Annotated in this window: 45 protein-coding genes (1 of these 45 cut by a window edge); 22 read left to right on the top strand and 23 right to left on the bottom strand. The window is 69.4% G+C overall.

Features of this window, described 5'->3' with window-relative positions; translation table 11 throughout:
- Positions 1-16: 16 nt before the first annotated feature.
- Positions 17-1801: an ABC transporter transmembrane domain-containing protein gene (locus tag ACMGEZ_RS07895; RefSeq protein ID WP_436821706.1), complete on the bottom strand. Its 1785-nt coding sequence runs from the start codon at positions 1799-1801 to the stop codon at positions 17-19.
- Positions 1802-1879: 78 nt separating this feature from the next.
- On the opposite strand from ACMGEZ_RS07895, the gene ACMGEZ_RS07890 reads away from it, so the two are divergent.
- The 13 genes from ACMGEZ_RS07890 (at position 1880) to ACMGEZ_RS07830 (ending at position 14487) form a co-directional block, all read left to right on the top strand.
- Positions 1880-2428, top strand: coding sequence for a MarR family winged helix-turn-helix transcriptional regulator (locus ACMGEZ_RS07890; protein WP_436821705.1), 549 nt, complete (start codon positions 1880-1882; stop codon positions 2426-2428).
- Positions 2409-3887, top strand: a complete 1479-nt coding sequence (locus ACMGEZ_RS07885) for an efflux transporter outer membrane subunit (protein ID WP_436821704.1) — start codon at positions 2409-2411, stop codon at positions 3885-3887. The genes ACMGEZ_RS07890 and ACMGEZ_RS07885 overlap by 20 nt, the downstream gene beginning before the upstream one ends.
- Positions 3888-3921: 34 nt before the next feature.
- Positions 3922-5229, top strand: a complete 1308-nt coding sequence (locus ACMGEZ_RS07880; RefSeq protein ID WP_436821703.1) for an HlyD family secretion protein — start codon at positions 3922-3924, stop codon at positions 5227-5229.
- A gap of 14 nt (positions 5230-5243) precedes the next feature.
- Positions 5244-6812, top strand: coding sequence for a DHA2 family efflux MFS transporter permease subunit (locus tag ACMGEZ_RS07875; RefSeq protein WP_436821702.1), 1569 nt, complete (start codon positions 5244-5246; stop codon positions 6810-6812).
- A gap of 162 nt (positions 6813-6974) precedes the next feature.
- Complete coding sequence (locus tag ACMGEZ_RS07870) at positions 6975-7745, top strand: ABC transporter ATP-binding protein (RefSeq protein WP_436821701.1); 771 nt, start codon at positions 6975-6977, stop codon at positions 7743-7745.
- Positions 7746-8456, top strand: a complete 711-nt coding sequence (locus tag ACMGEZ_RS07865; protein WP_436821700.1) for an ABC transporter ATP-binding protein — start codon at positions 7746-7748, stop codon at positions 8454-8456.
- A 48-nt stretch (positions 8457-8504) separates the two neighbouring features.
- On the top strand, positions 8505-9698 hold the full coding sequence (locus ACMGEZ_RS07860) for an ABC transporter substrate-binding protein (protein WP_436821699.1): 1194 nt from the start codon (positions 8505-8507) through the stop codon (positions 9696-9698).
- A 28-nt stretch (positions 9699-9726) separates the two neighbouring features.
- Positions 9727-10914, top strand: a complete 1188-nt coding sequence (locus ACMGEZ_RS07855; protein ID WP_436821698.1) for an ABC transporter substrate-binding protein — start codon at positions 9727-9729, stop codon at positions 10912-10914.
- A gap of 87 nt (positions 10915-11001) precedes the next feature.
- Positions 11002-11877 (top strand): branched-chain amino acid ABC transporter permease, encoded by an 876-nt coding sequence (locus ACMGEZ_RS07850; protein WP_436821697.1) that lies wholly within the window; start codon positions 11002-11004, stop codon positions 11875-11877.
- A 13-nt stretch (positions 11878-11890) separates the two neighbouring features.
- Entirely contained in the window at positions 11891-12871 is a 981-nt protein-coding gene (locus ACMGEZ_RS07845) for a branched-chain amino acid ABC transporter permease (protein WP_436821696.1), read from the top strand.
- A 123-nt stretch (positions 12872-12994) separates the two neighbouring features.
- Positions 12995-13225 (top strand): addiction module protein, encoded by a 231-nt coding sequence (locus ACMGEZ_RS07840; protein ID WP_436821695.1) that lies wholly within the window; start codon positions 12995-12997, stop codon positions 13223-13225.
- Positions 13222-13524, top strand: coding sequence for a type II toxin-antitoxin system RelE/ParE family toxin (locus ACMGEZ_RS07835; protein ID WP_436821694.1), 303 nt, complete (start codon positions 13222-13224; stop codon positions 13522-13524). Before ACMGEZ_RS07840 ends, ACMGEZ_RS07835 begins: the two co-directional genes overlap by 4 nt.
- Positions 13525-13548: 24 nt before the next feature.
- Positions 13549-14487, top strand: a complete 939-nt coding sequence (locus ACMGEZ_RS07830; protein WP_436821693.1) for an SMP-30/gluconolactonase/LRE family protein — start codon at positions 13549-13551, stop codon at positions 14485-14487.
- Between the two features lie 28 nt (positions 14488-14515).
- Here the strand turns inward: ACMGEZ_RS07830 and ACMGEZ_RS07825 are convergent, their stop codons facing one another.
- The 4 genes from ACMGEZ_RS07825 to ACMGEZ_RS07810 all read right to left on the bottom strand — a co-directional run bounded on the left by ACMGEZ_RS07825 (position 14516) and on the right by ACMGEZ_RS07810 (position 18654).
- Positions 14516-15619, bottom strand: a complete 1104-nt coding sequence (locus ACMGEZ_RS07825) for a glycosyltransferase family 2 protein (protein ID WP_436821692.1) — start codon at positions 15617-15619, stop codon at positions 14516-14518.
- Positions 15620-15766: 147 nt separating this feature from the next.
- Positions 15767-16402 (bottom strand): FABP family protein, encoded by a 636-nt coding sequence (locus ACMGEZ_RS07820; RefSeq protein WP_436821691.1) that lies wholly within the window; start codon positions 16400-16402, stop codon positions 15767-15769.
- A 106-nt stretch (positions 16403-16508) separates the two neighbouring features.
- Positions 16509-17528 carry a lipocalin-like domain-containing protein gene (locus tag ACMGEZ_RS07815; protein WP_436821783.1) on the bottom strand — a complete coding sequence of 340 codons (1020 nt, stop codon included), beginning with the start codon at positions 17526-17528 and terminating at the stop codon, positions 16509-16511.
- 55 nt (positions 17529-17583) lie between these two features.
- Entirely contained in the window at positions 17584-18654 is a 1071-nt protein-coding gene (locus ACMGEZ_RS07810; RefSeq protein ID WP_436821690.1) for a PLP-dependent cysteine synthase family protein, read from the bottom strand.
- A 58-nt stretch (positions 18655-18712) separates the two neighbouring features.
- Here ACMGEZ_RS07810 and ACMGEZ_RS07805 point away from each other — a divergent pair, with 58 nt between their 5' ends.
- From ACMGEZ_RS07805 to ACMGEZ_RS07795, 3 genes are all read left to right on the top strand, one after another.
- Complete coding sequence (locus tag ACMGEZ_RS07805) at positions 18713-19630, top strand: LysR substrate-binding domain-containing protein (protein WP_436821689.1); 918 nt, start codon at positions 18713-18715, stop codon at positions 19628-19630.
- 81 nt (positions 19631-19711) lie between these two features.
- The gene (locus ACMGEZ_RS07800) at positions 19712-21709 is read left to right on the top strand and encodes an aconitase family protein (protein WP_436821782.1); all 1998 of its coding nucleotides are present in this window, start codon (positions 19712-19714) and stop codon (positions 21707-21709) included.
- A gap of 29 nt (positions 21710-21738) precedes the next feature.
- On the top strand, positions 21739-22716 hold the full coding sequence (locus ACMGEZ_RS07795; RefSeq protein WP_436821688.1) for a Bug family tripartite tricarboxylate transporter substrate binding protein: 978 nt from the start codon (positions 21739-21741) through the stop codon (positions 22714-22716).
- 64 nt (positions 22717-22780) lie between these two features.
- Here ACMGEZ_RS07795 and ACMGEZ_RS07790 read toward each other — a convergent pair whose 3' ends face one another.
- Positions 22781-25333 carry an ABC transporter permease gene (locus ACMGEZ_RS07790; RefSeq protein ID WP_436821687.1) on the bottom strand — a complete coding sequence of 851 codons (2553 nt, stop codon included), beginning with the start codon at positions 25331-25333 and terminating at the stop codon, positions 22781-22783.
- A 129-nt stretch (positions 25334-25462) separates the two neighbouring features.
- Here ACMGEZ_RS07790 and ACMGEZ_RS07785 point away from each other — a divergent pair, with 129 nt between their 5' ends.
- Positions 25463-27100, top strand: a complete 1638-nt coding sequence (locus ACMGEZ_RS07785; protein ID WP_436821686.1) for a phosphoethanolamine transferase — start codon at positions 25463-25465, stop codon at positions 27098-27100.
- A 13-nt stretch (positions 27101-27113) separates the two neighbouring features.
- Here the strand turns inward: ACMGEZ_RS07785 and ACMGEZ_RS07780 are convergent, their stop codons facing one another.
- From ACMGEZ_RS07780 to ACMGEZ_RS07740, 9 genes are all read right to left on the bottom strand, one after another.
- Positions 27114-28331, bottom strand: coding sequence for an MFS transporter (locus ACMGEZ_RS07780; protein WP_436821685.1), 1218 nt, complete (start codon positions 28329-28331; stop codon positions 27114-27116).
- 201 nt (positions 28332-28532) lie between these two features.
- On the bottom strand, positions 28533-29804 hold the full coding sequence (locus tag ACMGEZ_RS07775) for an amidase (RefSeq protein ID WP_436821781.1): 1272 nt from the start codon (positions 29802-29804) through the stop codon (positions 28533-28535).
- A gap of 807 nt (positions 29805-30611) precedes the next feature.
- The gene (locus tag ACMGEZ_RS07770; protein WP_436821684.1) at positions 30612-31970 is read right to left on the bottom strand and encodes an NAD(P)H-dependent oxidoreductase; all 1359 of its coding nucleotides are present in this window, start codon (positions 31968-31970) and stop codon (positions 30612-30614) included.
- A 3-nt stretch (positions 31971-31973) separates the two neighbouring features.
- Positions 31974-32849, bottom strand: a complete 876-nt coding sequence (locus tag ACMGEZ_RS07765; protein ID WP_436821683.1) for a phytanoyl-CoA dioxygenase family protein — start codon at positions 32847-32849, stop codon at positions 31974-31976.
- Positions 32846-33535 carry a GntR family transcriptional regulator gene (locus ACMGEZ_RS07760; protein WP_436821682.1) on the bottom strand — a complete coding sequence of 230 codons (690 nt, stop codon included), beginning with the start codon at positions 33533-33535 and terminating at the stop codon, positions 32846-32848. The genes ACMGEZ_RS07765 and ACMGEZ_RS07760 overlap by 4 nt, the downstream gene beginning before the upstream one ends.
- Before the next feature lie 144 nt (positions 33536-33679).
- Complete coding sequence (locus ACMGEZ_RS07755) at positions 33680-34324, bottom strand: ankyrin repeat domain-containing protein (RefSeq protein WP_436821681.1); 645 nt, start codon at positions 34322-34324, stop codon at positions 33680-33682.
- 2 nt (positions 34325-34326) lie between these two features.
- Positions 34327-34779 carry a DUF4189 domain-containing protein gene (locus ACMGEZ_RS07750; protein WP_436821680.1) on the bottom strand — a complete coding sequence of 151 codons (453 nt, stop codon included), beginning with the start codon at positions 34777-34779 and terminating at the stop codon, positions 34327-34329.
- A gap of 17 nt (positions 34780-34796) precedes the next feature.
- Positions 34797-36413 (bottom strand): alpha-amylase family glycosyl hydrolase, encoded by a 1617-nt coding sequence (locus tag ACMGEZ_RS07745; RefSeq protein ID WP_436821780.1) that lies wholly within the window; start codon positions 36411-36413, stop codon positions 34797-34799.
- Between the two features lie 64 nt (positions 36414-36477).
- On the bottom strand, positions 36478-38622 hold the full coding sequence (locus ACMGEZ_RS07740) for a glycoside hydrolase family 3 N-terminal domain-containing protein (RefSeq protein ID WP_436821679.1): 2145 nt from the start codon (positions 38620-38622) through the stop codon (positions 36478-36480).
- Between the two features lie 90 nt (positions 38623-38712).
- On the opposite strand from ACMGEZ_RS07740, the gene ACMGEZ_RS07735 reads away from it, so the two are divergent.
- The 4 genes from ACMGEZ_RS07735 (at position 38713) to ACMGEZ_RS07720 (ending at position 45483) form a co-directional block, all read left to right on the top strand.
- On the top strand, positions 38713-39996 hold the full coding sequence (locus ACMGEZ_RS07735) for a glucoamylase family protein (RefSeq protein ID WP_436821678.1): 1284 nt from the start codon (positions 38713-38715) through the stop codon (positions 39994-39996).
- A gap of 137 nt (positions 39997-40133) precedes the next feature.
- On the top strand, positions 40134-41432 hold the full coding sequence (locus ACMGEZ_RS07730; protein WP_436821677.1) for a glycoside hydrolase family 15 protein: 1299 nt from the start codon (positions 40134-40136) through the stop codon (positions 41430-41432).
- Entirely contained in the window at positions 41429-43225 is a 1797-nt protein-coding gene (locus ACMGEZ_RS07725; RefSeq protein ID WP_436821676.1) for an ABC transporter ATP-binding protein/permease, read from the top strand. The genes ACMGEZ_RS07730 and ACMGEZ_RS07725 overlap by 4 nt, the downstream gene beginning before the upstream one ends.
- A complete protein-coding gene (locus ACMGEZ_RS07720) occupies positions 43222-45483 on the top strand; it encodes a CocE/NonD family hydrolase (protein WP_436821675.1) in 2262 nt (753 codons plus the stop codon). Before ACMGEZ_RS07725 ends, ACMGEZ_RS07720 begins: the two co-directional genes overlap by 4 nt.
- Before the next feature lie 30 nt (positions 45484-45513).
- Here the strand turns inward: ACMGEZ_RS07720 and ACMGEZ_RS07715 are convergent, their stop codons facing one another.
- From ACMGEZ_RS07715 to mutL, 4 genes are all read right to left on the bottom strand, one after another.
- Positions 45514-46170 carry an ABC transporter ATP-binding protein gene (locus ACMGEZ_RS07715; protein WP_436821674.1) on the bottom strand — a complete coding sequence of 219 codons (657 nt, stop codon included), beginning with the start codon at positions 46168-46170 and terminating at the stop codon, positions 45514-45516.
- 121 nt (positions 46171-46291) lie between these two features.
- On the bottom strand, positions 46292-47221 hold the full coding sequence (gene miaA, locus ACMGEZ_RS07710) for a tRNA (adenosine(37)-N6)-dimethylallyltransferase MiaA (RefSeq protein ID WP_436821673.1): 930 nt from the start codon (positions 47219-47221) through the stop codon (positions 46292-46294).
- A 167-nt stretch (positions 47222-47388) separates the two neighbouring features.
- Positions 47389-48351, bottom strand: coding sequence for an alpha/beta hydrolase (locus ACMGEZ_RS07705; protein WP_436821672.1), 963 nt, complete (start codon positions 48349-48351; stop codon positions 47389-47391).
- Between the two features lie 156 nt (positions 48352-48507).
- Entirely contained in the window at positions 48508-50373 is a 1866-nt protein-coding gene (gene mutL, locus ACMGEZ_RS07700) for a DNA mismatch repair endonuclease MutL (protein WP_436821671.1), read from the bottom strand.
- Between the two features lie 69 nt (positions 50374-50442).
- Here mutL and ACMGEZ_RS07695 point away from each other — a divergent pair, with 69 nt between their 5' ends.
- Positions 50443-51093, top strand: coding sequence for a DedA family protein (locus tag ACMGEZ_RS07695; RefSeq protein ID WP_436821670.1), 651 nt, complete (start codon positions 50443-50445; stop codon positions 51091-51093).
- Positions 51094-51162: 69 nt separating this feature from the next.
- On the opposite strand, the gene ACMGEZ_RS07690 is transcribed toward ACMGEZ_RS07695, so the two are convergent.
- From ACMGEZ_RS07690 to tsaE, 4 genes are all read right to left on the bottom strand, one after another.
- Positions 51163-51453: a YMGG-like glycine zipper-containing protein gene (locus ACMGEZ_RS07690; protein ID WP_436821669.1), complete on the bottom strand. Its 291-nt coding sequence runs from the start codon at positions 51451-51453 to the stop codon at positions 51163-51165.
- A 146-nt stretch (positions 51454-51599) separates the two neighbouring features.
- Positions 51600-55178 carry an indolepyruvate ferredoxin oxidoreductase family protein gene (locus tag ACMGEZ_RS07685; protein ID WP_436821668.1) on the bottom strand — a complete coding sequence of 1193 codons (3579 nt, stop codon included), beginning with the start codon at positions 55176-55178 and terminating at the stop codon, positions 51600-51602.
- 126 nt (positions 55179-55304) lie between these two features.
- Entirely contained in the window at positions 55305-56795 is a 1491-nt protein-coding gene (locus ACMGEZ_RS07680) for an N-acetylmuramoyl-L-alanine amidase (RefSeq protein ID WP_436821667.1), read from the bottom strand.
- A 56-nt stretch (positions 56796-56851) separates the two neighbouring features.
- Positions 56852-57067: the final stretch of a tRNA (adenosine(37)-N6)-threonylcarbamoyltransferase complex ATPase subunit type 1 TsaE gene (gene tsaE, locus ACMGEZ_RS07675; protein ID WP_436821666.1), read on the bottom strand. It continues 282 nt past the right edge of the window; 216 of the gene's 498 nt are visible here — the last part of the coding sequence; its start codon lies beyond the right edge, outside the window; its stop codon occupies positions 56852-56854.

Raw genomic sequence — 57067 nt, 5'->3', positions numbered from 1 at the left:
CGTGACACGTGTTGTCTCAGGCCGCGAACTGCAAGGCGGCCAGCCGCGCGTAGACGCCGTTCTGCGCCACCAGCGTGGCATGCGTTCCCTGCTCCACGATGCCGCCGTGGTCGAGCACGATGATGCGGTCGGCCTTTTGCACCGTCGCCAGCCGGTGCGCGATGACCAGCGTGGTGCGGTTCGCCATTGCCGATTCCAGCGCCGCCTGCACCATCCGCTCGCTCTCGGCGTCCAGCGCGCTGGTCGCCTCGTCGAGCAGCAGCAAGGGCGGGTTCTTGAGGATGGCCCGCGCGATCGCGATGCGCTGGCGCTGGCCGCCTGACAGGCGCACGCCGCGCTCGCCGAGGAAGGTGTCGTAGCCCTCGGGCAGGGCCCGCAGGAAGCCGTCGGCGAAGGCGGCGCGCGCCGCGGCATGCACCTCCTCGGCGCTGGCCTCGGGCCGGCCGTAGCGGATGTTCTCGAAGGCGCTGGCTGAGAAGATCACCGCGTCCTGCGGCACCAGGCCGATTCGCGTGCGCAGCGCTTCCAGCGCCAGGTCGGCGAGCGGCGCCCCGTCGAGCAGGATGCGGCCCGATTGCGGGTCGTAGTAGCGCAGCAGCAGCTGGAACACCGTGCTCTTGCCCGCGCCGCTCGATCCCACCAGCGCCACCGTTTCACCGGCCGCGATGTCCAGGCTGAAGTCCCGCAGCGCAGGCGTGCCGGGGCGCGAGGGGTAGTGGAAGGTGACCCGCTCGAAGCGCACCGCACTTCCGGCCTCCGGCACTGTTGCCTGCGCGGGCCGGGCGGGCGACACGATCGCCGGCTTCGCGTGCAGCAGCTCCATCAGCCGTTCGGTGGCGCCGGCCGCGCGCAGCAGGTCGCCGTACACCTCACCCAGTACCGCCGCGGCGCTCGCCAGGATGATCACGTAGACCACCGTCTGCCCAAGGTGCCCCGCCGTGATGTCGCCGCGCAGCACCGCCTGCGTGCCCTGGTACAGCCCCCACAGCAGAGCGGCCGAGGTGGCGATGATGATGAACGCAACCAGCACCGAGCGCGCCTTGGTGCGCCGCACCGCCGTGCGGAAGGCGTTGTCGGTCGAGGTGTCGAAGCGCGCCGCTTCGCGCGACTCTGCCGTGTAGCTCTGCACCACGGGAATGGCGTTCAGCACCTCGGCCGCGATGGCGCTCGAATCGGCCACCCGGTCCTGGCTGGCGCGCGAGAGCCGGCGCACCCGGCGGCCGAACCACATGCTGGGCAGCACCACCAGCACCAGGATGCCCAGCACCTGCACCATCACGTAAGGGTTGGTCCAGATCAGCATCGCCAGCGCGCCGGCGCCCATCACCGCGTTGCGCAGCCCCATGCTGAGCGACGACCCGACCACGGTCTGCACCAGCGTCGTGTCCGCCGTCAGGCGCGACAGCACCTCGCCGGTCTGGGTGGTTTCGAAGAAGGCCGGGCTCTGGCGCAGCACATGGGCGTAGACCGCGTTGCGCAAGTCGGCCGTCACGCGCTCGCCCAGCCAGCTCACCGTGTAGAAGCGCGCCGCCGAGAAGACCCCGAGCGCCACCGCCACGCCGAAGAGAGCCAGGAAATGGTCGCGCAGTGCCATCGTCTGAGCGCCGGGGTCGGCGCCGGCCAGGCCGCCGTCGATCAAGCTGCGCAGGGCGACCGGGAACACGAGGGTGGTCACGGCCGCGAGGACCAGGAATACCGCCGCGAGCGCGATCTGCACCCGATACGGCCGCAGGAACGGCGACAGGCCGGAAAGCGATTTGGGCGTGCCCTTGGCGGCAGGCGACGAACTGGGGGAAACCATGGGGTCGCATTCTAGCGAACGCTTGCCCCTTCAAAGGTCGCCTTGACAATTACTGTCGAGGCAACTAATATTTGCGGCATGCCTGCTCCCACCGATCCCGCCGCTGCCGCCCCGCCGCCTGATCCCGCAGGCGAGGCGGCCGGGTTCTACAAGCCCGATTCGTACAACGCCGAAGAGAGCGTCGGCCACATGATGCGTCGCATCACCACCATGGTCGGACAGGCAGTGGCCAGCCAGATGTCGGAGCCGAGCGGCCCCACGTTCCCGCAATGGGCACCCCTGTTCAAGCTGCACATGGGCCACGCGACCACGGTCGCCGAGCTCGCGCGCGAGTGCCAGCTCGACACCGGCGCCATGACCCGCCTGCTCGACCGGCTGGAGGCCAAGGGCCTGTGCCGGCGCGTGCGCTCGGTCTCCGATCGCCGCGTGGTCAACATCGAGCTGACGGAGGAGGGGCGCGAAGCCGCGCGCCAGGTGCCCCATGTGCTGTGCAGCGTGCAGAACGAACTCCTCGCCGGCTTCAGCACCGAGGAATGGGTACAGCTCAAGAGCTATCTGCGCCGCCTCCTGGACAACGCCCAGGCCATCGCGGCCCGTGGAGAAAAGAATGATTCCGCTTCTTCCTGAAACCGCCCGGCGGCCCGTGGCAGCGCTGGCCGCCGCCGCGGCGCTGTTCCTGGCCGGCTGCGCCGACATGGGCCGCATCGACTCGCACGCGAGCCTGCGCGACGCCGCGTCGCTCGGCCTCACGCCCGAAGCCGCCGCCATGGCCGCACCCACCGTCGACAGCCAGTGGTGGCTGGGCTTCGGTGATGCCCAGCTCAACGCCCTGGTGGACCAGGCGCTGCGCGGCAATCCCGACCTGCAGGTCGCGCGAGCCCGCCTCGAGCGCGCGCAGGCTGCCATCGGCGCTGCCGAGGCCGGCCGCCTGCCACAGGTCGACGGCCAGCTCGAGCTCAACAAGCAGAAGTTCAGCAGCAACTACATCTACCCCGCGCCCCTGGGCGGCTCGCGGCAGGAGCTCGGCACGCTGCAGCTCAATGCCAGCTGGGAGCTGGATTTCTTCGGTCGCAACCGCACCGCCATCGAGACTGCCGTCGGCAGCACCAATGCCGCGGCGGCCGATGCCGATGCGGCGCGGGTCCTGCTGGCAAGCAACGTGGCACGCGCCTATGTCCAATGGGCCCGCCTCGATGATCAGCTCGCGGTGGCCCGGCGCACGCTTGCCCAGCGAGAGGAGACCCTCAAGCTGGTGCGCGACCGTGTCTCGGCCGGCCTGGACACGCGCCTCGAACAGTTCCAGAGCGAGGGCGGCCTGCCCCAGGCGCGCCAGCAGATCGAGGCGCTGAACGAGCAGATCGCCCTCGCACGCAACGCGCTGGACGCGCTGGTGGGCCAGCCCGGCGCCACCCGGACGCTCACGGCGCCGAAGCTCGACGGCCTGCGTCCGATCGCGCTGCAGCCCACGATCCCCGCCGACCTGCTCGGCAGGCGTGCCGACATTGCCGCCGCGCGCTGGCGCGTCGAGGCCGCGACCAGCGACGTCGCCAACGCCAGGACCCAGTTCTATCCCAACGTCAACCTGGTGGCCTTCGCCGGCTTCTCGGCGCTCGGCTTCGGCCAGCTCACCAAGTCGGGCAGCGAACAGTGGGGCGTGGGCCCGGCGGTGCGGCTGCCGATCTTCGAGGGCGGCCGCCTGCGCGCCAACCTGCGCGGCAAGACGGCCGATCTCGATGCCGCGATCGAAAGCTACAACGCGGCCGTGCTCGATGCCGTGCGCGACGTGGCCGACCAGGTCGCGAGCGCCCAGGCCGTCGCGCGCCAGCAGGCCGAGCAGGCCGCCTCCCAGCGCGCCGCCGAGTCCGCCTACGACATCGCCGTGCAGCGCTATGGCGCGGGCCTGGGCAACTACCTCAACGTGCTGACGGCCGAGACCACCGTCCTCGCCGAGCGCCGCCAGGCCGTCGACCTGTCCGCGCGGGCCCTCGAGACCCAGGTGGCGCTCGCGCGTGCGCTGGGCGGCGGCTGGCAGCCGCCGGGGCAGGCCACCGCCACCGCCGGCCAGCCGGCGCCCCGACATCCCTGAACACCTTGCCTTGCGCGAATCCGAAGGACATCTCATGGACAGCAACAACACACCCGATGCGAACGTTCCGGCCGAGGCGCCGGCCTCCAACGGCAAGCGACGCCGCGCCCTCACTGCGCTGGCCGCCGTCGTGGTCGTGGCCGGCGCCGGCTGGGGCGCCTACGAATGGCTGGTCGCCAGCCACTACGAGTCGACCGACAACGCCTACGTGCAGGGCAACGTGATCCAGATCACGCCCCAGATCAGCGGCACGGTGATGGCCATCATGGCCGACGACACCGACCTGGTGAAGACCGGCCAGCCTCTCGTGCAGCTCGACCCCGCCGATGCCAAGGTCGCCCTCGAGCAGGCCGAGGCAGCGCTCGGCCAGGCGGTGCGCCAGGTCCGCACGCTCTACGCCAACAACGGCTCGCTGGCCGCACAGGTCGCGCTGCGCCAGGCCGACATCGTCAAGGCGCAGAGCGACATCGCCCGCGCGCAGGACGACCTGAAGCGCCGCCAGGCACTGTCGGGCAACGGCGCGGTGTCGAAGGAAGAACTCAACCACGCCGAGACCACGCTCGCCAACGCGAAGAGCGCGCTGGCAGCGGCGCAGGCCGGCGTGCTCGCGGCGCGCGAGCAGCTGGCCAGCAACCAGTCGCTGACCGAAGGCACCAGCGTCGAGGAGCATCCCAGCGTGCAGGCTGCCGCCGCCAAGGTGCGCGAGGCCTATCTCGCGACGCAGCGCGTCGCGCTGCCCGCGCCGGTCGAAGGCTACGTCGCGAAGCGCACCGTGCAGCTCGGCCAGCGCGTGGCGGCCGGCACGCCCATGATGTCGATCGTGCCGCTCAACCAGCTGTGGGTCGATGCCAACTTCAAGGAAGTCCAGCTGCGCAACATCCGCATCGACCAGCCGGTGAAGCTCATCGCCGACGTGTACGGCAAGAAGGTCGAGTACACCGGCCACGTCGCCGGCCTCGGCGTGGGCACCGGTGCCGCCTTTGCGCTGCTGCCGGCGCAGAACGCCACCGGCAACTGGATCAAGGTGGTGCAGCGCGTGCCGGTGCGCATCGCGCTCGACCCCGAGCAGCTCAAAGCCAACCCGCTGCGCGTGGGCCTGTCGATGGACGTCGAGGTCGACGTGCGGCAAAAGGGCGGCAAGATGCTGGCAGATGCGCCACGCACCACCGCCCTGGCGCAGACGCAGGTCTACAGCCAGCTCGACGAGGGCGCCGATGCGGAAGTGCAGCGCATCATCGCCGCCAATTCGGGCCGCGGCGCGGCGCTCGCGAACACGGGCTCCAAGCCGCCGGTCGCCGGCGTGCCGGCCACCGGCGCGCGTTCGCACGTCAACCCGATCTGAAGCAGGGCACGACGATGGCGACCGCCGCACCGCCCGCGCCACCTGCCGTTCATCCTCCGCTCGAGGGCTCGGCCCGCGTGTGGGGCACGATCGCGCTCTCTGCGGCGACCTTCATGAACGTGCTCGACACCTCGATCGCGAACGTATCGCTGCCGGCCATCTCGGGCGACCTGGGCGTGAGCTCCACGCAGGGCACCTGGGTCATCACCAGCTTCGCGGTGGCCAACGCGATCGCGGTGCCGCTCACCGGCTGGCTCACGCAGCGCTTCGGCCAGGTGCGCCTGTTCATGACCAGCGTGCTGCTGTTCATCATCAGCTCATGGCTGTGCGGCCTGGCGCCCAACATGACCATGCTCATCGCCTTCCGGGCACTGCAGGGCTTCGTGGCCGGGCCGATGATCCCGCTGTCGCAGACGCTGCTGCTGTCGAGCTACCCGAAGGCCAAGGCCGGGCTGGCGATGGCGATGTGGTCGATGACCACGCTGGTCGCGCCCGTCATGGGACCGCTGCTGGGCGGCTGGATCACCGACAACATCTCCTGGCCCTGGATCTTCTACATCAACATCCCCGTGGGCCTGCTCGCCGCAGGCATCACCTGGGGCATCTATCACAAGCGCGAGAGCACCACGCGCAAGGTGCCGATCGACGGCATCGGCCTGGCGCTGCTGGTGCTGTGGGTGGGCTCGATGCAGCTCATGCTCGACAAGGGCAAGGAGCTCGACTGGTTCCATTCGCCCGAGGTGATCGCGATGGCGGTGGTGGCGGTGGTCGGGTTGGCCTTCTTCCTCGCGTGGGAGCTGACGGACAAGCACCCGGTGGTCGACCTGTCGCTCTTCAAGCGGCGCAACTTCTGGTCCGGCGCGCTCGCCACCGCCGTGGCCTACGGCCTGTTCTTCGGCAACGTGGTGATCCTGCCCTTGTGGCTGCAGCAGTTCATGGGCTACACGGCCACGCAGGCCGGCATGATCATGGCGCCGGTGGGGCTGCTGGCGATCGTGTTCTCGCCGATCGTCGGCCTCACGGTCGGGAAGATCGATCCGCGCCGCTATGCGACCTTCTCCTTCCTGGTGTTCGCGCTCGTGCTGTGGATGCGCTCGAACTTCAACACCCAGGCCGACTTCTGGACCATCATGATCCCGACGGTGATCCAGGGCGTTGCGATGGCCTTCTTCTTCATCCCGCTGGTGACGATCACGCTCTCGGGCCTTTCGCCCGATCGCATCGCGGCCGCCTCCGGCCTGTCGAACTTCGCGCGCATCACCGCAGGCGCCGTGGGCACCTCCATCGCGACCACCGTGTGGGAGAACCGCGCCGCGCTGCACCATGCGCAGCTGGTCGAGTCGGTCAACCAGGGCAATGCCGCCGCCAACAGCGCGATGGCGGGGCTCGGTGCCAGTGGCTTTTCCGCCGAGCAGGTGCTCGGGCAGCTCAACCATATGGTGGACCAGCAGTCATTCATGCTGGCGGCCAACGACGTGTTCTACGCGTCGGCGGTGCTGTTCCTGCTGCTGATCCCCTTCGTGTGGCTGGCCAAGCCCGCGCGCAGCGGCGCTGCATCGGACGCCGCGGCAGGCGCGCACTGATCCTTCTCGTCGCGAGTCGTTCCCGCACCGCAGCATAGGCATTTGCCCCAGTAGGCAAGTCCTGCTGCGGCTGCAAACAATGCGTTTCGCGCAGCCATGGTGGCGCGCTCAGATGGACCGCATGACTGATCTTTCCTGCCAGCACCCGGGCGACCGCGCGAGATGAGCGACATCATTCTCGAGACACGCCAGCTCACCAAGGAATTCAAGGGCTTCACCGCTGTCAGCAAAGTCGACCTGAAGGTGGTGCGCGGCTCCATTCACGCCTTGATCGGGCCCAACGGCGCAGGCAAGACGACCTGCTTCAACCTGCTCACCAAGTTTCTCGAGCCCACCTCGGGAACCATCCTGTTCAACGGCCAGGACATCACGGGCGAGCGCCCGGCGCAGATCGCGCGGCGCGGCATCATCCGCTCCTTCCAGATCTCTGCCGTGTTCCCGCATCTCACCCTGCTCGAGAACGTGCGCCTGGGCCTGCAGCGCGCGCTCGGCACCTCCTATCACTTCTGGAAGAGCGAGAAGACGCTCAAGCCGCTCGATGTCCGCGCCCGGGCACTGCTGGCCGAGGTCGGGCTCGAGGACCTGGCCGACGAAGAGACCGTGAACCTGCCCTACGGCCGCAAGCGCGCGCTCGAGATCGCGACCACGCTCGCGATGGAGCCCGAGCTGATGCTCCTCGACGAGCCCACGCAAGGCATGGGCCACGAGGACGTGCACCGCGTGGCCGAGCTGATCAAGCGCGTCTCGGCCGGCCGCACCATCCTGATGGTGGAGCACAACATGAGCGTGGTCTCCACCATTGCCGACACCATCACGGTGCTGCAGCGCGGCGCCGTGCTGGCCGAGGGGCCCTATGCCGAAGTCTCCAGCAACCCGCAGGTGATGGAGGCCTACATGGGCACTGCCGACGGCCAGCTGCAGGGAGCCCATTGAATGAGCGTTCCCGCACTCGAGATCAAGGACCTCCACGCCTGGTACGGCGAATCCCACGTGCTGCACGGTGTCGACATGGTGGTGCAGCCTGGCGAGGTCGTCACGCTGCTCGGCCGCAACGGGGCAGGGCGCACCACCACGATGCGCGCCATCCTGGGCCTGACCGGCGCGCGCAAGGGCAGCATCAAGGTGCACGGCGACGAGACCATCGGCATGCCCACGCATCGCATCGCGCACCACGGCATCGGCTACTGCCCGGAGGAGCGCGGCATCTTCGCCAGCCTCTCGGCCGAAGAAAACCTCATGCTGCCGCCCGCACTCAAAGGAGCGGAAAAGGGCATGTCGGTGGAGGAGATCTACGCCATGTTCCCCAACCTCGCCGAGCGCCGCAACAGCCAGGGCACGCGCCTGTCCGGCGGCGAGCAGCAGATGCTGGCGGTGGCGCGCATCCTGCGCACCGGCGCCAGGCTGCTGCTGCTCGACGAGATCTCGGAGGGACTGGCCCCGGTGATCGTGCAGGCCCTGGCCCGCATGATCCACACCCTGCGCGGCAAGGGCTACACGGTGGTCATGGTGGAGCAGAACTTCCGTTTTGCCGCACCGCTGGCCGACCGGTTCTACGTGATGGAGCACGGCCGCATCGTCGAGAAATTCGGCGCTTCCGAGCTCGACGCCAAGATGCCGGTGCTGCACGAGCTGCTCGGCGTCTGAACCCCGCCTTGTCTGAACCCGTTTGTTTTTTTGCTTGAAGGAGACACCATGAAGACTGCATTCACCGCGATCGCGCTGGCCGTCGGCGTCCTGGCCCTGGCTTCGGGCGCGCAAGCGCAGGAGAAGGTCAAGATCGGCTTCGTCACCGACATGTCCAGCCTGTACTCCGACCTCGAGGGCAAGGGCGGCGCCTCCGCGATCGAGATGGCCATCGCCGACTTCGGCGGCAAGGCGCTGGGCCAGCCCATCGAGCTGCTCACGGCCGACCACCAGAACAAGGCCGACATCGCCGCCTCCAAGGCGCGTGAATGGATCGACACCGCAGGCGTCACCATGATCTTCGGCGGCACCAATTCCGGCACCGCGCTGGCCACGGCCAAGGTGGCGCAGGAGAAGAAGCGCGTCTACTTCAACAACGGGGCCGCGAGCTCGGCGCTCACCAACGAGCAGTGCAGCCCCTACACCGTGCACTACGCCTACGACACCGTAGCGCTCGCCAAGGGCACCGGCGCGACCGTGGTCGAGCAGGGCGGCAAGAGCTGGTTCTTCCTGACCGCCGACTACGCCTTCGGCCACGCGCTGGAAGCCGACACCACGCGCATCGTGAAGGAGAAGGGCGGCACGGTGGTAGGCGCGGTGCGCCATCCGCTCAACGCCTCCGACTTCTCGTCCTTCCTGCTGCAGGCGCAGAACTCCAAGGCGCAGATCCTCGGCCTCGCGAACGCGGGCGGCGACACCATCAACTCGATCAAGGCGGCCCGGGAATTCGGCATCGGCAAGACGATGAAGGTGGCGGGCCTGCTGGTGTTCCTGAGCGACATCCACAGCCTGGGCCTGAAGAACACCGAGGGCCTGCTGCACACCACCAGCTGGTACTGGGACTTGAACGACGACACGCGCAAGTGGGCCGCGCGCTACTACGAAAAGAACAAGCGCATGCCCACCGACATCCAGGCCGCCGACTACTCGGCCACCATGACCTACCTGAAGGCGGTCGAGGCGGCCAAGACCACCGATTCAGACAAGGTGATGGAGCAGCTCAAGAAGATGCCCATCAGCGACTTCTTCGGCAAGGGCCAGATCCGCGCGGACGGCCGCTATGTCCACGACATGTACCTGGTGCAGGTCAAGGCCCCGTCCGAATCGAAGAAGGAGTGGGACTACCTGAAGGTGGTCAAGACGCTGCCAGGCGACCAGGTCTTCACGACCAAGGCCGAGTCCAAGTGCGCCCTCTGGAAATGATCGGGATCCGTTTGCAAGGAAAGAACAAATGAAGAACAAGTCTGCACTGCCGGCCATCGTCCTCGGCCTCGCCATGGCCGCGGGCGCCGCCCAGGCCCAGGTCAAGATCGGCTTCATCACCGACATGTCCAGCCTCTACGCGGACGTCGAGGGTCGCAACGGCGCCACCGCGATCCAGATGGCCATCGACGACTTTGGTGGCAAGGTCAACGGGCAGCCCATCGAGCTGCTCACGGCCGACCACCAGAACAAGGCCGACATCGCCGCCTCCAAGGCGCGCGAATGGATCGACACGGCAGGGCTGACGATGCTCTTCGGCGGCACCAACTCCGGCACCGGCCTTGCGATGGCTAAGGTGGCGCAGGAGAAAAAGCGCGTCTTCATCGTCAACGGCGCCGGCACCTCGGCGCTCACCAACGAGCAGTGCAGCCCCTACACCGTTCACTACGCCTACGACACCGTGGCGCTCGCCAAGGGCACGGGCGGCGCGGTGGTGGCGCAGGGCGGCAAGAGCTGGTTCTTCCTGACCGCCGACTACGCCTTCGGCGCGGCGCTCGAGGCCGACACCGCCAAGGTGGTCAAGGAGAAGGGCGGCACGGTGGTCGGCGGCGTCAAGCATCCGCTCAATGCCTCCGACTTCTCGTCCTTCCTGCTGCAGGCGCAGAACTCCAAGGCGCAGATCCTGGGCCTCGCGAACGCGGGTGGCGACACCATCAACGCGATCAAGGCGGCCAAGGAATTCGGCATCACCAAGACGATGAAGATGGCGGGCCTGCTGGTCTTCATCACCGACATCCACAGCCTCGGCCTGAAGAATACCGAAGGCCTGCTGCTCACCACCAGCTGGGACTGGAACATCGACGACAAGACGCGCGCCTTCGGCAAGAAGTTCTTCGACAAGACCAAGCGCATGCCGACCGACATCCAGGCCGCCGACTACTCGGCCACCATGACCTACCTGAAGGCGGTGCAGGCCGCCGGCACGACGGATGCCGACAAGGTGATGGAGCAGCTCAAAAAGACGCCGGTCGACGACTTCTACGCCAAGGGCCGCATCCGCGAGGACGGGCGATTCGTGCACGACATGTACCTGGTGCAGGTCAAGAGCCCGGCCGAGTCGAAGCAGCCCTGGGACTACTACAAGGTCGTGAGCAAGCTGCCGGGCGACCAGGTCTTCACCACCAAGGCCGAGAGCAAGTGCGCCCTCTGGAAGTAGTGCCCGCAGTCGCGCTCGCGCCCCCGGCCGCCCGCCCGGCTGCTTAGCCTGGCCAGGCGCGGCGGCTCCGCTGAAAAACAAGATCCAATGACCATTTCCTTTCCAGCACTGTTGAGCCAGCTCCTCCTCGGGCTGGTCAACGGATCGTTCTATGCGATCCTGAGCCTCGGGCTCGCGGTGATCTTCGGCCTGCTCAACGTCATCAACTTCGCGCATGGCGCGCTGTTCATGCTGGGCGCGGTGCTGGCGTGGATGGCGATGAACTACTTCGGCATCAACTACTGGGTGATGCTGGTGGCGGCGCCGATCATCGTCGGGCTGTTCGGCGTTGTCATCGAGCGGCTGCTGCTGCGCTGGATCTACAAGCTCGACCACCTCTACGGCCTCTTGCTCACGCTCGGCCTCACGCTGCTGATCGAGGGCGTGTTCCGCTCCGTCTACGGCGTCTCGGGCCTGCCCTACGACACGCCCGATGCGCTGGCCAGCGCCACCGATCTCGGCTTCATGATCCTGCCCAACTACCGTGCCTGGGTGGTGGTGGCCTCCCTGGTGGTCTGCTTCGCGACCTGGTTCGTGATCGAGAAGACGCGCCTGGGCGCCTACCTGCGCGCCGGCACCGAGAACCCGCGCCTGGTGGAGGCCTTCGGCGTCAATGTGCCGCTGATGGTCACGCTCACCTACGGCTTCGGCGTCGCGCTCGCCGCCTTTGCGGGCGTGCTGGCCGCACCGGTGATCCAGGTCTCGCCGCTGATGGGGCAGAACCTCATCATCGTGGTCTTCGCTGTGGTGGTGATCGGCGGCATGGGCTCGATCATGGGCGCCATCCTCACCGGCCTGGGCCTGGGCGTGATCGAGGGGCTCACCAAGGTCTTCTATCCCGAGGCCTCGTCCACGGTGGTCTTCGTGATCATGGTCATCGTGCTGCTGATCCGGCCGGCCGGCCTGTTCGGCAAAGAGAAGTGAAGCGGCCCGCCCGATGAAGAACAACAACATCTCCCTCGTCCTCTACGGCCTGCTGCTGCTCGGGCTGGTCGCCGCGCCCTTCCTCGGCGCGTACCCGGTGTTCGTGATGAAGCTCATGTGCTTCGCGCTGTTCGCCTCGGCCTTCAACCTGCTGCTCGGCTACACCGGGCTGCTGTCCTTCGGCCACGCGGCCTTTCTCGGCGGCTCGGCCTATGTGGCCGGGCACGCGATGAAGGTCTGGGGCCTGTCGCCGGAACTGGGCCTGATTGCCGGCACGCTCACCGGCGGGTTGCTGGGCTGGCTGTTCGGCGTGCTGGCCATACGGCGCCAGGGCATCTACTTCGCGATGATCACGCTGGCGCTGGCGCAGATGGTCTTCTTCATCTGCCTGCAGGCCAGGTTCACCGGCGGCGAGGACGGCCTGCAGGGTGTGCCGCGCGGCAAGCTCTTCGGCCTGCTCGACCTGCAGGACGACCTGGTCATGTACTACGTGGCTTTGGTGGTCGTCGTCGCGGCCTTCCTGCTGATCGTGCGCACCATCCATTCGCCTTTCGGCCAGGTGCTCAAGGGCATCAAGGAGAACGAGCCGCGAGCGCTCTCGCTGGGCTACGACGTCGCCCGCTTCAAGCTGCTGGCCTTCGTGATCTCGGCCGCGGTCTCGGGCCTGGCCGGCTCGCTCAAGACACTGGTGCTGGGCTTCGCCACGCTGTCCGACGTGCACTGGACCGCCTCGGGCCAGGTGATCCTGATGACGCTGGTGGGCGGCCTGGGCACGCTGTCCGGCCCGCTGGTCGGCTCGGCGGTGGTGGTGCTGCTCGAGAACAAGATCGGCGAATTCGGCCACCTGCTCGCCAGCCTGACCTCCATCCAATGGTTCGGCACGCTGGGCGAGTCGGTCACCATGGTCACGGGCCTGATCTTCGTGATCTGCGTGCTGGCCTTCCGCAGGGGGATCATGGGTGAGATCATTGCCTTCGTTTCACGGCGGCGCTGAGGCGGAGGCTCATCTTCGCCCAAGAACTTTCCGTCTCCGTCATTGGTCGAGAGTCGGCGGCTCCCTGGTGCGAATCGCGACCGACACGTCGATAGTAAGATGCCTCGTCAAAGGAGTAACTACATGCCGGACCCGGTTGCCGAACTTTCGCAGCGAGCCCTGACGCTTGCCCCCCAAGATCGCGCACGCCTTGCAGAAGAGTTGCTGGCATCGCTGGGAGGCGATCTGGAGCCTGAAGTGGATGCCGCCTGGGACGCCGAGCTCAAGAAGCGCATTGCCGAAGTTGAAAGCGGGACAGTGAAGCTCATTCCTGCTGATGAAGTTTTCGAGAGGGTTCGGCGCTCCCTGCGGTGAAATCTGTTCGATTCCACCCCGACGCAGAAGTTGAGCTCACAGCCGAAGCTTGCTTCTACGAGGAAAGAGCCGTCGCTCTAGGTGAGCGATTCATACAAGAAGTGCAAGCGGCGGTGCAACTCGCCGCAGCCTTCCCCGGCATCGGTTCACCGTACAGGTACGGTACACGCCGCGTCTTTCCCAAGAGCTTTCCGTTTTCCATCATTTATCGGGAGTTGGCGGCCGACATTGTTGTTCTTGCCATCGCTCCCTTCCCGAGGAAGCCGGGCTATTGGCGCCAGCGCAAGACCGGCGGCTAATCGTTCCATTCCTGGAGCCCGACCATGTGGCACCCCGCCCAACGCTACCCCGACCCCGCCATCGAGATCCTCGACCCGCGCTTCGCCAAGTACCGTCTGATGAGCGCCGCAGTCGAGCGCCTGGCCACCGGCTTTCGCTGGGCCGAGGGGCCGGTGTGGTTCGGCGACGGCCGCTACCTGCTGTGGAGCGACATCCCCAACGACCGCGTGCTGCGCTGGGACGAGGAGACCGGCACCGTCAGCCACTTCCGCAAGCCATCGAACTTCGCCAACGGCCACACGCGCGACCGGCAAGGGCGCCTGCTCAGCTGCGAGCACGGCACCCGCCGCGTGACACGCACCGAATACGACGGCAGCGTCACCGTGATCCTCGACCGCTTCGAAGGCAAGCGCCTCAACTCGCCCAACGACATCGTGGTCAAGTCGGACGACTCGATCTGGTTCACCGATCCACCTTTCGGCATCCTCGGCCACTACGAAGGCCACGCGGCCGAGCCGGAGCTGCCGACCAACGTCTACCGCGTCGATGGGCAGACGGGCAAGGCCACCGTGGTCTGCGACGACATCGAGCGTCCCAACGGCCTGTGCTTCTCGCCCGACGAAAGCCTGCTCTACGTGGTCGAGTCGGGCAGCACGCCGCGCCGCATCCGCGTGTTCGACCTGAGCGAGAACGGCCAGGGCCTGAGGAACGGCCGCGTGTTCGTCGAGGCCGATCCGCAAGGCGCGCCCGACGGGTTCCGCTGCGACGTCGACGGCAACCTGTGGGCCGGCTGGGGCACCGGCGAAGGGCGCGACGGCGTGAGGGTGTTCGCGCCCGACGCCACGCCCATCGGCCGCATCGCGCTGCCGGAGCGCTGCGCCAATGTCTGCTTCGGCGGCCCGGCGCGCAACCGGCTCTTCATGGCAGCGAGCCAGTCGCTCTACGCGCTCTACGTCAACACGCAGGGCGTGCGCGGCGGCTGAAGGGGCATCGGTTCTGCTCAGGCCAGGCTCAGGCCCGGCGCAGCAGCCGGCGCAGCACGGTCTTGAGCGGGCTCGCGCCGAAGATCAGCTGCGAGTACGAGACGAAGAGCGCGCGGGGCAGCAGCACGCTGCCGTAGTAGTAGATGCGGTACTGCCGCGGCCCCTGCCGCGTGTCCGGGTGCCGCAGCGCGCGCCGCAGCAGGCCGAGGTCCTTGCCTTCCCCGGCGAGCCAGCGCTCGAGGAAGCTGAGCCAGAGATAGCCGCCCTGGTCGTCCAGCGGCCGCCACAACGCGGAGGCGCCGGCCTGGTGGCGTTCGAGCTGCGCGCGCAGCCACAGGTCGAAGCGCGCAGCGCGCTGTCGCATCGCCTTGATCTGCGCCACCGACACCATCGAGCCCTTGGTCGCGGAGGCGCCGTGCACGCGGTAGCGTGTCAGCGGCTCGGGAATCCAGGCGCAGGGGCTGAGCAGCGCCGCGGCGGTGCACAGCTGAAGGTCCTGGTACATCATCCGGTCGGTGTCCAGCGGGCCGATGGCCTCCAGGACTTCGCGCCGGAAGGCCAGGCCCGAGGTCAGCGAGAGCACGGGGCAGGAAGCCGCCTTCAAGGTCCCGGCGGCCAGCCAGCCCTGCGGCGCACGGCCGCCGGGATAGTAGGGCATCAGGCCCAGATGGGGCTGGCCCTCCGAGAAGCGCTGCATCACGTTGTGCGTCCACCCGGGAAGGTGCCCGTCCACGCGCCGGCGCAGGGCGTCCAGCACCTTCTCGATGCGTTGCGGCGCGATGGCGTCGTCCGCGTCGAGCAGCAGCACCACGTCGCCGGTGCAGGCGGCGAGGGCGGCGTTGGTGGCCATGCAGATGCCGCCGTTGGGCTGGTGGATGGGCTGGACCTGCGTGCAGCGTGCGGCGTAGCCGTCAAGGATCTGCGCGCTGTCGTCGGTGGAGCCGTCGTTCACCACCACGATCTGGTCTGCCGGCACGGTCTGGTCCAGGCAGCTGTCGAGGCATTCGGGCAGGAAGCGGCCGTAGTTGAAACAGATGATCGCGATGCTGACCTTCGGCGCGGCCGGCAGCTCGCCCAGCGCCATGGGCTCGATCGCGAACGGTGCCTCGAACGGGATCTTCTCGAATTTCACGACAGCGACCTCAAAGGCCACGAGGGGCGGCGTCCCGGATTGTGCCTGCGGATTGCGCGCAGGTCGCAGGTGTTACAGCTCCCGGCGCGCCGACCTCTCGCGCCGACATGAGAGCTCTCGGCGGGCGGGGCGGGCGGCACAGGGCGCTCAGGCCTGCACGGCCAAAGGGTTCGCGGCGGGCTCCCCGACCTTCGTCAGCGTGTTGCGGTCGGTGTGGTGGAAGGGCTCGGCCTGCCCCTGGATCTGCATCACGGTGTCCTGGTCGTAGGACCAGGTCCCGTCGGCGTTGAAGGCAACCTCGATGCGCCATTCCAGCGTGGTAAAGGCATGCTCGATGAACGGGTTGGAGACGATGCCGTTCACCAGGCTCCCGTGCGTGGCCACGAGCTCGAAGCGATCCGCATCCGGGCTGGCCTGGCCAGTGGCCATCGCGACCTGGCCGCGCGGGATCGCCAGCGTGTGCATGACCGTGCCGGTGGCGGGCTCCCACAGCCAATAGCCGACCTGGTCGTGGTACGTCTTGGTCAGGCCCGGCTTGTGGATGAAGGTGTGATAGCGCAGCCCATAAAGCACCTGCGGGCCGTTGGTCTGCGGATCGATCGGCTGCAGCTCGTAGTGCTCCACGTAGACCTGCGTCTTCGGCCCTTGCGCCTTGGGCTTGACGTCCACGCCCTTCTCGCCGCGCCACAGGCCCGCCATCCGGCGCAGGGGGCCGAGATTGTCGAGGGTTCGTCCATCCAGGTCGGAAGGCTCGGTATAGATGTCGTCGGGGAACTTGGGCATGAGCAGGAGCGATCGGGGTTGCGGGGATGCCTCGGGCCAGCGGTGAGCCGGCGCCAAGGCGACCCGGATTCTGCCTTGCCCGCCGGCGCGCGCGACGACCGCTGCGCTACATCCGCAACGGCTGCGCGTACCCCGTCATCTCCAGGTACCCGCGCCCGATGCGCCGGCCGCTCTCGTCCAGCAGGTCGCTCACGCCCTCCCAGTAGACGGCGCCGGTCGAGCCGCGGCTGTCGAGCTCCTGGTCGTCGAGCAGGGACTGCACGGTGAAGGCGCCCGCGGGCGTGTCGATGCGCCAGCGCAGCGGATAGACGGCCCGGGTGCGCGGACTGGTCCAGGGGCGCGCGCCTTCGAAGCGGACTTCATCGGCACCGAACACGCGCAGCTGCCCATCGGCACTGCGCAGCGAGCCGCCGAACCACAGCGCCGAGCCGTCCCGCCGGCGAATGCGGAAGGCCATCAACGCCCCACCGTCGTCCAGGTTCATGCCCACCCAGTCCCAGCCGGCCGCATCGGGATGCAGGTAGGCCTCGCTCCACTCGTGGTCCAGCCACGCCGTGCCCTGCACATCGAAGCCTCGGCCCTGGACGCTGAGGCGGCCCTGCGTCGCGAGCTGCGGTTCGCTGTAGTAGTAGCTGGCCTGCTCGGGCTCCGGCCCCTTGCGCGACAGGCCGTCCTTGCCTTGCAGCAGCACCGGGCGGGTCGGGGTGAAGCGCAGGTCGAGTGCGAAGCCCTCGGCCGGCAGGCTGCCCACGTAGCCGCCGGCGTCGCGCCTGAGCGTCCAGTTGCGCAGCCGGACGTCGGTGTCTCCCTCGGCGGCGGACGCGATGCCGAAGCCCGCGCGCGCGATGCGCTGGTCGTGCCAGAGCCTGCGCGCCTCGAGGTCGGTGACGGCCGCGTGCGCGAAGATCATCTGCCGCGCCGCGAAGGCCGAGCGCATCTGCTGCGTGGCATCCACGCGAGCGCGGAAGAAGGTGAGCTGAAAGCCGAACTCGCGCGTGCCCGAGCGTGCGTGCCCGGTGATGTACCACCACTCGGTGCGCAGCTCCGGATGGCTGCCGAAGTCGCGCGGAAACTGCATCGTGCGCGCGGGCAGCGCCCATGCGGCCGGCATCGCCAGCGCGGTCATGGCGAGCAGGGCGCGTCGGGACAGTCCGTATGGGCTCACTGGAGTACCGGGGTCCTCAGCCCGCGAGCGCGGCCTGCACGCGCTGCTCGGCCGCGCTGCAGTCGCCGAAGTTCTGCGCCACCCAGCCGAGGTCGTGGTAGCTGGGCAGATAGCGCTCGCCCGCGTCGCACAGCAGCGAGAGGATGGAGCCCTGCCGCCCGGCCGCGCGCATCTCGCCGGCCAGCGCCAGCATGCCGATGAAGTTGGTGCCGGTCGAGGGCCCCACCTTGCGGCCCAGCAGGCGGGAGAGCACGCGCATCGCGGCCACCGACTCGACGTTCGGCACCTCGATCATTCGGTCCACCAGCGATGGGATGAAACTGGGCTCCACCCGCGGCCGGCCGATGCCCTCGATGCGCGAACCCGGCGCCGTCAGCGACGCGTCGCCGCTGCGGTAGTACGCAGAGAACACCGAGCCCTCGGGGTCGGCCACGCAGATCCGCGTGCCGTGGCAGCGGAAGCGCACATAGCGTCCGATGGTCGCGCTGGTGCCGCCGGTGCCGGCACCCACCACGATCCAGGCCGGCACCGGATGCCGCTCGTGGGCCATCTGCTGGAACATGCTCTCTGCGATGTTGTTGTTGCCGCGCCAGTCGGTGGCGCGCTCGGCGTAGGTGAACTGGTCCATGTAGTGGCCGCCCTCGCGCTGCGCCAGTGCGCGGGCCTCGTCGTACACCTGCGCCGCGTGCTCGACGAAGTGGCAGCGGCCGCCATAGAAATCGATCTGTGCGATCTTCTCGGGCGAGGTGCTCCTCGGCATCACCGCGATGAAGGGCAGGCCCAGCAGGCGCGCGAAGTAGGCCTCGCTCACCGCCGTCGAGCCGCTCGAGGCCTCGACGATGGTCGTGCCCTCGCCGACCCAGCCGTTGCACAGCGCGTAGAGAAAGAGCGAGCGCGCCAGCCGGTGCTTGAGGCTGCCGGTCGGGTGCGTCGATTCGTCCTTGAGGTAGAGGTCGATGCCGTGCACGGCGAAGCCGGGCAGCGGCAGCGGTATCAGGTGCGTGTCGGCGCTGCGCTGGTAGTCGGCCTCGATGCGGCGGATTGCGCTGGCAAGCCAGCCGGCACAGGCGGAAGGGGATGCGTCCATGGGGGCATTGTCACCACTGTCCAGGCGCTTGCGTGCGAACGATGGCCAGGCTGCAACAATGTCTGTCTGCCTCACGATCGAATTCATCTTGGCCCGCCGCGTCGACCCCTACAGCCTCCGATTGTTCGTTTCCGCCGCTCGCGCGGGGTCGATCGTGCGCGCCGCCGGACAAGAACACATCGCGCCGTCCGCATTGAGCCGGCGCCTCGCCGACCTCGAGCACGCCTTCGGCACGGCGCTGCTCGTGCGTTCGCCACGTGGCATCGCGTTGACCGATGCCGGCCGGATGGTGCTCGCGCGCGGCGAAAAGATCGACAGCGACCTGCAGGCACTGGTGCGCGAGGTCCAGACCCAGGGCGGTGAGGTGCGCGGCACGGTGCGCCTGTACGCGAACATGTCGGCCGTGATCGGCTTCCTGCCCGAGCGGCTGCGCACCTTCATGGCCGTCTATCCCGGCGTCGCGGTCTCGCTGCAGGAGAACGACACGCGCGACGTGATCCGCGCCTGCCTGGACGATCGAGCCGACGTCGGGGTCGGGGTCGACATGTCGGTTGGCGCCGGCCTCGAATCGTGGCCCTTCGCCACTGACCCGCTGCAAGTGGTGCTCCCTGCAGGCCACGAGCTCGCGAAGCGCAAGGCGCTCAGCTTTTCGCAGGCGCTCGAGCACCCCTTGATCGGCGTGCACCAGGGCGGCGCCCTCGATCGTTCGCTGCATGAGCGCGCCGCTGCCCTGCAGCGACCTTTCGCGCCTACCGTGTCGGTCAGCAGCTTCGACGCGGTCTGCCGCATGGTCGAAGCCGGCCTCGGCATCGCGGTGATTCCTCGCAGCGCCGCCGCGGCCTACGCAGGCAATCCGCGCTTCGTCCGACGGCCGCTCGACGAGCCCTGGGCGGCGCGCGAACTCCGCATGTATGCGCTTCGGAAGTCGCCGCGATTGCGCGCAGTCGCGGCACTGATCGAAAGCCTGCGAGGGTAAGCCCCGATCTCGCATTTCGCGAGAGCCCGTCTGCCGTGTCGGCGCTTTATGTCACCTGGGGTGCTCGGGAGAATCCGGCCCATGCCAGCCAGTTCCCCAGCCAGCAGCCGGACCCTCCAGTTCGCGCCGCGCGTGCTCTACCTCAGCCGGTCGGCCGACGTGGTCCGCCGCAGTCTCGAGGGCGAAGCAGTTGCGCTCGACGCGGCACGCCCCTTGCGCGACGACGTGTCGACCGACGAGATCACGCCGGTGCCGATCCTCACGCACTACGACGACAAGCTCGGCCGCTACCCCTACACCGGCTTTCGCGCAGGCGAGGACACGCCGATCGGACCCGATGCGATCCGCGGCCATCGCATCGAGGTGGTCGTGGCCGGCAAGCGCTACGGCAAGGGCTCCTCGCGCGAGCACAGCCCGGCCGCTGAAAAGCTCGCGGGTGTGCGGCTCGTGATCGCCGAAAGCTTCGAGCGCATCTATCGCCAGAACGCCGACAACATCGGCCTCTTCACCTCGACAGACTTCAGCCTGGTCGCGCGCATCCAGGCGGGCGAGGCGATTCCGCTGGACGATCTCGTGTCCGGTCGCGACGCGCTGGCGGCGACGATCCTTCGCACCGGTGGATTGCTGCGCTTCGGCCAGCAGCACATGCAGTCCATCACGTGGGCGCCGGACACGACCGGCGCGGGCCCGCGCACCCTGTTCGAGAAGATCGTTGCGCGTCACGCCCTGGCGACGGAACTGACCGCCGCGCATCCGGCGCCTGGAGACGGCGCCTTCGTGCGAGCCGATTGGCGCTTCATTCACGAGTACTACACCGGAATGGCCGCGCATATGCTTCACGCGAGCTTCGGCCGGCCGCTGGCGCTGCGCGACCCGGCATCGGTCATCGTGTTCGAGGACCACACGTCCTACGTCGAAGAAAGCCCTGCCCACGTGCGCGGCGGGCTGGTGCCCAACGTACACCGGATGGTCGAGGCGCAGCGCGCGTTCGCAGAAGACTATGCCTTGCGCACCCACCGCACCTTGACCGAGGCCGAGGCGAGCTCGGACGACGGAAGCAAGGTCGCGGGCATCTCGCATGCGGTGATTGCCGAGCACTATGCTCTGCCCGGTCAGCTGGTGGTCGGAACCGATTCGCACACACCTCACAGCGGCGCATTGGGCTGTGTAGCCTTCGGCGTCGGAAGCACCGACATGGCAAATGCATTCGTGACGGGCGCGGTCCGGCTCACGGTGCCGGAGTCGTTGCGGGTCGTGCTCGACGGGCGCGTGCCGGTAGGCGTCACGGCCAAGGATGTCGTGCTGCACCTGCTTGCATTGCCGCTTATCCGCGCCGGCGGGGGCGTTGGCAAGGTGTTCGAGTTCTGCGGGGATGCCGTCGCCGGCTTGTCCACCGACGAACGCGCGACCCTCACCAACATGACGGCTGAGCTCGGCGGGTTCACCGGCATCGTCGCACCCGACGCGGAGACTTCACGTTTCCTGCGCGAGCGCAGAGCCATCGAGTTCGTAGTGGAGGACTGGATGCGCAGCGACGAGAACGCCGCCTACGCGGCAACCTTGCGCGTCGATTGCGCCGCCGTGGTGCCGATGGTGGCTCGTCCCGGTGATCCCGGCAAAGGCGTGCCGCTCAAGGGCCTGCCATTTCGGGTTCCTGTCGACATCGCCTACGGCGGCTCGTGCACCGGAGGCAAGCGGGAGGATTTCGACCACTACCACGCCGTTCTCCGCTGGGCGGCCGACCGAGGGCTGCGCATAGGGCAGAACGTCGAACTGCTTCTTCAGTTCGGCACGACCTCGGTGCGCGACTACTGCATCGCCAAGGGCTATCTCGACGCGTTCGAAAAGGTCGGTGCCCGCATCCTCCAGCCATCGTGCGGCGCATGCGGCAATTGCGGCCCCGGGGGCTCGTCGCGCAGTGACCAGGTGACGGTGAGCGCAATCAACCGCAACTTTCCCGGACGCGGAGGTCCCGGCCAGGTCTGGCTGGCCAGCCCTCCCACGGTCGCAGCGAGCGCGATCGCCGGCGAGCTTTTGTCCTTTGAAGAACTGCAGCAGCGCCACGCCGCGATGCATTGATGACCTGCAAGACAAATGGAGACAAGCCCATGAACCCGACCCTGAGACGCCGCGCTGTGCTGGCCACCCTGCTCGCGATGAATTGCATGAGCGCTGCCGTGGCCCAATCGCCCGGGGACGGCAAGCCGCTGCGGCTGATCGTGCCGCTTGCCGCCGGCTCCACCGTGGACGCCGTAGCGCGTGCGATTGCGCCTTCGTTTGGCAAGGCCGCCGGCCACCCGGTCGTGGTGGAAAACATCGCCGGTGCCGGCGGCATTCCCGGCACCGCTCAGGTCGTGAAGGCGCCGAAAGACGGGCTCACGCTAGGCCTGATTTCTTCGAACCATGTCATCAACCCAGGCATCTACAAGACGGTGCCCTACGACAGCCTGAAGGACATCACGCCCATAGCCGTGCTGGCGACCGTCCCGCTGGTGCTGGTGGTGAACCCCACGGTGCCGGCCAAGAGCGTTGCGGAACTGCTGGCGCATGCCAAGGCCAATCCAGGCAAGCTGAACTATGGCTCGGCGGGCAACGGCAGCACGCTGCATCTGGCGAGCGAATTGCTCATCAGTGAGACAGGCATCGACATGAAACATGTGCCATACCGTGGGACCGGTCCGCTGATCACCGATCTGGTTGGCGGCCAGGTGCAACTGGGGTTTGTGTCCATATCGCAGGTCGCGCCACAGATCAAGGCGGGCGCGTTGCGCGCACTCGCCATCTCGACTCCCGCGCGCTCCGCAAGCCTGCCCGACTTGCCGACGATGGCGGAGGCCGGCGTGCCCAGGTACAGCTTCGATGCCTGGATCGCACTCGTCGGCCCTGCCGGTTTGTCGAAGAGCGTGATGGACAGCACGTACGCGGCCGTGAAGTCGTCGTTGGCTTCCCCGGAGGCCCGGGCAGCCATTTCGGCACAGGGGCTCACGATCATCGACACCGGTCCGGAGCACGCGCCCGCCTTCTTTCAGTCGGAGCTCTCCAAGCACCAGAAGCTGGTGAAGCAGTCCGGTGCGACTCTGGACTAGGGCCTCGAGGACCCGCCCTGCGGCGCTGCCCGTCGGCAGGAGCTCACCGACGGAATGAACGCTACTACCAGTCTTCCTTGACCGCCAGCACCGCGTCGCGCGAGGCCGCCGCGCGCCCAGCCAGCCAGGCCGTCACAGTGCCGGCCGCCATCACCGCGGCGCACAGCGCGGCCAGGCGTCCCCAGGGCAGCAGCAGGTCCATGGTCCAGTGGAAGCTCTGCGGGTTGACCACGTGCACCAGCACCACCGCGACCGCGAGCCCGAGTCCCAGCCCCGCGGCCGCGCCGATGGCCGTCCAGGCCGCGCCCTCGCCGGCCACCACCGCCAGCACCTGCGCGCGCGTGAAGCCCAGGTGCGCGAGCAGCCCGAACTCCTTGCGCCGCGCCAGCACCTGCGCGCTGAAGCTGGCCGCGATGCCGAACAGCCCGATCCCGATCGCCACCGCCTGCAGCCAGTAGGTGACCGCGAAACTGCGGTCGAAGATGCGCAGCGAGGTCGCACGCAGCTGGCCGACGGAGGCGATCTCGACAGGCTCGGCCGCGCCGAGCTCGCGCGCCGCCAGGGCGCGCACGGCCTGCTGGACCTGCGCCTCGTTCGCGCCCGGCGCCAGCCAGAGCGCGACATCGCTCACGCTGCGGTCGCCCGTGAGGCGCTCGAAGTCGCGCGCGCCGATCGTGATGGCGCCGAACTGCCGCACGTAGTCGCGCCACACGCCGGCGACGAAGAAGCGCGCGCCGCCGCCGAAGGCGCGCTCCAGCGGCTCGAAGCGGGTGCCGGGTGTGGCCCCGTAGAGCTCGACCATCGCTTCGCTCACGTACACGCCGATCGCATCCGCGGGCACCGGCTGCGGCGCGCCCAGCAGGGGCAGCGAGCGCGATGCGTCTTCATCCAGGCTGCGCGATATCAGCGTGACCGAAGGCCGCGTCGGATCGAGCAGCAGCGCGCGCGTGCGCAGCGTGCCGCTGCGCGCCACGCCCGGCAGCGCCGACAGTGCCTGCACGAAGTCCGGCGTGAAGGCTGCCTGGTCTGCGCCGACCGAGCCGCCAGCCCCGGCGCTCGCGCTGCGCACATAGAGATCGGCCGGCAGCACCACGTCGAGCCATTGCGTCACCGACGCGCGAAAGCTCGCCACCATCACCGTGAGCGCGACCGCCAGGCTGAGGCTCGCGACCACGCCGCTGACGGCCACCGCCGCCGTGGCCCGCATGCGCCGCGCGCGCTCGATCGCCAGCATCGGCAGCACGCGCCGGGCGAAGATCGGCGCCAGCCGGTCGTAGAGCAGCGCGATCAGCCAGGGCAGGGCCGCGATGCCGCCGACCAGCAGGAAGCCTACGGAAAGGTACGCCGCGACCGGAATGCCGAAGACCGCCGGTGCCATCGCCAGCGCAATGCCGGCGGCAACCAGCAGCAGCGCCAGCTTGTGCGCGCCGCCTTGCGCCTGCGCCGCGCCCAGGCCCTTGAGCGTCTGCGCCTCGGGCAGCGCCTGTGCCGCGCGCGCAGGCCACCAGCCGCCCACCGCCGCGGCCAGCAGGCCCAGGCCGCCGTAGAGCAGGGCCGGCCCCCAGCGGAAGCGCAGCGTCGGCGCCACGCCCTCGAAGTAGCCGCCGCCGAGGTCCCCGCCCAGCACGCGCAGGCCGAAGGCGGCGAGCGCGGTGCCGAGTGCCAGCCCCGCGATGCTGCCGATCAGGCCCAGCGCCAGCGACTCGGCCAGCACCAGCCGCAGCCGCTCGCGCGGTGTGAGCCCGAGCACGCCCAGCAGCGCGAACTGCTGCGCACGCTTGGCCACGCTCAAGGCCAGCACCGAGAACACCAGGAAGGCGCCGGTGAACAGCGCCACCAGCGCCAGCACCGTGAGGTTGACGCGGTAGGCCCGCGAGAGATTGCTCACGCGCTCGGCCGCATCGCCGGGCTCGGCGATCTGGATGTTCGCGGGCCAGCCCGGCGACTCGCGCAGCGCACGCATGAAGTCGGCGCGGTCGGTGCCGGGCGCGAGTCGCAGGTCGATGCGGGTGAGCTGTCCGCTGCGGCCGAACAGGTCCTGGGCGGCGCCGATGTCCATCACCGCCAGCGCGGCGCCACCGGCCGAGACCTGGCCGGCGATGCGCAGCTCGCGCGTGTGGGCTCCGATGCGCAGCGGCAACCGCGTCACGCTTTCGCCGAGCGCGTTGTGTGCGGCTGCGTTGAGGAACACCGTGTCGGGCGCCAGCAGCGCGAAGCGGTCGGCGCCGTCCGCGGGCCGCGGCATCAGCGCGGGCGCGATCGTGGGCAGCACCAGCGCATCGACGCCGAGCACCCGCAGCGGAAGCCGGCGCCCGTCGACGGCCAGCGCGAGGGCCTGCGTCTCCAGCACCGGGCTGGCGAGCTGGACCTGCGGCAGCTGCGCGACGCGGCCGAACAGGGATTCATCGAAGCCGCCCTGCGCGGCGCGCAGTTCCAGGTCGGGCTGGCCGTTGACCGAGCGCACCGCGCTGGAGAACTCGTCCAGCGCCGAGGCGTTGATCAGGTGCACCGAGAAGGCCAGCGCCACGCCCAGCATCACCGCCAGCACGGCCGCGGCGCTGCGCCAGGGGTGGTGGCGGAGTTCCTGCCAGGAAAAGGTGCGGAGGAGGGCGCGCATCGAAGGGCATTGTCCGCGACAGATTGGAGCCGCTGCAAAGCTCGCAAATTGTCGCGTAGTGCACTGCGGGTCAGGGCGCGCCAGCAACATCGCAGCCCTCGAATCGCCCGCTTACCGTCCGTGCGCGCCTTGCTCCCCCTCCGAACTCCACGCTGGCACGACGGCGGCCTCGCAAGCGAGCCGACGGTCCTGGCTGTTCTGCTCCTCACGCTGGGGTGGCTGTTCGACTTGGGCCTGCGTGATGCCTCCAGGATGGCGCTTGTCTTCCTGTTTGGCGCCTGGCTGCTGATGTTCCTGCGACTGCCGGCGCGCCCCCGCGCCGCGGCCGAGGACCTGTGGCGCCTGGGCTTCGGGCTCGACCTGGCACTGCGCGTCTGCCTGATGAGCCTGTACCGGACCCAGCCAGACTCGGCCCTGGTGCTGGAAGCCGTCGGCAATACCTCTGGCGTGGAGGCGCGGGAGTTCATGCAGCACCACGCCGTGCGACTGGGCCTCTGCGTCCTGCTCGGCCTTGCCTTCGCCATCGCCGCGCTGGCGTCGCGGCGCCGGCGGAGATGCATCGACCCGCACGCGCCGCGGCGCTACCGCCTTGCCATGCTCATGCTGCTGTTCGCGGCGCTGCACGCCAACCCCATGCTGCGTGCCTCGAACCCTTTCGCGTCCTGGTGGAGCCAGGCCAAGGGCTACAAGGACTACCAAGCCCATATCCGGCTGCTCGCGGCCACGCGCGAGGCCTCGGCACTGCGGGTGGAGGCGCTCGATGTCCGGTACGACGGACCCGCGCGCAACACCCTGGCCTTCGTGATCGGCGAGAGTGTCAACCGCAACGACTGGAGCCTCTACGGCTACGCCCGGACCACCTCGCCGCTTCTGCAGCGCAGGGCCGGGGAACTGGTGGTCTTCCGTGACGTGCTCGCCGCGTATCCGGCCACCGTCGGCGCCGTCCAGATGATGCTGACCTGCAAGGATCGCCACAGCCTTCCTGGCGCCGAGCCCCTGTGCCCCAGCGTCACGCTGCTGGCGAAGGCCGCGGGCTACAAGACCTTCTGGATCTCCAACCAGCACGACCGCTACATCAATAAGCGGTTTGCCAAGGAAGCCGATGTGCAGCAGCTCGAGAACACGGGCGGGCGGCGCAGTGACCGCAGCCTGGACGAGCGGCTGGGCCCAGCGTGGCAAGCCGCGCTGGACGATCCCGCGCCGCGCAAGCTGATCATCGTGCACCTGCTGGGCGCCCACCCGCACTATGCAGACCGTCGGCCGGACGCGTTTGCACGGTTCAACGGCGTCGACGATCCGGTGTCGCGGCGCCTGCGGCAGGAAGGACGGATGCCCTGGATCGTCGCCCAGCGCGACGAATACGACAACGCGCTGCTCTACCACGACCATGTGGTCGCAGGACTGCTCGAACAGTTCATACGCGTGCCCGGCGAAGGGCCGCGCAACTTTCTCTACACGTCGGACCATGGCCAGGAAGTGGGACACACGCGCAACTACGCCGGGCATACCGACGCGCTACCGGGCTATGAGGTCCCGATGCTGCTCTGGACCTCGACGCCGATGGAGCGCGACGAGCGGGACAAGCTCGCCGCGCGTCCCTACCAGAACGACCTGCTCGAGTGGACGCTGCTGGACCTGCTCGGCGTCTCCATCAAGGGCGGGGAGCCCTGGCACTCGGTGGTGGGGCCGGCTTTCCGCGAGTCGCCGCGCGGCCGGGGCTGGAAGACTGGCGCTGTCGGCCTTCGCGGTGCCGGGCCCGGCCCGTAGAGCCTGCGAGTGCTCAGGCCGGTGCCGGCAACTCGCGCAGGCTGCGCATCGGCGAGGCAAAGATCAGCCAGGCCTGCAACCCGAAGCCTGCGAGCGCCAGCAGCAGGCAGGCCGGCTCGCCCCAGGCCGCGCCCACCGCCCCGCCGAGCGCGGCGCCCAGCGGACGCATGCCGGCATTGACCGCGAGGAACAGGGCCGAGACGCGCCCGAGCATGGCCTCGGGCGTGACGGTCTGCCGCAGGGTGGTGGACGCGATGACCCAGATGATCGGCCCGACGCCGAAGAGGAACATCGAGACCGAGGCCAGCAGTCCGCTGGGCACGGCCAGGGTGGCCACCATCGCCAGCGCCGCCAGCACCGAGACGGCCGGGCCGAACTGGATCGCCCGGCCGAGCGGCATGCGCCGCATCAGGCGTGGCGCCATCAGCGCGCCGGCCACCATGCCCGCGCCGCAGGCGCCCAGCGTGAGGCCGACCGCATCCGCGCCGAGTCCCAAGGCGCGCACCGCGTGCGGCACGTAGGCGGCCTGCAGCACGAACCACGAAACGTTCCACGCTACGGCGGTCAGCAGGATCGGCCGCAGCAGCGCGTGCCGCCAGACGAAGGCAGCGCCGTCGCGCAGCTCGAGCAGCGGATGGCGCGCAGGCAACTCCGCGCGCCGCGGCTCGGCGATGCGCAGCAGCAGCGCGACGGCCGAGCCCGACAGCATCGCGGCCAGCACGAAGGCCACCGGCGCCCCCAGCCATGCGACCAGTGCGCCACCGAGCGCCGGCCCGGCGGCGAAGGCGGCACTGCGCGCAAGCTCGAGCCGGCCGTTGGCGCGCGCCAGCGCCTCGCGCGGCACGAGCGCCGGCACCAGCGCGGGCGCCGCGACGCTGAAGCCAACCGTGCCCACGGCGCCGATGAAGCCGAGCACCGCGAGCCATGCAATCGAGAGAGCCGCGCTCGACGAGACCGCCAGCAGGCCGAGCAAGGACAGCGCCCGTAGCGCCTCTGCCGCCACCATCAGTCGCTGCCGCGAGCGCCGGTCGGCCAGCAGGCCCAGGGGAATCGAGAGCAGCAGGAAGGGCAGGGTCTGGACGGCGGCCAGCAGGCCGATTTCGCCCGGGCCGGCGCCGAGCGCAAGCACCGCGAGCAGCGGCACCGCCGCGAGGCTCAGCTGCTCGGCGGACTGGGCCGCGAGGTTGGCTCCGGCGAGCCGGTGGAACGAGGGGGAAAGGGAGGCGCTCATGTGCAGGCTCGCGAAGCGGGTGTGGCCCGATCTTCGTGCACGGGCCGTCGCGGCGCTGGCCGTATCCGGACGCGCGAGCGCCGCCACTCGGCGCGCCGACATCGGCAACGCGCAGGCAGCCTTGCGCGGCGGCGCGCTCCAGCACGCCGGCGATCAGCCCGCGCGGACCGCAGACATACAGGTGGCGACCTTCGCCCAGGTTCATGGTGCGTTCGCCAGGACGCCGTGAAGGCTCGCCGCCGCGGCCAGCAGTTCGCGCTCGCGCTGCGGATGGCCGACCAGCTGCACGCCGATCGGCAGGCCCTGCGGCCCGTGCAGGCCAGGCACATTGAGGCACGGCAAGCCGAGCAGGGTCCAGACCCGGCTGAACACCGGATCGCCCGTGGCGGCCAAGCCGGCCGGCGCCTCGCCCGGCGCGGCGGGCACCAGTAGAGCGTCCAGGCCTTGCATCAGCGCGCCGAGCGTGCGGCGGCCTTCGCCGGCTTGCGCCAGGGCCTGCCGGTAGTCGGCCTCGCTGCAGTCCCGGCCGCTCTGCAGCAGCCCGTGCAGGGCGGCGCTGAGCTGTTGCGGATACAGCCGCCATTCGACGTCGAGCTGGCGCGCGGCCTCGTAGGCCATTACGGTCTTCTGCGCATTCAGCAGGCCCGCCGATGCAGCAGGCAGGGCGATATCGCGCAGGTGCGCGCCGGCGGCGCCCGCGAGCTTCATCGCGTGCTCGAAGGCGGCGACACCGCCGGCATCGGCCGCCGGCCACTCGTGAGTGCGGCAAACGCCGAGGCGCAGCGCGCGCGGCGCGGGCGGCTGCAGCGGCTCGAAAGGCGTGCCGCTCATCGCGCAGCGCATCAGCTCGAGGTCTTCCGCGCTGCGCGCCAGCCAGCCGAGCGTGTCCAGCGAGGGCGAGAAGGGCTTGATGCCCTCCATGCTGCCGGCGCCGAAGCCGGGCTTGAGCGCGAACACGCCGCAGAACGAAGCCGGCCGGATCAGCGAGCCCGCAGTCTGCGTGCCGAAGGCGATCGGCACCATGCCGTCGGCGACCGCGGCGGCGGAGCCGCTGGATGAGCCGCCCGGCGTGTGCGCCGGGTTGCGTGGATTGGCGGTGGGGCCGGGCTGAAAATAGGCGAACTCGGTGGTCACGGTCTTGCCCATCACGACCGCGCCGGCCGCGCGCGCCGCCGCGACGCAGTGCGCGTCCGCGGCGGGCCGGAAGCCTTCGTAGATCGGCGAGCCGTAGCGCGTGGGCAAGTCCGCGGTGGCGATGATGTCCTTGACGCCCAGCGGCACCCCGCCGAGCAGGCCGGGAAGGCCGCGCGCATCGAGGGCGCGCGCGGCAGCCAGTGCGCCGTCCGCATCGACGTGCTGCCAGGCGTGGATCACCGGCTCGCGCTCGGCGATGCGTTCGAGGGCGGCGCGGGCAACGTCCTCGGCGCTCAGTTCGCGGCGCCCCAAGGCGTGCCGCAACGCGACCGCGGTCATGTCGATATAGGTGGTGCTGCTCATGCAAGAACTCCCGAGGGGCGGCGCCACGGGCTGCAAGCGGCGGCGCAGGTATTCGATGCGCGATGCGATGGATCTTAGGATGGCGCAGTGGTGTTGGGCAATTCACGTGGTCGACAAGATTCGCGTGCGAGAACTCAGAGGCTCTGCGCGCCGCGGAAGGTGGTCTGCGGCCCGGGCTCCTGCTGGGGCGGTCGGCGCTTCGCACCGACTGCGCTGCGGTGCTCGCCTGGGGGCGGCGCCGCAGAACTCGCTACGCGCCCTGCGGGCGCTGCGCTCAGACAGCTGCGGCGAGTCAGTTCACGAAGCGCGCCTGTCCTTCGGCAGGCGCGCCCGCCCCCAGGCTGCGCTCCTCGCCGCCCCAGAAGTCGCCCGGGCCGCAGACCACCTTCCGCGGAGGACACGTCGGGGGTTGATCCGAATACCGCGGCCACGCCGCAGCGGTTGGGGGTCTTCGGGATACCGGCACACCGTCTCCCGCAAAGGTGCCTGCGGGTGTGCGGGGCGGCGTGCCTCTGTGGCGCCGAGAAGCGCAGTGCAGCCGGCCGGCACGCCTGCCGAAGGACAGGCGTGCTTCGTGAACTGACTTGCCGCGGCTGTCTGAGCAGAGTGAACGAAGTGAACGTCGCGAGTTCCGCGGCAGGCCGGCTGCGCGAGCATCGCAGGGAAGTCGGCGCGAAGCGACGACCGCCACAGTGGCACGCCGCACCGCACACCCGCAGGCGCCTTTGCGGCGCGCAGCATTGACCATCACCTCGCGCTCTTTCACGTCCATCCGCGCAGGAGTCAGGCGGCCTTCGCGCGCTCCGGTGCAAACATCGATTCCATCTCCTGACGCAGCTTGTACGCCTGCGTGGTGGTGTCCATCGCCACGTCGGCCCAGCAAAGGCTCTGCCCCTTCTTCACCGGCCGCACCAGCTTCACGTTGTGCGCAAGCCCGAGCGGCAGCCCACCGAGCCGCATCGAGCGATCGGCCGGCAGCAGCTTGCCCCACACCGTGTAGCCGCCTTCGCCGTCGAGCGTTTCACCGGCGGCGAGGTCGCGCTTGGCGGTGGCCACCACGTCGGCGTTCCAGCAGGTAGCCACGCCGGTGGGTTCGCCGCGCAGCGCCACGCTCGCGACCGAGACACCGACCTCCAGGCCGATCAGGTGCCAGCGCTTGTAGAGCGTGAAGTAGCGCCCGCCCGGATCGGTGTGGGCGTTGTATTCCTCGAAGCAGTTCTTGATGTACTCGGTCTCGGCCTCGACCGTCACCCACACGCCCATGCGGATGTCGTAAGGGATGCGGCGGCCGTCCGCCTCCAGCGATGAGACCACCTCCACCATGCCCTTGCGTTCGAGCACCCCGCCTTCGCTCCTCGGCCGCGTGACGAAGGGGATGTCCTCCACGCTGGCCGGCGGGTAGAGCAGGCCGTCGGAGGGTACGCCCAGGCCGGTGGCATTGGCCACCGCCGCGCTCTCGATCGAAGGCTTGGAGCCGTCGAGGAAGCTGTTGAACATCTTGGGGTTGAGCCCGCCGCGCTTCGCCTGCTCGGGCGTGAGGCCGTAGTGGCCCCACACGGTCTCGGGTGTCGACTCGCTGAAATGCGGCAACCACTTGTGGCCCCGCCCGGCCGCCACCACCGGGAAGCCGCAGGTGCGGGCCCAGTCGACCAGGTCGCAGATCAGCGCCGGCTGGTCGCCGAAGGCCAGCGAATACACCACGCCGGCCTGCTGCGCGCGGCGCGCCAGCAGCGGGCCGCAGAAGGCGTCGGCCTCCACCGTCACGTTGACCACGTGCTTGCCGTGTGCGAAGGCGTCGAGGCAGTGCTCGACGGCGGCCACGGGGTTGCCGGTGCACTCCACCACGATGTCGATCGAAGGCTCGCGCGTCACGGCCCGCCAGTCCTCGGTGATCCAGGTGGTGCCGTCGCGCAGCGCCTCCTGCGCCGAACCGGCCGCGGCACGCTCGGGCACCCAGCCCACGCGTTCGAGGTTGGTGCGCGCCGCATCCGGCGAGAGGTCGGCAATGGCCACCAGCTGAACGCCGGGCGTGCGCGGGATCTGCGCCAGGTACATCGCGCCGAACTTGCCGGCGCCGATCAGGCCGATGCGCACCGGCTTGTTCTCGGCGGCGCGCTGCTGGAGTCGTTGATGCAGGCTCATCGCTCAGGCCGCCACGGTGTCGATGCTTTCCAGCGAGGTGCGAAGCGCGCTCTCGGGCAACCCGCCCTTCCACGGCGTCTCGACAGGGTAGGGCTTCAGCAGGCAGTCGTCGGGCAGCAGTGCGATGGGCGTGAAGTCGCGGTGCGCGATGTATTCGGGCCGCTTGAAGCGGCGGATGTGGTTGCTGACCGCGCACAGGCTCAGGTACACCGCCACGCGGTTGAAGGGCGAAAGGTTGCTGCCCGAGGCATGCACCAGGCAGCTGTGGAACAGGATCATCGAGCCGGCCGGGCCCTTGGGCGCGACGATGCCGCCGTGCTTGCCGCCGGCGCGATCCACGAGCTGCCGGATCAGCGCATGGTCGATGGTCCACAGCGGATAGCTCGTGGTCGTCAGGTCGTGCTGCGCCTCGATCACGCCCTTGCGATGGCTGCCGGGAATGAACATCAGCGGCCCGTTGAACTCGCTCACGTCGTCGAGGAAGATCGCGACGTTCATCGCGCGCTCGGTCGGCATCAGGTCGTCGTTGAGCCAGGTGCCGTAGTCCTGGTGCCATTGCCAGACGTCGCCCTCGAAGGCCATCTTGCCGTTGATCTTGAACTGGTGCATGTAGACCTCTTCCTCGAAGAGGTCCATCACCGGGCCCACCATGCGCGGATGACGCGCCAGCCGCGCGAAGGGCTCGCTGATCAGGTGGGCTGCAAAGTTGGTGCGCACCGCGTCCGAGCCCTTCTCGCGCACGTTGAAAGCCTCGCGCCGGCTGTAGAGCGCGGGCACCGCGTCGGTCAGCACCTTGGTTTCCTCGGGGGAAAAATGGCCGGGAAAGAAGAGGTAGCCGTCGCGCTCGAACTGCGCGCGCTGCTCGGGGGTGAGTCTCATGCGGTGTCTCCTGTCGATGTGTTGGCGGAAAGACGTTCGGCCAGGCGCGTGCCCAATGTCTGGGCTGCCTGGGTGACATGCGTGTCGCTGAGGCGCGCGGCCCGGTCGGCATTGCCGGCCGCGATGGCCTTCGCGATGGCCTCGTGCTCGTCCCACAGCGACTCGCGCTGCGGCACGGACTGCAGCACCGCGCCCATCGCCCGGCGCAGGTGGCGCCAGTGCTGGTCGGCGCTCTGCGCGATCAGCGGGTTGCCGGAGGCGGCGTAGATGGCGTGATGGAAGGCGACGTCGGCCTCGATCATGGCCTCCACGCTGCGGCCGCGCGCGGCACGACGGCCGCGCTCGATCAGCTTCGGGTCGATGCGATAGCGCTGCGCCGCGGCGAGCCGCGCCGCCAGCACGTCGAGCGCGCCGCGCACCTGGTAGACCTTGTGCATCCACTCGACGTCCAGCGGCGCCACCAGCAGGCCGCGGCCGGGCGCGTCGAGCACGAAGCCGTCCTTCTTCAGCAGGCGCAGCGCCTGCAGCACCGGCTGGCGCGACACGGCCAGGCGCCGGGCCAGGTCTTCCTGCGTGATGCGCTCGCCGGGCGCCAGCGAGCCGCTGCTGATCGCGTCGTGCAGGGCGCGGTAGACCTGGTCGACGAGGTCGGGGGCGGCGGCGATCTGGAGCAACTGGGCGGGCATCGGAGAACCGTGTCTTTGAACTCTGTATACAGAGTACGACCGGCGATGCGGCGTGGCACTAGGGGTTTATGCGGGGCGTTCGCCCAGCACCGGAGGGGCGCCAGATTCCCATCGGGGACCGGCGCCGAAACAGGAGCGGGGCCTTCAGACCGGTGCAGCCCGGCCACCGCGCCGCGCGTGCTCCAGGCGCTCGATCAGGTCTTTGGGAAGTCGTCGCGCCCGCGCGATGTCCACAGCGTCGCGACCCTTCGAATCCGCAATGGACGGATCCGCGCCGGCCTGGATGAGGAGATCGAGCGTCTTGAGCCGCTGCAGCCTGGCTGCGTAGAACAGGGCCGTCTCGCCATGCGCCCTCAGGCCCAGGGCCGGCCGCGTATTCAGGAGTTCGCGGCACATCGCGTCGTCGTCTTTCCAGACCACCGCCCACAGCGAGTAGCTGGCATCGGCGCCCTGTTGCAGGAGGAAGCTGGCCAGGGGACGGTTCTCGCCGCGTGCCACGGCGTACCAGAGGGGCGTTGCACGAAAGTCGCCTTCGTCTTCATCCATCGGCACCGCCGCTTCGAGCTCGGCCCCGGCGCCGAGCAGGCAGGCCACTGTCTCGATGCCATTGGTTTCCGCCAGCTGCGCGCTGCTGCCGGGCTTGACGGCGCACGCCACATGCAGGGCGGTGCGGCCACGGGGATCCGTTGCGGTGACCAGCTCGGGCGCAGCAGCCAGTGCTGCTGCGACGGCAGGCGCGTCCCAGTTGCCTGCCGCGGCGAAAAGCGATGTCCTGGACGGCTTGCGCATGTTCAACGCCGCGAGCAGACGCTGACGACCACCTTGCAGGGCTCGGTGGGCAGATGGCTGTCGCACTGGCTGGCAGCCGCCTTGCCCGCGGCGCTGGCCGTGGCAGCGACGGCCGTTCCCCATTCCCCGTAGTTGCCCGTCGCGAGCGCGCCGCAGGCGCGATCGAAGTAGGTGCGGACGGCACAGCCGCCCGGGCGGCGCGCTGCACGGTCGCACTGGGCGCGTGCAGCCGCCTCGGCGGCTTCGCGGGAAGGCTGATCGAATGCGTAGCCATACCATCCCTGCAGGGACGCGATGGCTCCCCAGCTTGGGCCGGTGTCGGCACGGGCCACGCCCATCGCAATGCCCATCAGCGCACAGCACAACAGCAGCGCACGCGGACGAGGCAGGTGAACAGAACGTGATCGAAAACGCATCTGGCGAGGATCGCACAACTGGCCCGGCAGGATCCGCACGCGCTCACGGCCCGGCTCTAGGGCTGACCGACAACGACGCCTTCGTACGGGTCCAGTACCAGCGTTCCTTTTTCTATCCGCTCGGCGCGCGTCGGAGCCGTCGATGCCAGCACGATCGACCGGTCCGGCAGCAGGGCGGGCGGCAAGGCTGCCGCAGTGGCTCCGAAGTTCAGCACCACCACCACCCGTCGGCCCTCGAAGGTGCGTGCATACGCCAGCACGTCCTCTTCGCTTTCCAGACCCTCGTAGCTGCCCCGGTTCAGCGCCGGCTGCGCGCGGCGCAGCGCGATGAGCCGCCGATAGAGCGTCAGCGTGGATGTTGCGTCGCGCGACTGCGATTCGACGTTGCGCTGAGGCCAGTCGTCCGCCAGGCGCAGCCATGGGGTGCCGGTGGTGAAGCCTGCCTGCGGTGCGCTGCTCCACTGCATCGGCGTGCGCCGCGGATCGCGGCCCAGGCCTCTGCCCGGCTCATTTTTCTCGAACGGGTCCTGCACTTCCTCCGGAGGAATAGGGACGTCGGTCATGCCGATCTCGTCGCCATAGTAGAGCGTCGGGGTGCCGCGCAAGGTGAGCAGCAGCATGGCCGCCAGCCGCGCCATCTGCGGCCCGACGCGGCTGGCGATACGGGGCTTGTCATGGTTTCCCAACACCCAGTTCGGCGCAGCGCCGGAGGGCAAGGCGGCTTCGTAGTCGCGGACCAGGCGGTCGATATGCCGGGCCTGCCACTGCGCGCCGATCAATTGAAAGTTGAAGGGCAACTGCACGCCTTCGAGCACGCCGTCGGCGTTGAGCCCGTAAAAGGCGACCAGGCGCGAGAGCGGCAGGTACAGCTCGCCGACCAGTACGCGCGACGACGCCGCATCGCTGAAGGCGTCGACCACGCGCCGCATCTCCGCCACGACCTGCTGCATTTCCGGCTGGTCCGTGGAGTAGAGCGGAATCCAGCGCAGCGATGGGAATTGGCCGGCGACGAAGTCCGGGTTGGGCGGGTTGTCGCGGAACTGCGCGTCCTTGATGAGGTCGGAGAGCACGTCGACGCGGAAGCCGTCCACGCCGCGCCGCAACCAGAAGCGAAGCACCTCGTACATCGCGGCGCGCACCTCCGGGTTGCGCCAGTTGAGGTCGGGCTGTTCCTTCAGGAACGAATGGCAGTAGTACTGCCCGGTGGCAGGATCGAGCGTCCAGGCCGGGCCGCCGAAGTTGCTGAGCCAGTTGTTGGGCGGGCCGCCGTCGGGCGCCGGGTCGCGCCACAGGTACCAGTCACGCTGCGGATTGCTGCGCGCGCTGCGGCTCTGCATGAACCAGGGATGCCGGTCGGACGTATGGTTGGGCACGAAGTCGAGGATGAGCTTGAGCCCCCGCGCATGAACCTCGCCGACCAGTGCGTCGAAGCCGGCCAGCGTGCCGAAGCGCGGATCGATGTCGCAATAGTCGGAAATGTCGTAGCCGAAGTCGGCCATCGGCGAAGGAAAAATCGGCGAGATCCAGATGGCATCGATACCGAGGGCGACCAGGTGGTCGAGCCGCGATCGGATGCCGTCGAGGTCGCCGATGCCGTCGCCGTTGCTGTCTTGAAACGACCTCGGGTAGATCTGATAGAAGATCCCGTGCCGCCACCAGTCGTCTGCCGACATCCTCATCCTTTCGATTCCGGGAGCGCCGTTCTGGCGTAGTGGTCCGCTACCGTCATGCCACGGTTCAATACAACTCGACGGTCTGGCGCAGCAACCCTGTTTGCTCGGCACTCGGTCCGGCGAGGATCTCGACCTCGCCCGCCTCGAACATGGGCAGCAGGTCCGGCCCGAGGTGGCGCAACTCGGCTGCCGGCAGCGCCAGCTTCACCGAGCCGGCTTCGCCCGGCTTCAATCGCAGCTTCGCGAAGCCCTTGAGCTCCAGCAGCGGCCGGGTGACGCGGCTCAGCTTGTGGCGAACGAACAGGAAGACGGTCTCTTCGGCCTCGCGCGCGCCGACGTTGCGCAGGCTGACGCTGACCGCAAGCCGGTCCTGTTCGCGCACGCGCCGCGGCTCGACCTGGAGCTCGCCGTACTCGAACCGGCCGTAGGTCAGCCCGTGGCCGAAGTCGTACAGCGGCGTGTTGGCCACGTCCAGGTACTTGCTCGTGAAGTGGTCGGCGGGATTCATCGGCCTGCCGGTGGGGCGCTGGCCGAAGTAGATCGGCACCTGCCCGAGGGTGCGCGGCCAGCTCATCGGCGTGCGACCACTGGGCGACACCCGGCCGGTGACCACGTCGGCGATCGCGTGGCCGGCCTCGACGCCGAGGAACCACGCGGCCACCAGCGCGTCGGCGTGCTCGGACAGCCAGGGGACGACGAGCGGGCGGCCCGAAAACAAGACCGCAACCACGGGAATGCCGAGCGCCCGCGCACGCGCGACCACCGCTTCGGCCAGCGCTTGCTGTCGCCCCGGCAGCGCTGGTGTGGCGCGACTTGCCGCTTCGCCGCTCATGCTGGCGCGCTCGCCGAGGCATAGCACGACCGCGTCGGTGCCATCGCACAGCGCGACGGCTGCGTGGATGCCGCTGTCGTCGTCGCCCTCGATGGCCACCCCGGCCGCATGGCGGATGTCGGCCTTCGGCAGCGCGGCGCGCAGGCCGGCCAGCACGCTGACGGCCGGCTCGTGTTCGCCGGCACCCCACCACGGGCCTTTCATCTCGGTGCTCGCGTCGGCCAGCGGGCCGATGACGCACAGTGCCTTCGCGCCCGCAGGCAAGGGGAGGGCGTCGCGCTCGTTCTTCAGCATGACGATCGCCTTGGCCCCGACCTCGCGCGCCAGCGCGTGCCGCTCGGCGATGGTCGCCGCGGGCTCCGGTGTCGCGCCGCGGCGGTAGGGGTCGTCGAACAGGCCGAGCTGCTCCTTGAGCCGCAGCACGCGGCGCACGGACGCATCGATCTCCTCGATCGTCACGCGGCCCTGCTCGAGCGCGACCGGCAGGCCCTTGCGGTACGCGTCGGCCATCATGTCGATGTCGACGCCGGCCTTCAGCGCCAGCACCGCGGCATCGGCGAGATCGGCGGCGACTCCGTGCTTGATCAGCTCCGCGATCGCGTTGTAGTCGCTGACGATGACGCCGTCGAAGCCCATCTCGCCGCGCAGCCACTCGCGCAGCAGGGGGACGTGCGCCGTCATCGGCACGCCGTTGAGATCGGTGAAGGCCGGCATCAGCGTCGCGACGCCGGCGCGCACGGCCGCCGCGAACCCCGGCAGATGCACCTCGCGCAAGGTGCGCTCGGAGATGTCCACCTCGGCGTACTCCCGCCCCGCGTTGACCGCGCCGTAGGCGACGAAATGCTTCGCACAGGCGGCCAGCGATTCGGCCGACGACAGGTCCGCCCCCTGGTAGCCGCGCACCTTGGCCTGCGCGATGCGCGCGTTGAGCCAGGGGTCTTCGCCCGGACCTTCCGCGGTGCGGCCCCAGCGGGGATCGCGCGAGACGTCGAGCATCGGCGCGAAGGTCATCGCCAGGCCGTCGGCCGCCCCTTCGCGCGCGGCCTCGCGCGCCGTGCGCTCCCAGAGGGCTTCGTCGAAGATGCCCGCCTCCGCGGGAGGGATCGGAAAGAGCGTGCGATGGCCGTGGATGATGTCCAGGCCGATCAAGAGCGGAATGCCCAGACGTGACTTCTCGACGGCCAGCCGCTGCATCTCGTGCACGGGCCCGGCACCGACCATGTTCAGCAGATTGCCGACGGTGCCGTCGATGATCGACTGCGTGGAGTCCCCCGCGAAAACTGGCCCGGTGACGGTGTAGCTGGAGGCAGTCATCGTCAGCTGGCCCAGCTTTTCGGACAGCGTCATCCGCGCCATGAGGGTATCGATACGACTCATCGGAGAACTCCAGAATGGAACCCAGGGGGCTCAATAATGGCATGCTGCGGGAGGGTGCATGACCCACCCGGTCGATGAAAGGAGCCATTCGTGTTGAAGGATGACAGAGACCCGAGGGCACTGGCGGCCCTACCCGATGCAGCCTTGATCGAGGCCGTGCAGCGCCAGACCTTCCGCTATTTCTGGGACGGTGCGGATGCCGCCAGCGGGCTGGCGCTCGACCGCCGCACGCTCGCTGGCGACACCGATGGAGACAAGGCCGCGATCGGCGGCACGGGCTTCGGCGTCATGGCCTTGATCGTCGCGGTCGAGCGCGGCTGGGTCACGCGGGATGCAGCCCTGGATCGCCTGCGGCGCATGCTCGACGCCCTGTTTCGCGCCACGCGCTATCACGGTGCCTTCGCCCACTTCATCCACGGCCCGAGCGGCGCGACCGTCCCGATGAGCCCGAAGGACGACGCGGGCGATCTGGTCGAGACCTCCTTCCTCATGATGGGCCTGCTGTGCGTGCGCCAGTACTTCAGCGAGGACACGGCGGCGGCGCGCCGGCTGCGCGGCGACATCGACACGCTGTGGCACGAGGTCGAATGGGACTGGTTCACCCAGGGCGGGCAGGACGTGCTGTACTGGCACTGGAGCCCGAATCACGGCTGGGCAATGAACCATCAGATCCACGGCTGGAACGAGTGTCTCATCACCTACTTCCTGGCCGCGGCCGCGCCGCGCCATGCGATCGATCCGCGGGTCTACCACCGGGGCTACGCTTCCGGTCCCGACTTCTTCAACGGGCGGCAGTACTACGGCATCGACATGCCATTGGGCTCGGCGTACGGCGGGCCGCTGTTCTTCACGCACTACTCGTTCTGCGGCCTCGATCCGCACGGCCTGAAGGATCGCTACGCGGACTATTGGGATCTCAACACCCGCCACGTGCGGATCAACCGCGCGCACTGTATCGCCAATCCCCGGGGCTACCGGGGTTACGGCGAATCGTGCTGGGGCCTGACGGCCAGCGACGACCCCGACGGCTACCTCGCGCACGACCCGGGCAACGACAACGGCACCATCTCGCCGACGGCCGCGCTGGCCAGCCTGCCGTTTGCGCCTGCCGAAGTGATGCAGGTCGTGCGGCACTTGCTGACCGTGCATGGCACACGGGTGTGGAAGGACTACGGCTTCATCGATGCGTTCTGCGAACAGCGCGGCTGGTTCGCCGAAACCCATCTTGCCATCGACCAGGGCCCGATCGTCGTGATGATGGAGAACCATCGGACCGGCCTTCTGTGGAAGCTGTTCATGAGCGTGCCCGAAGTGCAGGCCGGACTGCGGCGCCTGGACTTCACCAGCCCGCATCTCGTGGCACCGCAAGCATGAGCCGCACGGCCGCCCCGAAGGCGAATGGCACCGCAGCCGAAGGCGAAGGTAGTCCAGCGAGAGCCGGCGCAACGAAGCTGCAAGACCCGGCATTCGAGTCCTGGCTCGAAACACAGCTGGGTCATTCGGCGAAAGCGATGCTGTCCAGCATCTCGCCGGTGTCGATCGTCAAGGATCGCTCCGGCTTCGGCCAGACCATGCGGCCGATCCCCGGTGCGATCGTCGCCTCCCCCGTGCTCGGCGGCTACGACCCGGACCCGGACTACTTCTTTCATTGGTTCCGCGACTCGGCCGTCGTCATCGATGCCCTGCGCCTGCTCTACGTCGATCGGCGCGTCGGCGACGAGGCCCTGCAGCATCTGCGCGACTTCACCCGCTTCAGCCTTGGCTTGAACGGGCTCGACGGCCGCACGATTGCCGCGGTGTCCGACCGCAGGGCCGGCGTGGCGCCCGACTTGCTGCAGTACCTGCGCGAGGACAGCGAGCTCGCGAGCGTCCACGGCGCCGTCCTCGCCGAGACGCGGGTGAACCCCGACGGAACGCTCGACATCTTGCGATGGCCGCGCCCCCAGCACGATGGGCCGCCGCTGCGTGCGCTGGCGCTGCTGCGCTGGGTGGCCGGCGGGCACCTCGACGCGCCCCTGCTGGCGGAGGTCGCGACCCTGATCCGCCTGGACCTCGACTTCACGCTGCGTCACTGGCGCGAGCCGTCGTACGACATCTGGGAGGAGGAAAGCGGCCATCACTACTACACGCTGCGCGTCTCGGCGGCCGCGCTGGCCCAAGGCGCGGCATGGCTGCAGGGGCTGGGCGACACGGCGCAGGCGCAGCGCTGTCGGGGGGCGTCGCAGGCGGTGCTCGACCTGCTCGACAGCTACTGGGTAGACGATCGCGATGCGACGCACGGGTACTACCGTTCACGCGTGCTGGCGGACGGCCGGCCCAGTCCGAAGGCGCTGGACATCGCGGTGATCCTGTCGGCGATCCATGCCCTCGGCACGGAGGCCACGCATGGCCCGGCCGATCCACGCATGCAGGCCACGCTGGCGCGACTCGAGGCGCTGTTCGATGCGGCCTATCCGATCAACCACGGCCGTCCCGAAGGCCGCGGCCCGGCGATGGGCCGCTACGCCGGCGACGTGTACTACTCGGGGGGTGCGTACTACTTCTCGACGCTCGGCGCCGCCGAGTTCTGCTTCCGCGCCGCGGCGGCGGGCGGCGATGCACGCCACTGGAACCATTGGACGGGGCGAGGCGACGCCTACCTTGCCACCGTACGCGCGTACACGCCGGCCGGTGGCGACCTGTCGGAGCAGTTCGACCAGCGCAGCGGCGCGCAGACCTCGGCGAAGCAGCTGGCCTGGAGCCACGCCGCGTTCATCTCGTGTATCTCGGCGCGCAGAATCGCGACCGCAGGCCAGCCGCGGCAGCGATGAGCGCAGCCTCGCCGACCCTTGCCGAGCCGGCTCTGAAGACCGGTGTCGTCGGTCAAATCCGCGAGCTGCTCGGCGCCGTGCGAGTGTCCGCGGTCGGGAAAACGCTTGCCGCGCTCTCGGGCGGGATCGTCGCGGTCATCGCGCTCACGGCGTACGGCCAGATCGAGCTCAATAGCTGGAACAAGCCGTTCTACGACGCGATCTCGCGTCGCGACGTCGGCGACTTCATCGAGCAACTCGGCATCTTCGCGGTGATTGCGGGCGCGCTGCTGGTGTTGAACGTCGCCCAGAGGTGGCTGGTCGAAACCTTGCAGCTGAAGCTGCGCCAGGCCTTGGTCACCGACCTCGTCGGGCTGTGGCTGCAGCCGCGCCGGGCGTTCTGGCTCCAGGGCAGCGGCCCCATCGGCGCCCATCCGGACCAGCGCATGCACGACGACACGCTGAAGCTGTGCGACCTGTCGGTCGGCCTCGGCGTGGGGCTGCTGCAGGCAGCGATGCTGTTCGGCAGCTTCGCGAGCGTGCTGTGGGTTCTCTCCAGGGACTTCATCATCTTCTTCGACGGCAAGGACCATCCCCTGCCGGGCTTCATGCTGTGGGCCGCGATTCTCTATGCGGTCGCCGGCTCGTTGATGACCTACTGGGTCGGCAACGGGCTCGTCTCGCGCAACGCCGAGCGCTATGCGCGCGAAGGCGAATTGCGCTTTTCGCTGACCCGCATCAACGAGCACCTCGACGGCATCTCGCTGGCCGGCGGCGAGCCTGACGAGAAACGACGCGTCGCCGTGCATCTGGGCGACGTGCTGCACGCCACGTCGCGCGTGGTGCTCGGGCTGACCAACCTGACCTGGGTCACCGCGGGCTTCGGCTGGGTCACCGTCATCGCGCCGCTGCTGGTGGCCGCCCCGCTGTACTTCACGGGGAAGGTTTCGTTCGGTGGCCTGATGATGGCCGCCGCCGCCTTCACGCAGGCGCAGTCGTCGCTGCGCTGGTTCGTCGACAACTTCAGCCTCATTGCCGACTGGCGCGCCACGCTGCTGCGCGTCGCCGGCCTGCGCCAGGTGCTGGCGGCCGAGCTGGAGGCACAGCCGAGCGGCAGCCGCATCGTCTATGAGGAGAGCGAAGCCGGAACCCTCGAGATCGAAGCGCTCGAGGTCCGCACCTGGACCGGCCACGACCGGCTGGACGCCGCAGAGCTCGTCGTGCACGCCGGTGAGCGCCTGTTGATCCTCGGCACGCCGGGCACCGAGAAGACCTTGCTGTTCCGGGCGCTCGCGGGCCTCTGGCCCTGGGGTTCCGGCACTGTGCGCCGGCCCCGCGGCGAGACGATCCACTACATGCCGCGCGGCACGCCCTACCTTCCCCGCGGCACGCTGGCCGAAGCGCTGTCGTACGGGATGGCGCCATCGAGCTATCCGAGGGAAGCCATGGTGAGCGCGCTTGCGAGCGTGGGCCTCCAGCGGCTGGAATCATTGCTGGACAAGACAGGCCGCTGGGAACGCGAGCTCAGCATGGACGAGCAGCTGCGGCTGGGCTTCGCCCGCGTGGTGCTGCAGGCGCCGCCCTGGCTGGTCATGGACGAAGCCTTCGGTGCGTTCGACGACGACACGCTCGAGCTCATCATCGACGTGATCACGACCAGGCTCGCGCGCACGGGCATTGTCCACATCGGGTCGGCCGGAGAGGCGCACGATCGGCTGTTCACGCAGGTGGTGCACCTGGTCAAGGCGCCGGTGGCCGACCTGGTTGCACCTGGTGATGATGCGCAGCCAGGCGCGCACGAGGAGGTCAAATGAGCCTTCTTTCTCGTCGCGCGCTCGTGCTGCTGGTGCTTGCGCTGCCGGCCTGGGCCTGGGCGCTGGATTTCGGCTTCAAGCCACCGAGCGACCCCGACGATGTCGCCGCGGTCGACGTGATGCGAGATCTGGCGCAGCGCATCGTGCCGGTCTACCAGGAGGCCGAAACCGACGCCTTCCTGGCCAACATGACTGCTCTGCAGATCGTCAGCGGCGCCTACCGCGCGGCCGCCGACAGCAACAGGACCCTGCGCGGCCGCCAGCAAGGCAAGCCCTTCGACGACCTGGCCGAGCGCGCGATCCTCGACGGCATCTATGCGCGTGCGCGCGCGTTCGAATCGACCGAGCGCCTGACCTTTGCCAAGGCCTATGCGCGTGCGTTCCAGGAGCTGGTGTCGCCGCTCGACAATGCGCGGGCCGCAGCCGTCATCGCGCGGCTCCAAACCCCGCCGGCGGCGTTCAGGGAACCAGTGCGGCAAGCCTTCGAGCGCTGGCGTGCGAAGGGCAGCATCCCGCAGGCCGACGCGGTGGCGCTCGTGCGGGCCTGGCTTGCCTATCACTCCCGTCGCAGCTTCGCCGCGCTGCTGCCCGAGCTGGTCGCGGCGGAACACAGCCGCCGCTACATAACGGAAACCGACGTCCGGATTCCCGTGCGCGCGGGTGTCGTCATCCACGCGAACGTGGTCCGGCCCGGGGGCGCGAAGAGTCCCCTGCCGACGCTGCTGCGCTTCACGCTCGATCCCGCCGAGGACGACGCGCAGCGCAGCGCCGTCAAGGGCTACGTCGGCGTCACGGCGTACGTGCGAGGCCGCACGCCCGACGGCAGGGGGGCCGTGCGGCCGTTCGTTCGCGACGGCGAAGACGCCGCGGCCGTCATCGACTGGATCGCCAGGCAGCCGTGGAGCGACGGCCGCGTCGGCATGCTCGGCGACGGCTACTCCGGCTACGCCGCCTGGGCCGCAGCGCGCAGAAAACCGGCGGCACTCAAGGCCATCGCCACGATGGCGCCGATGGCGCCAGGCATCGACTTCCCGATGGCTGGACAGATCTACCGCAACGCCATGGTCCGCTGGGCGCAAGAGCACGCGAGTGGCGGGGCCTTGCGCGCCGACGCCGGCGCCGACCAGGACGCGCGTTGGCAGGCGCTCGATGCGCGCTGGTATCGCGTCGATGGCCCTTACTGGGACGTGGACCGCGTCCTGCTGGGCAAGCGCAGCAAGCTGATTCGAACCTGGCTGACGCACCCCAGCCACGATCGCTACTGGCGGAAGTTCTTGCCGTCGGCGAAGCAGTTTGCGCAGATCGACATTCCGGTGCTCGGCATCGCCGGCTACTACGGCGCCGAGGCCGGCGCGCTGTACTTCCACCAGGAGCATCGTCGCAACCGGCCGCAGGCCGACACGACGCTGCTGATCGGCCCTTACGACGCCGACTCGATCCGGCTCGGCACGGCAGCGCAGCTGCGCGGCTATACGCTCGACCCCGTCGCGCGCGTCGATCTGCCCGAGCTGCGCTACCAGTGGCTCGACCACGTGTTCAAGGGCGCAAAGAAGCCTTCGCTGCTGCAGGATCGCGTCAACTACCAGGTGATGGGCGCCGATGAATGGCGGCATGGCCCGACGCTCGACGCGCCCGATCGCAACCGGCTGCGCCTGTACCTCGACACCCGCGAGCGCGACGGCTCGCATCGTCTGTCGCCTTCGCCGTCCGAAGGCGATGGAAGCGTGCAACTCTCGGTCGACCTCGCCGATCGCCGCGACGCGCGCATCCCGTGGCCGGACGCGCTGCGCGGCAAGCAACTGCCCGCGCGCAACAGCATCAGCTTCGTCAGCGATCCTCTGCCGAGGGACACCGAGATCGAAGGCAGCCTGCGCGGCGAGTTCGACATCACGCCCTCGCGGCAGGATGTGGACCTCAGCGTCTCGCTGTACGAACAGACGGCGAATGGCGAATACCAACTGCTGTTCGAGCCCTATGACTTCCGCGCCAGCTACGCCGGCCACCGCGTGTATCGCCGGCTTCTTCGGGCTGGCGAGCGCCAGTCGCTTGCGTTCACCGCCGAGCGCGTGACCGCTCGCAAGCTTGCGGCCGGCAGCCGCATCGTGCTGCTGGTCGGCCTCAACAAGCGCCCCGACCGGCAGATCAACTACGGCAGCGGCAAGGACGTGAACTCCGAGACCCTCGCAGACGCAAAACGGCCTGTGCGCGTGCGCTGGCATGTGCGCAGCCACGTCGAGATCCAGACCAGTGGGCCGTAACAGCCAGGTCGGAAATGCCTGCCACGCCGACTACTCGGCGGCGCAATCGATCCCGCCCGCGCTCAGGTGCAGCACGCGGTCCGCTCGTGCCGCGGCGGCCTCCGAGTGCGTGACCAGCACCAGCGAGGCGCCGTGCTCGCGCGTCTGCGCGAACAGCACTTCCATCACCTTCGCCGCGGTGCCCGGGTCGAGATTGCCGGTGGGCTCGTCGGCCAGCAGCAGCGCGGGCCGGTGCACGAGCGCGCGAGCGATGGCCACCCGCTGCAGCTGGCCACCGCTCAGCTGGCCCGGCAGGCGTTCGCCCAGGCCCGCGAGACCCACCGCCTCCAGCATGCGGGCCACGCGCGCCGGATCTGCCTGCTTCAACAGCATCAGCGGCAAGGCGACGTTCTGCGTCACGTCCAGGTGCGGCAGCACATGGAAAGCCTGGAACACGAAGCCCACGTGCCGGCGGCGCCAGAGCGCGCGCGCCTCGCTGTCGAGCGCGCCGATGTCGACGGCGTCGTGCACGATGGCCCCGGCATCCCAGGTGTCCAGCCCGGCCATGCAATTGAGGAGCGTGGATTTGCCGACGCCCGACTCGCCCACGACGGCGACGAACTCACCGGGCGCGACCTCGAGCGAGACCTGCTCGAAGACGACGCTGTCGCCGTAGTGCTTGGCCAAGCCTTCGACCTTCAGCGTCATTGCATGCCTTCGCCTTCGCCCGCAGCTGCGGTGCTGTTCGCCTCCGGAGCGGCCGTGCGGCGCAATGGAGTACCTTCGCCTTCGGCTGCGGTGCTATTCGCCATCGGAGCGGCCGTGCGGCTCATGCAATCTCGCCCACGGCGTCCACGATGCGCGCGATCGCATCGGGGGCTTCGGCCGGCACCACGTGGCGCGCGGGCATGCTGCGCAGCCAGGTGATCTGTCGCTTGGCGAGCTGTCGCGTGGCCGCGATGCCGCGCTCGCGCAGCTCGGCCATCGGCCATTGGCCATCCAGCGCCTCCCAGGCCTGGCGATACCCCACGCTGCGCATAGAGGGCAGGTCGGGCACGAGGTCGCCGCGCGCGCGCAGCGCCCGCACTTCGTCGAGCAAGCCAGCGGCGAGCATCGCGTCGAAGCGCTCGGCGATGCGCTGGTGCAGCCAGGCGCGTTCGGTCGGCTCGAGCGAGAAGAGCGCGATCGGCGGCAGGCCGCCGGCGCGTTCCGCCGCGTGGAAGCTGGAGATGGCGCGTCCGCTGGCGAGCCAGACCTCCAGCGCGCGCTGGATGCGCTGGCTGTCGTTGGGTGCGAGCCGCGCGGCGGTGGCTGCATCGACCTGCGCCAGCCGCGCATGCATTGCGGGCCAGCCCAGTGCCGCGGCCTCGGCGTCGAGCTGCCGGCGGAGATCCGGATCGGCGGCGGGCATCGCATCGATGCCGTCCGCCAGCGCCTTGAAGTACAGCATGGTGCCGCCCACCAGCAGCGGCAGCCGGCCCCGACCGCGGATCTCCGCCACCAGACGCGTGGCATCCGACACGAAGGCGGCCGCGCTGTAGGGATCGCGCGGATCGCGGATGTCGATCAGGTGGTGCGGAACCTCGGCGCGCTCGGCGGCAGTCGGCTTGGCCGTGCCGATGTCCATCCCGCGGTAGACCAGGGCCGAATCCACGCTGACGATTTCCACCGGCCGCGCGCGGGCGATTGCCAACGCCGCCGCAGTCTTGCCCGAGGCCGTGGGTCCGGCCAGTGCCACGTAGCCTGCCTCAATGGCCATGGGGTTTGCCGTGGCGGCGCACCAGGACCCAGGGGCTGGGAGACATGCGTGATGCGGGCGGCTCGGCGGCCGGGCTGACAACGGGGGCGGCAGCGGGTGCTGCGATGGGCGGCATGCGCCCGAGGGTAGCAAATGCGAGGCGGCCCGGCTGAGGGCCGCGGCCGACGTCAGATCTTGTGCGGCAGCGCCGAGGCAGCGTCACGCTGATCGGCGGGCATGGCCGGCCGGGCGGCAGGCGCTTCATGTGGCGTCGCCGCTTCTTCCTGCGACGCCAGCACGGTCGGCGGCTTCATGCGGAACAGCTGGCCCAGGGCGGCGCGGTATTGCGCCTGGCCGATCGAGCCGGTGCTGTGGTGCGAGCCACCTTCGACCAGCACGAATTGCTTGGGCACCGTGGCGGCTTCGTAGAGCTTGCGCCCGAGCGTCGGGTTGATCAGGCTGTCGGCGCTGCCGTGCACCACCAGCAGCGGGGCCCCGATGCTCTTGACCTTGGAGATCGCCTCGAAGCGCTGTGTGATGAGCGGGCCGAAAGGCAGCCAGCCCCACTTGAAGCTGCCGACCACGTCGGCGATGGAGGTGAAGGTGCTCTCGACGATGGTGCCGCTCTCGTCGTTCACCTGCGAGGCCAGGTCGATGCCGATTGCACCGCCGAGCGAGTGGCCGAAGATGTAGCGGTGCTGCTTCGGGTGCCGGGCCGCCAGCCAGATCCAGGCGGCACGCGCGTCCTCGCGGGCCGAATCTTCGGAGGGCAGGGCCTTGCTGCTCTTGCCGAAGCCGCGGTAATCGATGGCCAGCACCGAGAAGCCCAGGTCGTGCATGCGCCGCATGCGCGGTGCGGAGGCGGCCACGTTGTACTTGGCTCCGTGCAGGTAGAGCAGCACCGGGGTGTCGACCGACTCCGGCGCGCCGCCCAGCCAGAGGCCGTGCAGCCGGGCCGGCTGGCCCGTGACCTTGGACTGGAAGTCGATCCAGACATGCTCCATGCCCTCGCTCATGGCCTCGGAGTTGCCCCAGCTGCGGTCACTGGGTTGGAAGATCCATTCGCGCTGCCGCTCGTCGAGAGTGGAACAACCCCCGGCCAGCAAGGCGACCAGGGCGGTAGCGGAGGCGAAGAGGGACCAGGACTTCATCGAAGCTGAATGACAGAGGATTGAGATAAAAGTTCACTCAAGACTGCATGCAACGGCCGTGCCCGGTTTCTCGATGACGCGTGAAAACCCTTGGTAGCGCGGCCAACTTGCGACAAATGTGCGGGAGTTGGCGCCAGGCGGACCCTGACGGGCGCCTCAGCGGCCGCGCATGAACAGGCCGTCCAGCTCCCGAACCGAGAGCTGGCGCCAGGTCGGCCGGCCATGGTTGCACTGGTCGGAGCGCTCGGTGGCTTCCATCTGGCGTAACAAGGCGTTCATCTCGTCGATGGTCAGCCGTCGGTTGGCGCGCACCGCGCCGTGGCAGGCCATGGTCGACAGCAGCTCGTTTTGGGCTCGCTGCACGACGGTGCTGGCGTCGTGCTGGGCCAGTTCGGCCAGCACGCCGCGCGCCAGCTCCACCGGGTCGCCATCGGCCAGGGTGCCGGGCACTGCGCGCACCGCCAGCGTGCGAGGGGAGAAGGGGGTGATCTCGAGGCCCAGCGCGGGCAGCACGGCAGCGCAGGCCTCGGCGGTGGCGACCTCCTGGGGCGTGGCGGCGAAGGTGGCGGGAATCAGCAGCGGCTGGCTGGCGATGGCCGCGCCGTCGAGCTGGGTCTTCAGGCGCTCGTAGACGATGCGCTCGTGGGCGGCATGCATGTCCACGATCACCAGGCCCTGGCTGTTCTCGGCCAGGATGTAGATGCCTTGCAGCTGGGCCAGGGCGCGGCCGAGGGGCCATGCTTCATCGCCGTGGGCGGCGGTTGGCCTGGCGGAGGGCGCCTGCTCGAAAGAGCTGGCGGAGGCCGCTTCCTGGGGCGCCGTGGCACCGAACGATGACAGAGGCGCAGCAACCGGCTCGCGCCTCTCGCCGGGCCACATCGCGGCGGCATCGCCCAGGCCGCGCTCCCCGGCGAAATGCATCGCGGGCTGGGTCCATGCCGGTGCGGCCGGCCCGCTGCGCGGCTTGAAGAAAGGCGCGGCCGGCACCGAGACCGCATCGCCGGCACGTGGCGCCGCCAGTGCGTTCTCGATCGCGTGGCGCACCGCCTGGTGCACCTCGCGCCCGTCGCGAAAGCGCACCTCGATCTTGGTCGGGTGCACGTTGACGTCGACCCGCGCCGGATCGATCTCGAGGTACAGCGCATAGACCGGCTGCCGCTGGCCGTGCAGCACGTCCTCGTAGGCGCTGCGCACCGCATGGGCCAGCACCTTGTCGCGCACGAAGCGACCGTTGACGTAGAAGAACTGCTGGTCGCCGCGCGAGCGCGCCGCATCGGGGATGCCGGCGCGGCCCGTCACGCGCACCGGCCCGGCGGCATGCTCGACCGCGACGCTCTGCGCCACGAAGTCGTCGCCCAGCGCATCGGCCAGGCGCGGATCGCGCGCTTCGGCGGCGCGCCATTGCTCGACCAGCTTGCCTTCGTGCCATACCGCGAAGCCCACGTCGGGGCGGGCCAGCGCATGGCGCCGCACGGCCTCGATGCAGTGGGCCAGCTCGGTGGCGTCGGTCTTCAGGAACTTGCGGCGGGCCGGCGTGGCAAAGAAGAGCTCGCGCACCTCGACCGTGGTGCCGGTGGCGCGCGCCACCGGGCGCAACTCGCCGGTGCGGCCATCGAGTGCAAAGGCGCCCTCGGCGCCTGCCGCGCGCGAGAGCAGGCACAACTCGGCGATCGCATTGATGGCGGCCAGCGCCTCGCCGCGGAAGCCCATGGTGCCCACTGTTTCGAGTTCGCCAAGGCTCGCGATCTTGCTGGTCGCATGGCGGCGCAGCGCCAGCGGCAGCTCGTCGCGCGGCAGGCCCTGGCCGTCGTCCTCGACCGAGATCAGGCGCACGCCGCCGGCCGCGAGCCGCACCGTGATCTGGCGCGCGCCGGCGTCGAGGGCGTTGTCGAGCAGCTCGCGCACCACCGAGGCCGGGCGCTCGACGACTTCGCCGGCAGCGATCTGGCTGATCAGTTCGTCGGGGAGTTCGCGGATGGGGCGGCGCACGGCCGAGGGCAGGGCAGAGGGAAGGGCGCTCACACAGGCATTCTAGATAGAAGGAGGGCTTCCCTGAGGGCATGCCTCGCCGGACCCGGATAATGCGCGGCCATGGAAATCATCAGCTTCTTGGTCGACTTCATCCTTCATGTCGACAAACACCTCGAGACCTTCGTCATCGCCTACGGCCCCTGGGTGTATGCGCTGCTGTTTCTCATCGTGTTCGTCGAAACGGGGCTGGTGGTCATGCCCTTCCTGCCGGGCGATTCGCTGCTCTTCATCGTGGGCGCGCTGTGCGGCGCGGGGCTCATGAGCTTCGGGATCGCGGTGCCGGTCCTCATCGCGGCGGCGATCCTCGGCGACCAGTGCAACTACAGCATCGGGCGCTACTTCGGGCCGAAGGTGTTCCAGTGGGAGAACTCGCGCTTCTTCAACCGCAGGGCCTTCGACCAGACGCATGCCTTCTACGAGCGCTACGGCGGCATCACGATCGTGCTGGCGCGCTTCATGCCCTTCATCCGCACCTTCGCGCCCTTCGTGGCCGGCGTGGCCGAGATGACCCGCGGCAAGTTCACCCTCTACAACATCGGCGGCGCGCTGCTGTGGGTGGTGGGCCTGTGCACGGCCGGCTACCTGTTCGGCAACCTGGCCTTCGTGAAGGAGCACCTGGACAAGATCATCTGGGCGCTGATCATCGTCCCGGGCCTGATCGCGATCTTCGGGGCCTGGCGGGCGAGCCGTACGCCCTCTTCGGTGCGCTGACCCGGCAGCTCTCGCAAAGAAAAAAGGCGTGCCATTGGCACGCCTTTCGTCCATGCGTGAAACGCAGGGTCAGTAGGTCGGCCCGTTGTAGGGGTAGTAGTTGCTGCTGCGTTGGCCGCGGTAGTAGTTGCGCTCATAGTTGCGCTCGTCGGCGCGACGACCCACCTGGTTGCCGATGACACCGCCGATGGCAGCGCCGCCCACCGTGCTGGCCGTGTTGCCGCCGATGGCATTGCCGATCACCGCGCCGCCGACTGCGCCGCCGGCCGTGCCCCATTGCTCGTTGGGGCCTGATGCGCAGCCCGCCAGCGTCATGATGGCCGTGGCCGAAGCGGCCGTGATCCAGAGACGTGTCTTCATGTTGTCCACCTTTCGATGAGTGATGAAGACATTGTCGAAAACTGACGTCCGGCGCTTGTAGGAGTCTGCCGCACCCCCTTGACCGAGAGTGCGCGGAGGGGGTGTGCAACAAGAAGCAACCGCGAAGTCGTCCGTGCGGCCCCGCGTCAGCGCCCCGAGGCGGTCACCGCGATGCCGCGGATCTGCCCGGCGGCGCGAGAGGGCGCGGGCCGCGGGAAAGCCTTGGAATCGAAGCGGTACAGCAGCTCGGCCTCGCGCACCCGCGCAAGCGCGACGTTGGCCTGCTTCACATGGCCGAAGCCACGCATCTGCATCGGCAGCAGTGCGATCTCGGTCGCGACCTTCAGCCGCTCGGCGTCGAGCGAAGGCAGCAGCGACTCGATGCGTCGGCGGTAGTCCTCGATCAACGCACGCTCCATGCGCCGCTCGTCCGTGTAGCCGAAGGGATCGAGCGCCGTGCCGCGCAGCCGGCGGCCGTGGGCCAGCAGCTTCAGCACCGGCATCATCCAGCCGCCCAGGCGCAGCTTGCGCGGCGGCCGGCCATCGCGTGCATGGCTCAGTACCGGCGGGGCCATGTAGAACTCGAGCCGGAGCTCGCCCTCGAACTGCTGCTGCAGCGAGCGCGCGAACTCGCCGTCGGTGTAGAGCCGGGCCACCTCGTACTCGTCCTTGTAGGCCATGAGCTTGAAGAGCCCCTGCGCCACCGCCCGCGTGAAGGGCAGCGCCGGATCGGCCTGCAGTGCGGTCTCGCGCTCCCGCGCCGCTGTCACCGTGGCGGCATAGCGCTCGGCGTAGGCGGCGTTCTGATAGGCGGTGAGGTGGGACATGGCGCGTTCGATCAGCGCGTCCAGCGGCTCGGGCTGCGCGGGCTCGGCCGAGGTGCCGCGCAGCAGCGAGGCCGCGGCCTCCGGGTCGCCGGCGGCGAGCCGGCCCAGCGAGAAGGCGAGCTTGTTGTTGTCCACCGCCACGCCGTTGAGCTCGATGGCGCGCAGCAGGGCCTCGAGGCGCACCGGCACCAGGCCGCGCTGCCAGGCGTAGCCGAGCGCGAGGATGTTGGAGACGATCGAATCGCCGAGGAAGGCGTCGGCCAACGCTTGCGCGTCGAGCGTCTCCACGCGCTCGGCGCCGGCGGCGAAGCGCAGCTTTTCGAGCAGCTGCGGCGCCTTGAGGCTGGCATCCGGGTTGTGCAGGCTCTCGGCGACGGGCGTCTCGTGGGTATTGGCGAGGATGCGGGTGCGCCCATGGCGCACGGTGACGAGCGCGTCCGCCGAGGCGCCGACCACCAGGTCGCAAGCCAGCAGCGCATCGGCCTGCTGGGTGTCGATGCGCACCTGGTTCAGGCGCCAGTGCACATCGGCCAGGCGCACGAAGCTGAGCACCGAGCCGCCCTTCTGGGCGAAGCCCATGAAGTCGAGCACGCTGGCGCTCTTGCCTTCCAGGTGCGCCGCCATCGCGACGAGCGCGCCGACGGTGACCACGCCGGTCCCGCCGACGCCCGTCACCAGCAGGTCGTAGGGGCCGGTCCAGACATGGGGCGCCGGACGCGGCAGCGCGTTCACGCGCTGCATGAAGGCTTCGGCACCGGTGGCCAGCGCACCGGTCTTCTTGCGCATGCCGCCGCCCAGCACGCCGACGAAGCTCGGGCAGAACCCCTGGGCGCAGGAATAGTCCTTGTTGCAGCTGCTCTGGTCGATCTTGCGCTTGCGGCCCAGCGGCGTTTCCATCGGCAGCACGGCCACGCAGTTGCTCTGCACCGAGCAGTCGCCGCAGCCCTCGCAGACCCGGTCGTTGATGTAGAGGCGCCGCGCGGGATCGACCAGCTCGCCCTTCTTGCGGCGGCGCCGCTTCTCTGCGGCGCAGGTCTGCTCGTAGATCAGCACGGTGACGCCGGGAAGCTCGCGCAGGCGCCGCTGCACCGCATCGAGCTCGGCGCGGTCGTGGAATTCGGTGCCGGCAGGGAAGCGCCGCCGCAGGCTCTTGTACTTGCCGATGTCGTCCGACACCACCACCACCTGCTTCACGCCCTCGGCTTCCACCTGGCGGGCGATGCCGTCGACGCTGATGAGGCCGTCCACCGGCTGGCCGCCGGTCATCGCCACCGCGTCGTTGAAGAGGATCTTGTAGGTGAGCGTGGCCCCGGCCGCGACCGCCTGGCGGATCGCGAGGTAGCCCGAGTGGTAGTAGGTGCCGTCGCCGAGGTTCTGGAACACGTGCGGCACGCGGGTGAACATGGCGTGCGACACCCAGTCCACGCCTTCGCCGCCCATCTGGATCAGGCCCTCGGTCTCGCGGTTCATCCAGCTGGCCATGAAGTGGCAGCCGATACCGGCCTGCGCGTGCGAGCCCTCCGGCACGCGGGTGCTGGTGTTGTGCGGGCAGCCGGCGCAGAAGTAGGGCAGGCGCTTGACGCTGTCGCTGGTATTGGACAGCAGTTCGGGCGGCGTGAAGTCGCGCACCAGGTGGCGCCGGTCGAGGTCCGGGAAATGAGTGGCCAGCCAGTCGGCGACGACCTGGATCAGGCGCGAGGGCCGCAGCTCGCCGACCGGGCTCACCAGTGGCCTGCCTTGCGCGTCCTGCTTGCCGACGATGACCGGGCGCGCCGGGGCGTTGTAGAACATGGAGCGCAGCTGCTCCTCGACCACCGGGCCTTTCTCCTCGATCACCAGCACTTCCGCGAGGCCCTGCATGAAGCAGCGCATGCGGGTCGGCTCGACGGGGTAGGTCAGGCCCAGCTTGTAGATGCGCAGGCCGTGGCGGGCCAGGGTCTCGGTGGTCACGTCCAGCCGCCGCAGCACCTCCATCAAATCGTAGTGCGCCTTGCCGGCGGTGACGATGCCCACCGTCGCGTTGGCACTCTCGACGATCAGGCGGTCGATGCTGTTGACGCGGGCGAAGGCGCGCACTGCGTCGAGCTTGGCGTGCAGGCGCTCTTCGATCTTCAGCGAGGGCAGGTCGGGCCAGCGGTAGTGGAGGCCGTCGGCCGGCGGCGCGTAGCCGGTGATCTGGCGCACGGTGTCGCCGTCCTGCCAGGTGGCGGCACGGGCGTTGACCAGATCGAGATCGACCGTCGAGCCGCTTTCCACGATTTCCGACAAGGCCGTGAAACCCACCCAGTTGCCCGAGAAGCGCGACAGCGCCCAGCCGTACAGGCCGTACTCCAGGTATTCGGCAACGCAGCCCGGCGAGACCACCGGCGCATGCCAGGACTGGAAGGCCTGGTCGCTCTGGTGCGGCATCGAGGAGGACACGCAGCCATGGTCGTCCCCCGCGACCATCAGCACGCCGCCATGGGCCGATGCGCCGTAGGCGTTGCCGTGCTTGAGCGCGTCGCCCGCGCGGTCCACGCCCGGCCCCTTGCCGTACCACATCGCGAACACGCCGGCGCAGGTGCGCTCGGGGTCGGCCTCGACGCGCTGGGTGCCGAGCACCGCGGTGGCGCCGAGTTCCTCGTTGATGGCGGGCAGGAAGCGGATGCCGCTCTCGTCGAGCTTCTTGCCGGTTTTCCACAGCGCCAGGTCCACCATGCCCAGCGGCGAGCCGCGATACCCGCTGATGAAGCCGCGCGTGTCCAGGCCGGCGGCAGCGTCGCGCTGGCGCTGCATCAGCATCAGCCGCACCAGCGCCTGCGTGCCGGTGAGGAAGACGGACCCGCCGCTGGCCCAGAGACTGTCGCTCAGGCGGTAGTCGGGGCGGGCGAGGGGCGCGGGGGCAGTGGTGTCGGCCATGGCGTTGGATGTACCTCGTGTACCTCGCGAGACTAACGCTGGATGATGGCGAAGGATGCAGGAATTCGCCGCAGGCCGCACGCCGATGCCGTGCGGGACAGCATGCCGTGCGGCAAGCCGGAAGGCTTACAGCTCGCGGCTGCGCGCCAGCGGCGGGTTCTGCGCGAAGTAGCGGTGGATGCCGCGCATCAGGGCATCGGCCAGGTCTTCCTGGTAGGCCACGCTGCGCAGCTTGGCCTCTTCCTCGGGGTTGCTGATGAAGGCGGTTTCCACCAGCACGCTGGGAATGTCGGGCGCCTTGAGCACCGCGAAGCCGGCCTGCTCGACCCGCGGCTTGTGCAGCCGGGCACCGATGCCGCGGATCTCGCCCAGCATCGCGCCGCCGAGCTTGAGGCTGTCGTTGATCTGCGCCGTGGTGCTCATGTCGAGCAGGGCGCGCTGCACCTGCGCCTCGTGCGAGCCGACGTTGACGCCGCCGACCCGGTCGGCCTGGTTCTCCTTGTTGGCCAGCCAGCGCGCGGCGCTGCTGGAGGCGCCGGTCTGGCTCAGCGCGAACACGCTGGCGCCGCGCGCATCGGGGTTGGTGAAGGCATCGGCATGGATGCTCACGAACAGGTCGGCCTGCACGCGGCGGGCCTTCTGCACGCGGGTGCCCAGGGGAACGAAGTAGTCGGCGTCGCGCGTGAGGAAGGCGCGCATCGGGTTGCCGTTGACGCTGCTGGCGTTGATGCGGTCGCGCAGCCGGTGCGCGACCTGCAGCACGATGTCCTTCTCGCGCGTGCCGTTGGGGCCGATGGCGCCCGGGTCCTCGCCGCCATGGCCGGGATCGAGGGCGACGATGATGATGCGGTCGGTGCGGCTGGCGGTGGCCGTGCTGCCGTTGCCGTTGCTGCGCGCCGTTGCCGACGGCGCCGCGGGGGGCATCACCGGCGCAGTGCCGACGACCGGCGGCAGCGGCGCGGGCGCCACCAGCGCGGGGGCGGGCGCGCTGCCACCGGGCGGCGTGGTGGGGCGCATCGATTGCTGCGCCATCAGGTCGCCCAGCGGGTCGTTTGCGGGCGGCGCCGGCCGCAGCGGCGCGGGCGCGTCGCCGGGTGCGCCCGCGTTGTGCGGCGCGATGCCGGCCACGGTGCTGTCGCGGCCCTGCGCCTTGGGCGCATCGCGCAGGCGCTCGGCGATCAGCGCCTCCATGGGGTCGATGGCCTGCTGCGGATAGAGGTCCAGCACCAGCCGGTGCTGGTAGGCGGCCACCGGCGCGAGCGAGAAGACCTGCGGCGCCACCGTCTGCTTCAGGTCGAACACGATGCGCACCACGCTCGGCGCGAACTGGCCGACGCGCAGGCCGTTGATGAAGGGGTCCCCGGGCTTGATCTTGCCGACCAGCTCGCGCAGCGCCGGGTTGAGGTCGATGCCTTCGATGTCGACTGCGAGCCGCGGCGGATTGCCTACCACCAGCTGCTGGGACCTCAGGCGGCCGTCGGATTCGATGGTGACGCGCGTGTATTCGTTTGCCGGCCAGACGCGCACCGCCACGATGGTGGCGCCGCGCGCGATCTCGTGCACGCCGAGCAGCAGGGCGAGGCTGCCGCCTTGCAGGATCAGTGAGCGTCGGTTCATTGGAATACCTCCGCCTTCGGCTACGGTGCTATTCGCTTTGGGAGCGGCCCGGCTGCTCATGATGCGGCGTCGATCAGGCGGCTGCCAAGCGCGGTGTTCGCCTGCAGGGTCACGGTGCGGGTATCGTCGGTCATTGCTTCGATTTTAATAGCAAGGTCGGCAACGGGAATGCGCCCTGCAGCGTTGTCGGGCCACTCCGCGAGCTTGAGGCCGGGGCCCGCGAAGATGTCGCGGAAGCCGGCGTCGTCCCATTCGTGGGGGTCGCTGAAGCG

This window comes from Variovorax stachyos, from assembly GCF_051400855.1.
Taxonomy (GTDB): Bacteria; Pseudomonadota; Gammaproteobacteria; order Burkholderiales; family Burkholderiaceae_C; genus Variovorax.
The sequence above is the reverse complement of the archived record's forward strand: the minus strand, read 5'-3'. Positions and strand labels throughout refer to the sequence as shown.

Excerpts from the sequence above, each read along its gene's own strand:
- ACMGEZ_RS07880 (WP_436821703.1), top strand. The coding sequence starts at position 3,922 with ATGGACAGCAACAACACACCCGATGCGAACGTTCCGGCCGAGGCGCCG.
- ACMGEZ_RS07800 (WP_436821782.1), top strand. The coding sequence starts at position 19,712 with ATGCCAGCCAGTTCCCCAGCCAGCAGCCGGACCCTCCAGTTCGCGCCG.
- ACMGEZ_RS07730 (WP_436821677.1), top strand. The coding sequence starts at position 40,134 with ATGCTGTCCAGCATCTCGCCGGTGTCGATCGTCAAGGATCGCTCCGGC.
- ACMGEZ_RS07890 (WP_436821705.1), top strand. The coding sequence starts at position 1,880 with ATGCCTGCTCCCACCGATCCCGCCGCTGCCGCCCCGCCGCCTGATCCC.
- ACMGEZ_RS07775 (WP_436821781.1), bottom strand. The coding sequence starts at position 29,804 with ATGACCGCGGTCGCGTTGCGGCACGCCTTGGGGCGCCGCGAACTGAGC.
- ACMGEZ_RS07805 (WP_436821689.1), top strand. The coding sequence starts at position 18,713 with ATGTCTGTCTGCCTCACGATCGAATTCATCTTGGCCCGCCGCGTCGAC.
- ACMGEZ_RS07690 (WP_436821669.1), bottom strand. The coding sequence starts at position 51,453 with ATGAAGACACGTCTCTGGATCACGGCCGCTTCGGCCACGGCCATCATG.
- ACMGEZ_RS07755 (WP_436821681.1), bottom strand. The coding sequence starts at position 34,324 with ATGCGCAAGCCGTCCAGGACATCGCTTTTCGCCGCGGCAGGCAACTGG.
- ACMGEZ_RS07875 (WP_436821702.1), top strand. The coding sequence starts at position 5,244 with ATGGCGACCGCCGCACCGCCCGCGCCACCTGCCGTTCATCCTCCGCTC.
- ACMGEZ_RS07885 (WP_436821704.1), top strand. The coding sequence starts at position 2,409 with ATGATTCCGCTTCTTCCTGAAACCGCCCGGCGGCCCGTGGCAGCGCTG.
- ACMGEZ_RS07760 (WP_436821682.1), bottom strand. The coding sequence starts at position 33,535 with ATGCCCGCCCAGTTGCTCCAGATCGCCGCCGCCCCCGACCTCGTCGAC.
- ACMGEZ_RS07845 (WP_436821696.1), top strand. The coding sequence starts at position 11,891 with ATGAAGAACAACAACATCTCCCTCGTCCTCTACGGCCTGCTGCTGCTC.
- ACMGEZ_RS07680 (WP_436821667.1), bottom strand. The coding sequence starts at position 56,795 with ATGAACCGACGCTCACTGATCCTGCAAGGCGGCAGCCTCGCCCTGCTG.
- ACMGEZ_RS07795 (WP_436821688.1), top strand. The coding sequence starts at position 21,739 with ATGAACCCGACCCTGAGACGCCGCGCTGTGCTGGCCACCCTGCTCGCG.
- ACMGEZ_RS07790 (WP_436821687.1), bottom strand. The coding sequence starts at position 25,333 with ATGCGCGCCCTCCTCCGCACCTTTTCCTGGCAGGAACTCCGCCACCAC.
- ACMGEZ_RS07865 (WP_436821700.1), top strand. The coding sequence starts at position 7,746 with ATGAGCGTTCCCGCACTCGAGATCAAGGACCTCCACGCCTGGTACGGC.
- ACMGEZ_RS07895 (WP_436821706.1), bottom strand. The coding sequence starts at position 1,801 with ATGGTTTCCCCCAGTTCGTCGCCTGCCGCCAAGGGCACGCCCAAATCG.
- miaA (WP_436821673.1), bottom strand. The coding sequence starts at position 47,221 with ATGGCCATTGAGGCAGGCTACGTGGCACTGGCCGGACCCACGGCCTCG.
- ACMGEZ_RS07815 (WP_436821783.1), bottom strand. The coding sequence starts at position 17,528 with ATGACCGCGCTGGCGATGCCGGCCGCATGGGCGCTGCCCGCGCGCACG.
- ACMGEZ_RS07770 (WP_436821684.1), bottom strand. The coding sequence starts at position 31,970 with ATGAGCCTGCATCAACGACTCCAGCAGCGCGCCGCCGAGAACAAGCCG.
- ACMGEZ_RS07840 (WP_436821695.1), top strand. The coding sequence starts at position 12,995 with ATGCCGGACCCGGTTGCCGAACTTTCGCAGCGAGCCCTGACGCTTGCC.
- ACMGEZ_RS07745 (WP_436821780.1), bottom strand. The coding sequence starts at position 36,413 with ATGTCGGCAGACGACTGGTGGCGGCACGGGATCTTCTATCAGATCTAC.
- ACMGEZ_RS07820 (WP_436821691.1), bottom strand. The coding sequence starts at position 16,402 with ATGCCCAAGTTCCCCGACGACATCTATACCGAGCCTTCCGACCTGGAT.
- ACMGEZ_RS07725 (WP_436821676.1), top strand. The coding sequence starts at position 41,429 with ATGAGCGCAGCCTCGCCGACCCTTGCCGAGCCGGCTCTGAAGACCGGT.
- ACMGEZ_RS07715 (WP_436821674.1), bottom strand. The coding sequence starts at position 46,170 with ATGACGCTGAAGGTCGAAGGCTTGGCCAAGCACTACGGCGACAGCGTC.
- ACMGEZ_RS07705 (WP_436821672.1), bottom strand. The coding sequence starts at position 48,351 with ATGAAGTCCTGGTCCCTCTTCGCCTCCGCTACCGCCCTGGTCGCCTTG.
- ACMGEZ_RS07850 (WP_436821697.1), top strand. The coding sequence starts at position 11,002 with ATGACCATTTCCTTTCCAGCACTGTTGAGCCAGCTCCTCCTCGGGCTG.
- ACMGEZ_RS07860 (WP_436821699.1), top strand. The coding sequence starts at position 8,505 with ATGAAGACTGCATTCACCGCGATCGCGCTGGCCGTCGGCGTCCTGGCC.
- ACMGEZ_RS07720 (WP_436821675.1), top strand. The coding sequence starts at position 43,222 with ATGAGCCTTCTTTCTCGTCGCGCGCTCGTGCTGCTGGTGCTTGCGCTG.
- ACMGEZ_RS07780 (WP_436821685.1), bottom strand. The coding sequence starts at position 28,331 with ATGAGCGCCTCCCTTTCCCCCTCGTTCCACCGGCTCGCCGGAGCCAAC.
- ACMGEZ_RS07855 (WP_436821698.1), top strand. The coding sequence starts at position 9,727 with ATGAAGAACAAGTCTGCACTGCCGGCCATCGTCCTCGGCCTCGCCATG.
- ACMGEZ_RS07870 (WP_436821701.1), top strand. The coding sequence starts at position 6,975 with ATGAGCGACATCATTCTCGAGACACGCCAGCTCACCAAGGAATTCAAG.
- ACMGEZ_RS07740 (WP_436821679.1), bottom strand. The coding sequence starts at position 38,622 with ATGAGTCGTATCGATACCCTCATGGCGCGGATGACGCTGTCCGAAAAG.
- ACMGEZ_RS07765 (WP_436821683.1), bottom strand. The coding sequence starts at position 32,849 with ATGAGACTCACCCCCGAGCAGCGCGCGCAGTTCGAGCGCGACGGCTAC.
- ACMGEZ_RS07685 (WP_436821668.1), bottom strand. The coding sequence starts at position 55,178 with ATGGCCGACACCACTGCCCCCGCGCCCCTCGCCCGCCCCGACTACCGC.
- ACMGEZ_RS07830 (WP_436821693.1), top strand. The coding sequence starts at position 13,549 with ATGTGGCACCCCGCCCAACGCTACCCCGACCCCGCCATCGAGATCCTC.
- ACMGEZ_RS07695 (WP_436821670.1), top strand. The coding sequence starts at position 50,443 with ATGGAAATCATCAGCTTCTTGGTCGACTTCATCCTTCATGTCGACAAA.
- ACMGEZ_RS07810 (WP_436821690.1), bottom strand. The coding sequence starts at position 18,654 with ATGGACGCATCCCCTTCCGCCTGTGCCGGCTGGCTTGCCAGCGCAATC.